This window comes from Micromonospora sp. D93, assembly GCF_018070365.1.
Taxonomy (GTDB): domain Bacteria; phylum Actinomycetota; class Actinomycetes; order Mycobacteriales; family Micromonosporaceae; genus Micromonospora; species Micromonospora ureilytica.
The window spans coordinates 1-56898 of record NZ_JAGPXW010000006.1 but is presented as its reverse complement, the minus strand read 5'-3'; the positions used below and the strand labels follow the sequence as shown (position 1 = coordinate 56898).

Sequence of the window (56898 nt, the reverse complement as noted above, 5' to 3'; positions counted from 1 at the left end):
GGGTACGCGCCGTTGCCGGCGCCGTCGGGCCGCCCGGCCACGTAACTCGGGGCGTAGTAGTTGATGCCGAGCAGGTCGATCGGGGCGGCGATGAGCTTCTCGTCGCCGTCGCGGATGAACGTCGGCTCGACGATCCGGGCCATGTGCTCGCGGACGTCCTCCGGGTAGCCGCCGGCCAGCAGCGGATCGAGGAAGATCCGGTTGTGCAGGCCGTCGACCAGGCGGACCGCGGCGGCGTCGGCCGCGCTCTGCGGGTCGGCCGGGCGTACGTCGGCCGGGTTGACGGTGACGCCCACGCTGCGCGCGCCGGCGGCCCGCAGCGCCCGCGCCGCCAGGCCGTGCCCCAACAGCAGATGGTGTACGGCGGTGAAGGCCGCCGCCCCGTCCTGCTCGCCCGGAGCGTGCAGGCCGTTGGCGTAACCGAGGTAGGCCGAGCACCACGGCTCGTTGAGTGTGGTCCACACGTCGATCCGGTCGCCGAGGCGCGCGTACACGGCGGTGGCGTAGGTGGCGAAGTGCTCGGCGGTGTCCCGGTTGGTCCAGCCACCCCGGTCGCCGAGGGCCTGCGGCAGGTCCCAGTGGTAGAGGGTGACGATCGGGTCGATTCCCCGATCCAGCAGCGCATCCGTGAGCCGGTCGTAGAAGTCCAGCCCACGGGGGTTGGCGGGGCCGGTGCCGTCGGGCTGGATCCGTGGCCAGGCGACCGAGAACCGGTACGCCCGAAGGCCCAGCTCGGCCATCAGTGCCACGTCGTCGGCGTACCGGTGGTAGTGGTCGCAGGCGACGTCGCCGGTGTGGCCCTGGTACACCTTGCCCGGCGTACGGCTGAAGGTGTCCCAGATGGACGGACCGCGACCGTCGTCGCGGGCCGCACCCTCGATCTGGTAGGCGGCGGTGGCCGCCCCCCAGAGGAAATGCTCGGGAAAACGGATCTCGTTCACGCCTTGACCGCACCTTCCATGATTCCGCCGATGATCTGCCGGCCGAACAACACGAAGACCAGTAGCAGGGGCAGCGTCGCGATGGCCGTTCCGGTGAACACCTGCGACATGTCCTGGTAATACCCGTCCGACAATGCGCGAAGGGACAGCTGCACTGTCGGATTCGCCGGATCGTTCAATACAGCGTACGGCCAGAGGAAGTCGTTCCAGGTGGTCATGAAGGTGAGTAGACCGAGAACGGCGGCGGCGGGACGCAGGGCGGGCAGCACGACGTGCCACCAGATCCGGGCGGTGCCACAGCCGTCGATCCGGGCGGCCTCGATCAGCTCGTCACTGACCGCCTGACCGGCGTACTGCCGCATCATGAACACCCCGAACCCGGTGACCAGGGCCGGCACGATGACCGCGGGCAGCCTGTCGTTCCACTGCAGTCGGGTCATCAGGAGATACAGCGGGATCACGCCGAGTTGGGTCGGCACCATCATGGTGGCGATGATGACGAGCAGCATGGCGTTGCGGCCGCGGAACCGCAGCTTGGCGAAGGCGAAGCCGGCCAGGCTGGAGAAGAACACCACGGACACGGTGACAGTGGTGGCCACGATCGCCGAGTTGATCAGGCCGGTGAGGAAGTACGCGTCGGTGTTGTCGAACAGTCGGGCGATGTTGGCGCCCAGGTTGCCGCCCGGCGTCACCGGTGGCGGTAGTTGCCCCATCGCGTCACTGGATCGGCTGGCCACCACGAACATCCACCAGATCGGAAAGACCGACAGGCCGGCGGCGACGACCAGGGCGAGGTAGGTGAGCGGGCTGGCCCGCCAGAGTCGGCTCATCGCGCCGCTCCCTTCCGCGGGCGGTCGCCGCCGAGGCGGCGCAGGAGCAGCACGTTGACCGCCGCGACGACCGCGATGAGCGCGAAGAGCAGCCAGGCCACCGCCGAGCCGTACCCGAAGTTGTAGTGCGGCGCGAAGGCGTTCTCGAACATGTACATGGTCAGCGTCTGCGACTCGCGCATCGGGCCGCCCCGGATCGGGTTGGTGCCGGAGTGGAACAGCCGGGGCTCCGTGAAGAGCTGCAGTCCGCCGATGGTGGCGATGATGGCGCAGAAGATGATCGTCGGTTTGAGCAGCGGCACTGTGACCGACCAGAACTGTCGGGCCCGGTTGGCGCCGTCGATCGCCGCCGCCTCGTACAGGTCGCGGGGGATGGCCTGCATCGCGGCCAGGAGGATCAGCGCGTTGTAGCCGGTCCACCGCCAGTCGACCATGGCGGAGATCGCCACCCAGGAGGCGAACCGGTTGGACTTCCAGCCGATCGCGTCCAACCCGACCAGGTCGAGCAGCCAGTTGATCATGCCGAACTCGCGGCCGAAGATCACCCCGAACACGATCGCCACCGCTGCGGTGGACGTGACGTTGGGGACGAGCACCGCCATCCGCCAACCGGTGCGGGCGCGCAGGCCACGGTTGAGCAGGTTCGCCATCCAGAGCGCGGCGAGCAACTGCGGCACTGTCGAGATGACGAAGATCCCCAGCGTGTTGACAAGCGCGTGCCAGAAGTCGGCGTCGGCCAGCAGCCGGGTGTAGTTCTCCGCCCCCACGAAGGGGTGGTCGGCGCCGAGCAGGTCCCAGTCGTGCAGCGACACCCAGAAGGTGTACGCCAGTGGGTAGACCCCGAAGACCGCGAAGAGCAGGAAGAACGGGGCGATGTAGAGGTACGGCGAGAGTTGGGTGTCGAGCCGGCTGAGCCGACCTGACGAGCGCTGGGGTGCCGGTACGACCGGCGGGCGGGCGTCGAGCTGGACGGTCATGCCCGGGGACTCCTTTCCGCCGTGCGGGCGGGACTCCGGTCGTCGGAGCCCGCCCGCACGCTGGTTGGGCTACTTGGCGGCGGCCTTCTTCGCGTTGGACACCGCGTCGGTCCAGCCCTGCGCGGGGCTGCGCTGGCCCAGCTCCACGGTCCGTACGGCGTTCTCCACCTCGGTCCGTACGGCCTGGTTCTTCGGGCCCATGTAGACCGGCTTCAAGCTCTTCGCGCCGGTGCCGAAGATGGCGCCGACCGGTGCCCCCGAGAAGTACGCGTTGGTCGCGCCGGTGATCGCCGGGTCGTCGAGCGCCTGCGGCGAGGAGGGCAGCGGACCCTTGGCCTTGAACGCGCCGATCTGCCCCTTGGCGCTGGTGAGGAACTTGGCCAGCTCGATCGCCTCGGCCTGGTGCTTGCTCTGCTTGGGCACGGCGAGGTGCGATCCACCCCAGTTGCCGCCGTTGCCGGGCACCCGGGCGATGTCCCACTTGCCCTGGGCGGCCGTGCCGGCGTTGGCCTCGATGACGCCTGTCATCCAGGCGGGGCAGGCGATGGTGGCGAACTTCGACTGCTTGAAGGCGGAGACCCACTCCTCCGACCAGGAGCCGTACTTTCCGGACAGGCCCGAGTCGATGATGTCCATTGTGGTGTCCCACGCCTGCCGTACCGATGGGTTGCTGTCGACGACCAGGTTGCCGCTGGTGTCGTAGTAGCTGTAGCCGGTCGTGTTCCCAGCGGTCTGCAACAGGATGGTGTTGAAGGTGTTTGTCGCCCCGTCGAGGAAGGACGCGCCGGTCTTCGCCGCGGTGAACCGCTCGCCGGTGGCGATGTAATCCGGCCAGGTGGGCCAGAGCTTGGAAACCGCGTCCCGCTCGGTGGGCAGGCCGGCCTTTTCGAAGAGGTCCTTGCGGTAGCAGATGGCGATGCCGCCGACGTCGGTCCCGAGGCCGATGAGCTGCTTGCCGTCGGCGGTCAGGCCGGCGTTCCACTTCCACTCCAGGAAGTTGCCCTTGAGGTCGGCGGCGCCGTGGTCCAGCAGGTTGACGAAGTTCGCCGGGTTGGCCTTGTACTCGACCAGCAGCCCCTCCTCGATGGCCACCACGTCGCCGGCGCCTCGGCCGGCGGCGAGCCACTGGGTCAGCTTCGGCGAGTACTCGTCGAGGTTGGTGCCGGTGCCCCGCTCGACGATCTTCACGTCGGGGTTCGCGGCCATGTAGTCCTGGTATAGCTGCTCGTAGCCGAACTGGCCGAAGACGTCGACGGTCAGGGTGATCTTTCCGTCGCCCGGCTCGTCGCCGCCGCCGCAGCCAGCGGAGACGAGCAGGGCGGTGGCGGCGGCGAGGGCCACCGCGGCGTGGCGGCGGCGCGGGAAGACAGCCATTGGTTATCGACCTCTCTCAAGGCGGGCGGGTGATGGCAGATGGCTAAGAGAGCGCTCTCACGACAGGGTGGTGGGTCGCCAACCCGCTGTCAAGAGAGCGCTCTCTCGCCGTTGCGGTCTCGTCCCCCCGACGCCGTCTCGTCCCCCGACGCAAACGAGGGCGCCACCCCGGATGGGGTGACGCCCTCGTTCGTGGTGGGCGGTCAGCCGGTGCGCAGACCGTCCAACAGCGTGCTGTCGCCGACGACGTCCAACGTCTCGAAACTCACCCGCCCCCACAGCGCCAACAGCAGGTCGCTCGCGGTGCCACTGACCTGAGCGCGGGCGTGGTGATCGTCGTGGTCGAAGATGGTCGCGGTGTCGAGCAGCGCCACCCCCTCACCGCGCAGCCGCAGATACCACTCCTGGGCCGCATCGGTCGCACAGAGCTGCACCACCCCGTGCCAGTCACCCGGCACCTGCCGCCGGCCCGCGGGCAGCCAGGTGTCCAGCACCTCACCCACCCCGTCGGCCGCGAGCTTCGCCTCCACCGGGTCACCGGCCCCGATGGCGAGCTGCGCGTCCCAGCGGTGCACAGTCGTCTCGTGCGCCATCCGACGCGGCCAGAAACCGGCCCTCTTCGGCTGTGGGGCCCAGTTCCACGCAGGGGCCTCCGGGTCGAGCCCGTCGAACAGAGTCATCACCCGGTCGTACCCCTGCTGCCACAGCTGGACCGCGTTCACGCCCGGGTCGGCCTCGATCTTCTCCCGCCGAGGCGGTTGGCTGCTCTGGCCGGAACCCGCGAACGACGAAACCCAGTGGTAGATGCCGGCCATGTGCAGCGTGAGGTCGTTGACCGTCCAGCCCGGACAGGACAGCACCGGTGTCTCCGGCGGCGCCTCGGCCACCGCTGCCGCGAAAGCCGGACCCTCCGTCCGGAGCGCCCCGATCCAGAAATCCTTGCTGCCCTGCAGTCTGCTCATCGCCATCCTCCCGGGGGTGCCGGGCGACCAGTGGGTGCCACGGCTACTTGTCAGCCTAAGGTGAAAGGCGTGTCAGACGCCTCCGCCCAGCCGACAACCGACGCCGATCGTGCCACCCCCGGTCCACTCGCCGACCACACCACCCTACGGATGGGTGGGCCGGCCGAGCGGATCGTGGCCGCCGGCAGTGCCGACGAGATCGTCCGGGCTGTGCGGACCGCAGCGGAACCGGTCCTGATCCTGGCCGGGGGCAGCAACGTGGTGATCGGCGATGCCGGCTTCCCCGGCACCGTCGTCCTGGTGCGCTCCCGTGGGGTGCGGGTCATCGCCGAGGACGCCTCCTCGGTCACCGTACGGGTCGACGCCGGCGAACCGTGGGACGACCTGGTCGCCGCCACCGTCGCCAACGGCTGGTCCGGGCTGGAGTGCCTGTCCGGCATCCCCGGCTCGACAGGTGCCACCCCGATCCAGAACGTCGGCGCGTACGGCCAGGAGGTCGCCGAGACGATCACCGGCGTCGAGGTGTACGACCGGGTCGAGGTCACCCGCCAGGTCATCCCCGCCGCCGACTGCGGCTTCACCTACCGGGGCAGCATCTTCAAGTACGTGGACCGCTGGGTGGTGCTCTCGGTCGACTTCCGGCTCACCAGGTCCCCGATCTCCGGGCCCGTGCGCTACGCGGAGCTGGCCAGGGCCCTCGGTGTCGAGGTGGGCGACCAGGTGCCGCTGGCGGACGCCCGAGCGGCGGTGCTGCGGCTGCGTGCCGGCAAGGGGATGGTGCTCGACGCCAACGACCCGGACACTCGCTCGGTCGGCTCCTTCTTCACCAATCCGGTGCTCGACCGGGCGACGTACGAGCAGCTCCTGGAACGCTCCGCGGAGCTGGGCGACCCGCCCGCCTGGCCCGGGGCGGACGGCCTGGTCAAGGTCAGCGCCGCCTGGCTGATCGACAAGGCCGGCTTCGCCAAGGGTCACCCCGGCGAGGGTGGGGTGGCCATTTCCAGCAAGCACACCCTGGCCCTGACCAACCGCAGCGGCACCGCCCACACCGATGACCTGCTGACCCTGGCCCGCACCATCCGCGACCAGGTCCACGCCCGCTTCGGCGTAACCCTCCACCCCGAACCAGTCCTCATCAACTGCACCCTCTAACCCCCCGCCCCGGCCCCGGCCCCCGCGATCTTGCAGTTTCTGCGGGGACATAACGGCTAAAAAAGGGCGAATCGTCGACAGGAAGTGCAAGATCGACGCGTGGGGTGGGTGGGGCGGGGCGAGGGTGCGGTGGGTTTAGGGGAGGGGCCAGGGGAGGGTTAGTTCGCCGTGGCGCCAACGGGTGGGGTTGTTGAGGATGGGCCAGCCCGTCTCGCGGAGGCGGGTCACCGCTCGCAGCCAGCGTTGGCGGGGGCCGAAGGTGGCGTACGGGGCGGCGGCCTGCCAGGCGTCGTCCAGAGCGCGGATCAGCGCGTGCACCGGCTCACCGGGAACGTTGCGGTGGATCAGCGCCTTGGGTAGCCGCTCGGCCAGCTCAGCGGGGCTGCCCAGCGTGGTGAGCCTCGCGGCCAGGGTCAGCGTCCGGGGGCCCTCGGCGTCGATCAGCAGCCAGCTGGCGAGCCGCCCCAACTCGTCACACGTGCCCTCGACGAGCACTCCACCGGGGGCGAGCGCGGCGGTCATCGTCTGCCAGGCTTCGGCCACCTCGCTCTCGTCGTACTGTCGCAGCACGTTGAACGCGCGGACCAGCACCGGCCGGAGCCCGGCCAACTCGAACCCACCTCGGGCGAAGGTCAGCCCGGGTGGGTCGGCGGCCGATGCCGCAGCCGCCACCCGGGCCGCGTCGATCTCCAAACCGACCAGCCGTACGTCCGGACGTACCCCGGCCGCCAGCCGAGCGCGCAACTCCACAGCGGTCACCGGGGTGGCGCCGTAGCCGAGGTCGACCACCAGGGGGTCGTCCGCCGCCAACAGCCGGTCGGCGCAGGTGGCGACGATCCAGTTGTCCACCCGACGGAGCCGGTTCGGGTTGGTCGTGCCGCGCGTGACCACGCCTAACGGCCGGCGTCGCGCAGCAGGGCTCATGTCACCATTCCCGCCGACGGCCTTAGGAGACCCGGTGCACCTTGTGCTGGGCGGCCTGCGCCCGTGGCCGGACCACCAACCGGTCGATGTTGACGTGCTCGGGGCGGGTGGCGCACCAGGCGATGCAGTCGGCGACGTCCTCGGCGACCAGTGGCCCCGGCACCCCGGCGTAGACGGCGGCCGCCCGTTCCGCGTCGCCCTCGAAGCGGACCAGCCCGAACTCGTCGGTCTTCACCATGCCCGGGTCGATCTCGATGACCCGCAGCGGCCGGCCGCACAGCTCCAGGCGGAGCGTGCCGGCGATGGCGGTCTGCGCGTGCTTCGCGGCGGTGTAGCCGCCCCCGCCCTCGTAGACGGTCAGGCCGGCGGTGGAGGAGACCACCACGATGGTGCCGGAACCGGAGGCCTCCAGCGCCGGCAGCAGCGCCTGGGTGACCCGTAGGGTGCCGAGTACGTTCACGTCGTACATCCACTGCCAGTCGGCGATCGAACCGGACTCCACCGGGTCCAGCCCCCGCGCGCCGCCGGCGTTGTTGACCAGGAGGGTGACCGGCCCGGGTGCCTGGGCGGCGGCCTCGGCCAGCCCGGCCACCGACTCGTCCGAGGTGATGTCGCAGGTCACCGCGGTGGCCTGCCCGCCGGCGGCGGTGATCTCGGCGACCAGGTCGGTGAGCCGTTCGGCGCGGCGGGCGGCGGCGAGCACGTGGAAGCCCTCGGCGGCGAGCCGGCGGGCGGTGGCCGCGCCGATCCCGCTGGACGCTCCGGTGACGATGGCGACTGAGGTCATCCCGACATTGTCACCCCGGGCGTATGACCCGCCCCGAGCGGGCGTACGGCAGCCGTTGGCGGCGTTCGGTGATGAGGTCCGTCACCCCGAGGGGCCGTGCTGGGGAATTTCCGAAGCCCGATGGGGAAGATGACATCCGGCGTACAGGTTGACCGAGAAGCGCCGGTCGTGCGAGACGGCATCAACCGTGACGAAGGAGCGGATGTGGCGGAAATGCACACCGGTGTCGGGCGTCAGCGAGGTGCCCAACCGTGGCCCCGACCGCGCCGCATCGCCACCCTGTCGGTGCACACCTCACCCCTGCACCAGCCCGGCACGGGTGATGCCGGCGGAATGAACGTCTACATCCTCGAAGTCGCCAGGCGTCTCGCCGAGGCCAACGTGGAGGTGGAGATCTTCACCCGGGCCACCTCCGGTGACCTCCCCCCGGTGGTCGAGATGGCGCCCGGCGTGCAGGTCCGACACATCACCTCCGGCCCCCTGGAGGGTCTCACCAAGGAAGAGTTGCCAGGTCAGCTCTGCGCCTTCACGGCGGGGGTGCTGCGTGCGGAGGCGTCCCGTCCGCCCGGCCACTACGACCTGATCCACTCCCACTACTGGCTCTCCGGGCAGGTCGGCTGGTTGGCCAAGGAGCGCTGGGGGGTGCCGCTGGTGCACACCGCGCACACCCTTGCCAAGGTCAAGAATGCCCAGCTCGCGGCCGGTGACCGGCCGGAGCCCAAGGCCCGGGTCATCGGCGAGGAACAGGTCGTCGCCGAGGCGGACCGGCTGGTCGCCAACACCCGGTTCGAGGCCGCTGACCTGCTCGACCGCTACGACGCCGACCCGACCCGGGTGTCCGTCGTGCAGCCGGGCGTCGACCTGGCCCGGTTCCGACCCGCGCCGGGCGACAGGTCCGCGGCCGCCCGCCAGGCCCGTCGCCGGCTGGGGCTTCCAGTCGACGGGTACGTGGTTGCCTTCGTCGGTCGGATCCAGCCGCTCAAGGCCCCCGACGTGCTGATCCGCGCGATCGCCGCGTTGCGGGAGCGCGACCCGGCGCTGGCTGACCAGGTGACAGTGGTGATCTGCGGTGGGCCCAGCGGCAGTGGGCTGGACCGGCCGACCGCCCTGATCGAGTTGGCCGCCAAGCTCGGGGTCGCCGACGGGGTGCGGTTCCTGCCACCGCTCACCGGGGACGACCTCCCGGCCCTGTACCGGGCGGCGGATCTGGTCGCGGTGCCGTCGCACAACGAATCGTTCGGGCTGGTCGCCCTGGAGGCGCAGGCGTGCGGTACGCCGGTGCTGGCCGCCGCCGTCGGAGGGCTGGTCACCGCCGTCCGGGATCAGGTCAGCGGCGTACTCATCGACGGGCACGACCCGGTCGACTGGGCCCGTGCGCTGGGCAACCTGCTGCCGAACCGGGCACTCCGGTCGGTGCTCGCCCGAGGTGCCGAGCAGCACGCACGGCACTTCTCCTGGGACCGTACGGTCGCCGGTCTGCTCGGGGTCTACGGCGAGGCGATCGCCGCGCACCGTGCCCGGCTCGCGGCCGACCTGGCGAGCGACCCGGCGCTCTCCTGCTCCTGGTGACCCCGGGCGTCGGTCGCCACCCGGTGCGCGGGCCGGGTCGGTCGTAGAGTGGGTCCGGTGAGCCCGAAGAGCGATCTTGCGACCCTGATCGAGTCGGTCTGCGCCGAGCGGGACCTGGCCTGGGAGTCGACCGGCCCCGGCTCGTACGCGGTGACGCTGCCGGGCACCCACAAGCTCAAGACGATCTGCAACCTGATCATCGGCGAGCACGCGCTGCGGGTCGAGGCGTTCGTGATGCGCCAACCAGACGAGCGCCGCGAGGAGCTGTGGGCCTGGCTGTTGCAGCGCAACGCCCGGATGTACGGCGTCTCCTTCTCCACCGACGCGGTCGGTGACGTGTACCTGACCGGTCGGGTCAACCCGGCCGGCGTGGACGCCGACGAGTTGGACCGACTCTTCGGCGCCGTGCTCACGTACGCCGACGAGTCGTTCGACACGATGCTGGAGATCGGGTTCGGCAGTTCGATCCGGCGCGAGTACGAGTGGCGGGTCAAGCGGGGCGAGTCGACAGCCAACCTGGCCGCCTTCGCCCACCTCTTCGAGCCCACCGGCGCCGGCCCCGACCCCGATCCAGCCTGACGCAGCCACTCGATTCCGGGTCCCGCACGACCAGGGCGAGTTGACTGTGGTTCGGAGTGCTCCTGACGGGTATGCCGCACCGCGCGGTGCGGCAAGGGACCCCCGCGCGCCGATGACGGAGTGCCAAGGAGCGGAGCGTCCCATGGCTCAGCGGAACAGCTCAGGTCGCGGCGCGACTGCGACCAGGACGAAGCGACAGGCCGGCAACCAGACGCCGGGTACACCAGGAGTCTCCGAGTCGGAGATCTCCCGGATGCGGGTGGACGACATCCGCGGGCAGTTGCGCAAACGCGGGGTCTCCGGGATCTCCGCACTGCGCAAGCCCGACCTGGTGAAACAGTTGGTGCGCTCGATGCGGGCCGGCGCGGGTCGGAGCAGCACCGGCCCGTCGGGCCGGGCCACCGGCAGCCGGGCGTCGGCGGGTCGTGCCGCCGCCACCAAGAAATCGGCGGCCAGGCCGGCGGCGAGCCGCGCGAAGGCAGCGCCGGCGAACAAGAGCGCGCCCGCGAAGCGGGCCGCCGCGAAGAAGGCGACCGCCACGCGGAAGTCGACGGCGGCGGTGAAGAGGGCGCCGGCGAAGAGGGCGACCGCCGCGAAGAAGACGACGGCGGCGGCGGCGAGGCCAACTGCCGCACGCAAGACCACGACGGCGAGCAGGACGGCTGCCGCCCGTAAGACCGCGGCGGCACGCAAGACCACGGCAGCGCGGAAGAGCACGGCGGCCCGTAAGACGGCGACGGCGCGTACGGCGCCCGCGCGGAAGGCGCCGGCGAAGAAGGCGCCGGCCCGCCCGGCGGCGAAGCGCGCGACGGCGGCCAAGAGCGCGACGGCCAAGCGTACGGCGGCGGCCAAGCGTGCGCCGGCCAAGCGCACGCTGACGCCGTCGACAGGTGGCGGGACGACGGCCGGCGGCATCCGGACCGGGCGGGGCACCGGCCGGTCGGTCCGCAGTTCGCAGGTGATCTCGTCGATCGCGGACCGGCCGGAGCGGCCGGGGCGGAGTCTGATCACGGCGAACCACGAGGTGATCCAGCGTTGGGCCCGGGAGCGCGGGGCGAAGCCGGCGACCATCGCCGGCACCGAGCGGGACGGCCGGGCGGGCGTGTTGACCTTCAACATTCCCGGATACCGGGAAAGCAGCCGGATCCGTGAGATCACCTGGGATGAGTGGTTTTACACCTTTGACCTGCGCCGACTGAACCTGATTTATCAGGAGCAGTTGCGGAACGGCCGGCAGAGCAACTTCTTCCGGACCGAGTCACCCGATCGGGAAGACGGTTGACGTGTTTGCGGGAATGGCCGACGGGTAGTCGGCTGTTGCCAACGGACGAGGCCGGAGCAGCGGATACTCGTCAGTTGTGACGGGCGAGACAGCCCTTCTGGGTTGAATCCAGAATCCGGGCGAACTAGCTTTATTGCACCGCGCCACGTTTGGAAACGTTCGGGGGAGCGGCGGATCGATCAGATCCGCGCACCAGGCGAGGCGCGAGGGGACGGGTGGATTAACCGTTGGGGGACGGTGCCCACCTGTTAGGACCGGCGGCGTGAGCGGGCGATGCTTACGGGGGTGAGTGTTGCCCGCCGCCGCCGGCCCCACCGGCGGGCGCCCACCACGACCTCAGGGACGTGGTGGGCGCTTTGCGTCGCAGCGCGGCGACGTGCCGCTCCCGGGATGGTCCGGCGAGCAGGTGCCCGAGCGCGGCCAGGAGACCCAGCCCGGCAACGATCAGCCAGTGCCGGTCGCCGAGGTGCTGGAGGCTCACCCCGCCGAGGGTGGGCGCGACGAACGCCGCCGCCGGGAACGTCAGGTAGAAGACCGACTGGTAGCGCGCCCGTAGCTGCGGTGGTGCCAGGTCCGCGTTGATCTGCGCGTTCGGCGGAGCGGCGAGCATCGAGCCGACCGTCCAGACCACTGCGGCACCGAGGTAGATGGCCAGCTCGTCGGCGAGGGCGAGCGCCCCGAAGCCGAGCGCGAGCAGCGCGGTGGAGGCGGCCAGTACGACGTCCTTGCGGTGCCTGTCGATCAGCCGGGGCACGAACAGTTGCCCGACCACGATCAGCGCGCCGCCGAGCGCGACCACCAGCCCGTACGCCGATGGGCCCAGGCCGTCCGCGCGCATGGCCAGCGGCATGATCGTCGACGTCTGCGTGGTGAGTACGGCCAGCACGAAGGTGAGCCCGACGAAGACCAGGAAGGTGCGGTCGGTGAGTGCGGTGTGCAGTCCTGGCCGGCGGGCTGCCCGGACGGACCTCGGCGGGTGGGTGGCAGGCGGGAGGTCGGCCGCCGGCCGGGCCAGCCGCAGGGTTTCCGGCACCTTCCAGCCGATCACCGCGGCGGCCGTCAGGGTGGCGCCCGCGTCGACCAGGAACAGCGCCGTGAAGCTCGCCTCGGCCAGGACCCCGGCGAGCAGCGAGGCGACCGCCATGCCCAGGTTGAACGCCCAGAACTGAAGGTTGAACGCGCGTGAGCGGCGCTCGGCGGGCACGACGTCGACGATCGCCGCCACGAACGCGGGGCTGGGCATCGAGTGGACCACGCCGATCAGCGCGGAGAGCACCGCGATCAGCAGCAGGGGCCGCGTGAAGGCGAGCGCCACCATCAGACCGACGGTGGCCAGGTGCGCGGCGAGCAGGGTCGCCCGGCGGCCCCACCTGTCGGCGAGCACCCCGCCGACCAGTACGCCGGCCGCCCCGCCGGCACCGTACGCGCCGACCACGGTGCCGGCCAGCCCTTCGCTCGCGCCGCGTACGTCGGTGAGGTACAGCGAGAGGAACAGCATGGCGAACGCGCCGGCCCGGTTGATCAGCAGGCCGGCCCAGAGGTACCAGAAGGTGGCGGGGAGCCCGCCTGCGGTGTCGTGCCACCAGCGCCGCAGGGCGTGCACCCGACCTCCCGACAGTTCAGGTTGTTAACTGTTTCCACCGAACAGTAGGAACTCCGGCACCGCCGCGCCAGTCGTTACGCCTCGGCGGGCTGCGGCGCCCGGGGGACGGTGGTCGGCACCAGCGCCTCACCGGAGCGGCGCAGCGCTGCCGCACGCCGTTCCCGGGCCGGGCCCGACACCAGGTGGGCCACAGCGGTCAGGAGGCCGAGCGCGGCGCAGCCGTACCAGAGGGTGTCGTTGCCGGCGTGCTCGCGCACCAGGCCACCGAGGATCGGCGCGCTGGCCCCGGCGATCTGCCACGAGAGGGAGAACACGCCCTGGTAGCGACCGCGCACCTCGGCCGGGGACAGCTCGGCGATCAGTGTGGAGTTGGACGGCGAGTTCAGCATCTCGCCGACCGTCCAGATCAGCACGGTCAGCCCGTAGAACCAGGCGGTGCTGGCGAACGCGGTCAGCCCGAACCCCACGCCCATCACCACGGACGCGAGCGCGAGCACGTGCGAGCGGCTCCGACCCCGGATCAGTCGGGGCACGAAGAGCTGGCCGACCACGATGAGGATGCCGTTGAGCGCGATCACCGAGCCGTAGGTGGCGGGGCTCAGACCGTCGTCGCCCATCGCGATCGGCAGCATCGAGATGTGCTGGAGGAACACCAGCGCGGCGAACAGGTTGAGGGCCACGAAGCCGAGGTAGACCCGGTCGTTGAGGATCGTGCGCAGGGCACCGCGCGGAGCCGTTGCTGCCGTGCCGGCGGTGGCGGGGCCGGCCTGTCGGGTCTCCGGCACCTTGCTGAAGATGATCAGCGCGGTGATCAGCATGGTGGCCGCGTCGACCACGAACAGCAGCAGGTAGTCGGCCTGTGCGGCGAGGCCGGCGAGGACGGCGGCGCAGGCGAAGCCCAGGTTGATCGCCCAGTAGTTGAGCGAGAAGGCGCGCAGCCGGTCCTTCGCCGGCACCACGTCGATCATCATCGCCCCGAACGCGGGCCGGGCCGCCTCGGCGAAGGCGCCGAGCAGCAGTGCACCCAGCGCCACCGCCCAGAGATCCCGGGCCAGCCCGAGCCCGAGCATCATGGCCGCCGCGCCCACGTGGGCGGTGAGCAGCGTCGGCCGGCGACCCCACCGGTCCGCGAGGGTGCCGCCGGCGGTCGTGCCGAACGCCCCGCCGACGCCCCAGAGGCCGATCACCAGGCCGGCCTGCGAGGCCGAGAAGCCACGTTCCTGGGTCAGGTAGATGGCGAGGAAGACGAGGACGAACGAGCCGAGTCGGTTGATCAGGGTCCCCGACCACAGGTACCAGAAAGTGGTCGGTAAGCCGCCGGTGGTGTCCCGGAGCCAACTCCGCATCGTCCGCATATGGCGCCCCCGCTTGCAAGTAATGACCGATCTGACTGGCGTGCCTTACGACCCTAGTGGCGGTCGGATTCGCTGGTCATCAGCTTTTTCACGTGGTGGTCGTCACGACGGCTGCCCGCGTGTCCGCCGGGCGGTTGAGGCAGGATGATCCGCATGACTGCGAGCGAAGGGCCCACCGTCGGGACGCTGGTCCTGCTGCGACACGGTGAGAGCGACTGGAATGCCAAGAACCTCTTCACCGGCTGGGTGGACGTCGACCTGACCGAGAAGGGCGAGGGCGAGGCGCGGCGCGGCGGCGAGCTGATGCGCGAGCACAGCCTGCTGCCGGACGTCGTGCACACCAGCGTGATGCGCCGTGCGATCCGCACCGCCGAGCTGGCGCTCAACGCCGCCGACCGGCACTGGATCGCCGTGCGCCGGTCGTGGCGGCTCAACGAGCGCCACTACGGCGCCCTGCAGGGCAAGAACAAGAAGCAGACCCTCGACGAGTACGGCGAGGAGCAGTTCATGCTCTGGCGCCGGTCGTACGACACGCCTCCGCCGCCGATCGACGACAACGACGAGTGGTCGCAGGTAGGTGACCCGCGCTACGCGCTGCTGCCGACCGAGCTGATGCCGCGCACCGAGTGCCTCAAGGACGTCGTCGACCGGATGCTGCCCTACTGGTACGACTCGATCGTGCCGGACATCCTGGCCGGCCGGACGGTGCTGGTGGCCGCGCACGGCAACTCGCTGCGGGCCCTCGTCAAGCACCTCGACCAGATCTCCGACGAGGCGATCGCCAAGCTGAACATCCCGACGGGCATCCCGCTGCGCTACGACCTCGACCCGCAGCTGCGCCCGCTCACCCTGGGCGGCACCTACCTCGACCCGACCGCTGCGAAGGCAGCCGCCGCCGCGGTGGCCAACCAGGGTCGCTGAGCGACCAGCGAAGGGGCCCCTCGTCATCGCGGACAGCGACGGCGAGGGGCCCCTTCCCTGCCGGTCAGTTGCTGCTGGGCGCGCTCTCCCCGGTGATCAGGTAGATCACGTGCTCGCCGGCGTTTACCGCGTGGTCGGCGAAGCGCTCGTAGAAGCGGCCCAGCAGGGTGGCGTCGATCGCCGTCTCCACCCCGTACGGCCAGTCGTCGCCGAGCAGCACCGCGAACAGGTTCTTGTGCAGCTCGTCCATGGCGTCGTCGTCGCGGTCCAGCTCGCCGGCGAGGTCGGCGTCGGGCTTCGCCAGCACCGAACCGATCTTCACGGCCATCCGGTCGGCGATCTCGGACATCTCGGTGAAGACCGTCCGCAGCTCGGCCGGGACGGCGGGGGAGGGGTGCCGGCGCAGCGCGGTCTTCGCCACGTGCTCGGCGAGGTCGCCCATCCGCTCCAGATCAGCGGCCACGTGCAGCGCGGTGATCATCGCCCGGAGGTCGGAGGCGACCGGCGCCTGTCGGGCGAGCAGGTCGCAGACCCGCTCCTCGACGTGCCGGTAGAGGTCGTCGATCTCGGCGTCCCGCTCGATGACCGTCTCGGCGGACTGCCGGTCGGCGGTGAGCAGGGCCCGGGTGGCCTGGCGCATGGCGGCGCGGACGCCCTCCGCCATGTCCACCAGCAGTTGGCTGACGATCTGGAGGTCGGCCCGGAACTCGTCGCGCATCATCACGTCCTGTGGTCGGTCGCCGCCGGCGGGTGCCGGCGCAGGGGGTTGAGCAGGTGCGACGCCAACGGTAGGGCGCGCGGACGGATGTCGGATGAACCACGGTGAACGACGCCAGACGTGGGGGTGAACACTTCCGTAAGTGAGGGTAGTTCGTCCCGTTCTGTGTGGTAGCCAGGTTAACAATGACCCTACGATCGCCGGGTGGAGTGGGCAGTGGCGGTCGTGGTGGCCCTGGCATTGGTGGCCGGGATGGCCGCCGGTCTGCTGCTGCCCCGGTTCCTGCCGAGGCGGGACGGTCGCTCCACGTCGACGGGGAGCGTCAGCTTCCGCTGGAGCAGGGGGAGGCCCGCGATCGCCGACGAGCAGCAGGCCGGGCTCGGCCGCAGGACGATCGACTCACTCCGGGCCGGTGTCGTGGTCCTGGACAACGACGACGTCCCCGTGCTGATCAACCCGGCCGCCCGCGCGATGGGGCTCCTGCGCACCGGCAGCACCCCCGGCTCAATCGCCGCGCACCCGCTGATCCGTACCCTTGCCGGCCAGGTGCGACGCACCGGCGTGCGGCGCGAGATCGAGCTGGACCTGCCCCGGGGTCGCGACAGCGCGGGGGAGAACCCGCTCGGCGTGCACCTGCGGGCGATGGGTCTCGGCAACGGCTTCGTCGCGGTCGAGGCTGTCGACGTGACCGAGTCGCACCGGCTGACCCGGGTACGACGCGACTTCGTGGCCAACGTGAGCCACGAGCTGAAGACCCCGATCGGGGCCCTGCAACTGCTCGCCGAGGCGTTGCTGGACGCGACCGAGCCGGCCGACGCCGCAGCCCCCGACCTCTCCGAGGACCTGGTGGCCGCCCGCCGGTTCGCCGAACGGATCCAGCACGAGTCGACCCGGTTGGGTCGGCTGGTGCAGGAGTTGCTGGAGCTGACCCGGTTGCAGGGGGCTGAGCCGCAACCACCACCGGAGCCGGTCGCCCTGGACTGGGTGATCGCCGAGGTGGTCGACCGGACCCGCACCACAGCCTCCGCCCGGGGCGTCACGGTGACCGTGGACGGGGCGCGTGGCCTCACCGCGTACGGCAGCGACTCCCAACTCGCCACGGCGGTGGCGAACCTCGTGGAGAACGCCATCAACTACTCGGGCGAGGACACCACGGTGCGGGTGACCCTCCGCGGCGACGACGAGCACGTCGAGGTCGCCGTCGCCGACCAGGGCATCGGTATCGCCCCCACCGACGTGGACCGAATCTTCGAGCGGTTCTACCGGGCCGACCAGGCCCGCTCGCGTGCCACCGGTGGCACCGGGCTCGGCCTGGCGATCGTGAAACACATTGCGAGCAACCATGGCGGACGGGTCGAGGTGTCGAGCACTCTTGGTGGTGGATCGACGTTCACCCTCCGGCTGCCCGCCAGTCCACCGGATGACCTCCTGGCGACACTGCCGCCGGTTGGGATCGAGTCCGGTCCGACTGGGCTACGGCAGGTCTGACAGCAAATGGAAAGGAAATCCCCGTTGAGCCGCGTTCTCGTGGTCGAGGACGAGGAGTCGTTCTCCGACGCCTTGTCGTACATGCTCCGTAAGGAGGGCTTTGAGGTTTCGGTCGCCGCGACCGGCACCGACGCCCTCACCGAGTTCGACCGGACCGGCGCCGACATCGTGCTGCTCGACCTGATGTTGCCCGAGATGTCGGGGACCGAGGTCTGCCGGCAGTTGCGGCAGCGCTCCGCCGTGCCGATCATCATGGTCACCGCCCGGGACAGCGAGATCGACAAGGTGGTCGGGCTGGAGATCGGCGCCGACGACTACGTCACGAAGCCGTACTCGCCGCGGGAACTGGTCGCCCGGATCCGGGCGGTGCTGCGCCGGCAGAGCCCGGAGGTGGCTGAGGCGGGCGCGCCGACGCTGGCCGCCGGCCCGGTGCGGATGGACATCGAGCGGCACGTGGTGACCGTCGACGGCGGGGCCGTGCAGCTGCCGCTGAAGGAATTCGAACTGCTGGAACTGCTGCTGCGCAACGCGGGCCGGGTGCTCACCCGCGGCCAGCTCATCGACCGGGTCTGGGGTGCCGACTACGTCGGTGACACCAAGACGCTGGACGTGCACGTCAAGCGGCTGCGCTCCAAGATCGAGCCGGAGCCGTCCGCGCCGCGCTTCATCGTGACCGTCCGGGGTCTGGGCTACAAGTTCGAGCCGTGATCGGCGTACCCGAAGGGGGCCTGCGCTCGACGCAGGCCCCCTTCGGCCTGTCCGTGCTTGCTCGGCGAGCCAGTTCCGAGAACTGAGCCACCTGTGCGCCGGGAGGGGAGTTCGTAGGTGCGGCCCTTTGGAGCTGATGTCACAAACGAGTCATCCGCCGGCGTCGTTGAGCCAGGTGTCATCGAGCCAGGCGTCGTCGAGCCGATGCCGTAAACGAGTCAGCTCCAAAGGCGTTTCACCCGAGGCCCGGCTCCTTGTCCGCGGCCCGCTGTGGCGTCGCTCCGTAGGCGGGCGAGCAGTGCGGTGCGGCGCCGATGATCTCGTGCGGGAGGCCGCCGAAGGCCGAAGCCGCTAGACCTCGTCGGCCGGGTGCGGGGCGATCATGCCCTGCTTCGTCCTGGTCGCGCACAGCTCGGCCAGCCGCTCGTAGGCGGCAGCGCCGATCAGGGCGGTCAGCTCCGGGGAGTACGACAGATACATCGGCTCGGTGCCGACGTGCGCGTCCGTCGAGGAGGTGCACCACCAGTCCAGGTCGTGCCCGCCGGCTCCCCAGCCCCGACGGTCGAACTCGGACAGGGTGGAGACCAGCACCTTGCTGTTGTCCGGCCGCTTCACCCAGTCCTGATCTCGGCGGATCGGCAGCTGCCAACAGACGTCCGGCTTGTATTCCAACGGGTGCACCCCGTCGCGCAGCGCCTGCGCGTGCAGGGCGCAACCGCCCCCGCCGGCGAAGTCGGCGTCGTTGAGGAACACGCACGGGCCGTCGGCACCCTGGGTGGCGGTGCGGCGGGCCGGGCTCTTGCCGTCGATCGTGTCCTCGTCGGTCCAGTTCTTGAACCCGCGCCGGAAATGCTGCCAGGTCGACGGGGTGAGCCGCCGGACCGCGTTGCGAACCCGCTTCTCGTCGTCCGAGTCGGTGAAGAACGCCCCGTGTGAGCAGCAACCGTCGGCGGCCCGGCCGGCGATGATGCCGTGGCAGCCCTTGCCGAAGATGCAGGTCCAGCGGGAGAGCAACCAGGTCAGGTCGGCCCGGATCAGGTGCGTATCGTCGGCCGGGTCGGTGAACTCGATCCATTCCCGAGGGAAGTCCAGCGGCACCTCGCGGCTGCGCGGGTCACCGGGGTCGTCCACCAGCACACGGAGCTCCATCGTCACTCGGCCCAGCCTACGCGCGGTGACGTCCGCAGGCCGGTGAGCCGCGCAAACGTGTTGCCCTAGGGTCTTCACCATGCGACTGGGTGTACTCGACGTCGGATCCAACACGGTGCACCTCCTCGTGGTGGACGCGCACCACGGCGCGCACCCGTGGCCGGCGCACTCCGAGAAGGTGGTGCTCCGGCTGGCCGAGCAGATCGGCCCCGACGGCGCGCTGACCGAGGCGGGTGCGGACGGCCTGGTCAAGGCCGTGAGCACGGCCAAGGCGGCCGCCGCCGGGCTGGAGGCCGACGACCTGATCGCGTTCGCCACGTCCGCGGTGCGGGACGCCACAAACGCGGCCGACGTGCTGGCCCGGGTCCGGGACGAGACCGGCGTACGCCTGGCGGTGCTCTCCGGGGCGGACGAGGCGCGGATGACGTTCCTGGCCGTACGGCGGTGGTTCGGCTGGTCGGCTGGTCGGCTGCTGGTGTTGGACATCGGTGGTGGCTCGTTGGAGATCGCCGCCGGCATCGACGAGGACCCGGACGTCGCGGTCTCCCTGCCGCTCGGGGCCGGTCGGCTGACCCGTGAGCGGCTGCGGGTCGATCCGGGCAGTACGGCCCCGCCGTCGGCGGAGGCCGTCGACAAGCTCCGGGAGTACGTGGACGGCCGGCTGGACAAGGTCGTCGACCAGATGACGGAGGTGGGCTGGGGTCGGGCGGTGGCCACCTCGAAGACGTTCCGCACCCTGGCCCGACTGGCCGGCGCGGCCCCGTCCGGTTCCGGGCTGTGGGTGCGACGCAGCCTGACCCGGGCCGGCCTGCGGCAGGTCATCGGCTTCATCCGGCACATCCCGCCGGCCCAGTTGATGGAGCTGGAGGGGGTCAGCACGGGCCGGGCCCACCAGTTGCTGGCCGGTGCGGTGGTCGCCGAGGCGGTGATGCGCCGCCTGGATCTGGACTCGCTGGACATCTGCCCGTGGGCGCTGCGGGAGGGCGTCATCCTCCGCCGGCTCGATCAACTCGAACCGATCTGACCCGGGGGCCGTTTTCGGTCGTTTTGCCGGCGCTCGTCACGATGCCCTGGGCGCTGCCGGGCTACGCTGGCTGATGTGACTTCCCGCGTTCCCGTGCTCCTGTCCAGCTCGTCGGTCTTTCCCGAGCCGACCGCGGCGGCGTTCCAACTGGCCGCGGCGCTCGGCTACGACGGCGTCGAGGTGATGGTCTGGACCGACGTGGTCAGCCAGGACGCGGGCGCGCTCCGCGGCCTCTCCACCCACTACGACGTCCCGGTGCTCTCGGTGCACGCGCCCTGCCTGCTGGTCACGCAGCGGGTGTGGAGCCCGGACCCGTGGGAGCGCCTGCGCAAGGCCGCCGAGCTGGCCGAGACGCTTGGCGCGCCGACAGTCGTGGTGCACCCGCCGTTCACCTGGCAGCGGGACTACGCGCGCAACTTCGCCGAGGGTCTGGCCACCGTCGCGGACCGGTTCACCGGGCTGCGCTTCGCCGTGGAGAACATGTACCCGGTGCGGATGGCGGGTCGGCAGTTCGTCCCGTACGTGCCCGGCTGGGATCCGACCGACGCCGGCTACCCGTCGTACACCCTGGATCTGTCGCACTGCGCGGCCTCGCACAGTGACCCCCTGGAGATGGCCGACCGGATGGGCGCCGGGCTGGCGCACGTGCACCTCGGCGACGGCACCGGCGAGGGCCGCGACGAGCACCTGGTGCCCGGGCGTGGCACCCAGCCCTGCGGGGAGCTGCTCTCCTCGTTGGCCGGCCGGGGTTTCACCGGGGCGGTGGCGGTGGAGGTCGCCACCCGGGGCGCGAAGAGCCGCGCGGTGCGCGAGGCGGACCTGCGCACCGCGCTGGAGTTCGCCCGCCAGCACCTGACCGCGTCGTCACCTGTCGACGCCTGACCCGTCCGCCCACGACGGGGCGGTGGCGGTGTCAGCTGACCGGTGAGAGTGAGTCGACGGCGGAGGTCGGCTGCGGGGCGACCGGCACCTGCTCGCCGACCGCCGCCCGCTTGCGGGCCCGGTGGGCCGCGACGTGCGAGCGGGTGGCGCAGCGCTCCGAGCAGAACCGCCGGCAACAGTTGGACGACGTGTCCAGGTAGACGTTGCCGCACCGCTCGTCGGCGCAGACCCCGAACCGGGCGCTGCCGTACTCGCAGAGCCAGACCGACAGCCCCCAGGCCGCGCCGGCCAGGTATTCGGCACTGACCGAGGCGCCCCGACTGGTCACGTGCATGTGCCAGTCGCTGGAGTCGTGCCCGGAGATGCGCGGCTGCACCGGAAACGCCTCAAGCAGCGCGTTCAGCTCGGTGACCGCCTGGCCGTCCCGCCCCGAGGTGCCGTACTCGAAGACGTCGCGCAGCCGTTTCTGCGCCCGGCGGAAAATCGCGACGTCCCGGTCCGCGACCTCGTCGCGCATCCAGGCGTTCTCGTCGGGGAAGAGGGCCCGCAGGTCGTCGAGGTCGTCCAGGCGGGCGTTGACCAGGTCAACGCCGGTCCGGGCGTACGCGTCGAAGTTCACGCCCCAACGGTAGACGACTCAGAGGGTGCGCGGCGCGTCGATGTAGTGCGGAAGGAACCGGGCGTAGCCGTCGGTGATCAGACTCGCGCTCTCCCGCACGCCGACGCCTGCCGACCCGCCGTCGACGACCCAGCTGCCCAGCACCATCCGGTTGCCGGCGAACTGCGGCAACGCCCGGAACTCCTGGTAGCACCAGCCCTCGTCACCGTAGATCCCCGGGTTGGTGATTTCTTCCTCGGCGGTGACGATGCGCACCGATCCGCCCTCGCGGCCGAGCAGCGGCTTGGCGACGTACTCCGGCATCCCGCGCGGCGAGTCGAGGTACGCCGGGAGCAGGTACTCGTGGCCGGGGTACAGCTCCCAGAGGACCGCGAGCAGCGCCTTGTTGGAGAGCAGCAGCTTCCAGGCCGGCTCGATCCAGGTGGTCGGGGTGCCCGGGGCCAGGGCCGCCGGCCCGTACGGCTCGGCCAGCATCCACTCCCACGGGTAGAGCTTGAAGCAGGTGGTCACCGGGCGGTCGTCGGCGTCGACGAAGCGCCGACCGTCCCAGCCGATCTCCTGGATGGGCTGGAGTTCGACGCTCAGGCCGGCCTGTCGGGCGGTCTCGGCGAGGTAGCCGGCGGTCATGTGGTCCTCGCCGGACTCCTCCTCGTTCGACCAGAGCACGTGCACCCGGGGGTCGTGCAGCCCGGTGCCGATCTTGGCCCAGGCACCGACCAGCCGCTCGTGCAGGCTGTTCCACTGGTCCAGCTCCGGCCGGGTCTGCTCCAGCCAGTACCACTGGATGATGCTCGCCTCGACCAGCGCGGTGGGGGTGTCCGCGTTGTACTCCAGCATCTTCGGGGGCCAGGTGCCGTCGTACGCGAGATCGAAGCGCCCGTACAGGGTCGGCGGCGCCTCGTGCAGCGACCGGGCCACCGCCTCGGCCGCCCACTCCGGGATGCCGAACTCGGCGTACCGGCGCTGTGCCACCACGTGCTCGGCGGCGGCCACCGACATCCGGTGCAGTTCCTCGGTGGCCTCCTCCAGTCGCAGCACCTCGTCCAGGTCGAAGACGTACGCGGCGGTCTCGTCCCAGTACGACATGATCCCGCCGTCGGGCAGCTCGGTGTCGACGTAGACCAGCCCCTGCGACCGGATGGTGGCGTCCCAGTCCGGGCGCGGCGTGACCGTCTCGCGGTGCATGTCAGCCGCCGCAGGCGGCGAGGTGGGTGCCGAACCCGCCGCGCTCGGGCAGTGCCGCGGTGGTCGGCTCCGGGACGCTGCGACCGGCGGCCGGGTCGGTGACCCGCATCGCCAGGGCGACGGTCCCGCCGCCGCCGACCGGCCCGAGGGCGCAGTCGTCGTCATCGTCGTCGTCCGAGGTCATGTTGCAGCCGGAGAGGGCGAGCGCGAGGGCGGTGAGCGCGCCGAGTTGCACGGAGGCCGAGCGGAGCCGGCGGCGGGGGCGTTGGTCCACGGCATCGTTGTAGCCGATCGACGCCACCGCCGCCGCCCCGCCCCCCGGTTGGAGGTCCCCCCGCCGCCCCTCGGCGGGGCCCCTGGCAGGGGCGTTACGCTCGGCTCATGCTCCGTTCCGTCATCCTCGCCGCCTCCCGGTCATCCCAGGTCGAGCGGCTCGTAGCGACAGCCCCGTACACCCGGGACGTCGTCCGCCGGTTCGTCGCCGGCGCCGCCACCGACGACGCGTTGCGCGCGACCCGCGAACTCGTCGACGACGGCCTCGCGGTCACCCTCGACCACCTCGGTGAGGACACCGTCCGCCCCGAGCAGGCCACCGCCACCCGGGACGAATACCTGAAACTGCTGAAGATGCTCGCCGCCGCTGGGCTCACCCCGGCCGCCGAGGTGAGCGTGAAGCTCTCCGCCCTCGGCCAGATGTTCGACGAGCAGTTGGCGTACGACAACGCGCGGGCGATCTGCGCGGCGGCCGACGCGGCGGGCACCACTGTCACCCTGGACATGGAGGACCACACCACCACCGACTCGACGCTGGAGGTGCTGGGCCGGCTGCGCAAGGACTTCCCGTCGACCGGCGCGGTGCTCCAGGCGTACCTGCGGCGGACCGAGTCGGACTGTCGGGAGCTCTCCTCGGCCGGGTCGCGGGTGCGGCTGTGCAAGGGCGCCTACAAGGAGCCGGAGTCGGTGGCGTACCAGTCGGCCCGTGAGGTGGACAAGTCGTACGTCCGCTGCATGAACATCCTGATGTCCGGCGACGGTTACCCGATGCTGGCCACTCACGACCCGCGGATGATCGCGATCGGTGAGGACCGGGCCCGGTGGTTCGACCGGGGGCCGGAGCGCTTCGAGTTCCAGATGCTCTACGGCATCCGCCCCGAGGAGCAGGCCCGGCTGGCCGGCGAGGGCTACACCGTGCGCACCTACGTCCCGTACGGCGACGAGTGGTACGGCTACCTGATGCGCCGGCTCGCCGAGCGCCCGGCCAACATGGTCTTCTTCGGCCGCGCCCTGATCTCCAGGAAGTAGTTCTTCCCGGTTCGGCCGACGGGCCGGCGGCAGCCCCTCGGGTCACCGCCGGCCCCGATCGGCCCGGGGCGGCCTCGCCGCATCCAGGTAGTGGTCGTACCCTTCGGCGGGTGACTGACGAGGTGCAGCAGCCAGCACCGCGGCGGCTCTGGCCGCTGTGGACGGTGCTCGTGGTGGTCGTCCTGCTGCTGGGCTGCGGCCTGCCGGCGGCGCTCGTCGTCGGAGTGATCCGGGAGACAGGCGCGCGCCCCACCGTCAGCCGGGTCGGCACCTCGACGGCCGACGATCCGGCCACCGCCGTGGCCCGCGGACTGTCCGACCGGATCACCGCCCAGCTCCACCGGCAGTCAACGGCACTCCTCGGCGGCGACCGCGCCGGGTTCCTCGCCGTCGCCGATCCCGCAGCCCACAACGACCTGCGCCGACGCTTCGCCGCACTACGCGAGCTCAAGGTGACCGGCTGGCGAGCCGAGCCGAGTGGCCTGCCCGTGCCGATCATCGGCAAGCCCGGCGAGTGGCGGCTGCTGGTGCGCTTCCAGTACTGCTTCGTCACGCCGAACTGTCGGCCCAGCCCGGTGCTGATCGGCACCCGGTGGCGGGAGAACGGTGACCAGCCCCGGATGGTCGCCATGGAGGAATCCAAGTCGGTGGAGACCGGCACCCGGCCGTGGGAGATCAGCGACCTGGCGGTCGCCATCGGCGCGCGGACCATCGTCGCCACCACCCCGGCACTGCGCGGCAAACTGCCCGGCCTACTCGCACAGGCCGAGGCCGCGGCGAAGGTCGCCGACGGGTACGCGGTGACCGGCTCACCGCCGGACCGATACCGGATCTTCTACGCCGGGCGCACCGAGTGGCAGCGCTGGTACGGCGGCGAGCGCCCGGAATGGACCGGCGGTTACGCGGTGACCGTGGGCGGCGGGCACCACGAGGTGGTGCTCAACGCCGAAGGGCTCTCCAACAGCGGCACCGACGACCTGCTCCGGCACGAACTGACCCATGCGGCGTCGTTGCCGGAGCGCGGCTACCCGGGCAAGCTCACCTGGTGGTTGGTGGAGGGCCTGGCCGAGTTCGCCGGTGCCGGCGGCCAGGCGGTCGACCGGTACGAGGGGGTCGCCGACGTGCGCAAGATGATCCGGGGCGGCTGGGACGGCAAGTTGGAGGGCGTCAACCCCGCCGACGATGCCTCCGCCGAACGGGTCGCCGCCAGCTACGGCATCGGCTACCTGGCCGTTCGGCACCTCGTCGACAGGTACGGGCCGCTGCGGCTGCTCACCTTCTTCAAGACCGTGGTGCACGACGGCAGGACCATCGACGCGGCCTCCGAGAAGGCGTTCGGTGAGCAGTGGTCGACGCTGCACGACGAGTGCGTGGCATACATCCGCGCCACCGCCGCCTGACGCAGCCAGGGGGCGGTGCGGCGGTGCGTACCATCGATGGGTGCGCCGTCCTCAGTCACCACGGCCCGCCAGCACCACGCGGCCCCGCCTGCTCGTCGCCCTGACCGCCGTCGTCGTCCTCACCGCCACCACCGCCGCCTCGTGCGGCGACGAAGATCCCGATCTCGCCCTGGCGTCGGCCGCCCGCAACCCGGTCACCGAGGTGATCGACGCTCCGGCCACGGTGACGGCCCGCGCCGCCGCCACCCTCACCGCTCCCGCCGACGGCAGCCTGGCCAGCCTGCGCGTCCAACCCGGACAGCGGGTCAAGCGCGGTCAGGTGCTGGCCGTGGTCGACTCACCGAACGCGCAACAGCGCCTCCGGCAGGCGAAGGAGGCGCTGACCGCCGCGAAGCGTGCCGGCCGAGGCGTCGGAGCGGGCAGCCTGACCAGCAGCCGACGCGGCACCGACAAGGCCGCCGACGAGGCGTTCGACGCGGCCCGCAAGGCCGCCGAGAAGATCGCCGACCCGCAACTGCGGGACGCGCTGCTGACCCAGGTGACGTCCGCGCAACGCCAGTACTCGGCCGCCGCGCGCAGCGCCGACCAGGCGGTCCGCGCGGTGCAGCGGGGGATCAACGGGTTGAGCTCAGCCGTCGGCGCGCTCTCCGCGGCGCAACGGCTCCAGGCCCAGCAGGCGTACGACCTGGCGAAGGCGACTGTCGACGCGTTGACCCTGCGGGCTCCGATCGCCGGGGTGGTGCAGCCCGGCGGCACCCGGGCCGCCGGTGGCGCGAACGGCGGCCTGGCCGGGCTGTTGGAGCAGGCCGGTGGGGCCGGCCTCGACCCGTCCGTGCTGGCCCCCAGCCAGGGCGGTCCGCCGGCCGGCGTGGACGACGCGGTCGCGGTCGGCGCTCAGGTCACCGCCGGCACGCCGGTGCTGACCGTTGTGGACACCGGGCAGTTGGGTCTGCTCGCCGAGGTGGACGAGACCGACGTGCTGTTGGTCAAGGCCGGCGTGCCGGCCACCGTCGAGTTGGACGCCGTCACCGGCGCCAGCTACGACGCGGTCGTCCGGTCGGTCGACGTGCTTCCCACCAGCTCCGCGCAGGGCGGGGTCACCTATCGGGTACGCCTCGCGCTGGGCGCCGGGAAGCTGGCCGAGGACGAGCCGGCCCCGACGCCCCGCCCCGGCATGAACGCGATCGTGCACCTGCGGGTACGCGAGGCCGTCGACGCGGTGACAGTCCCCGCCTCGGCGGTGTTCTCCGCCGACGGCCGGGACGCGGTCTGGGTGGTCCGTGACGGTAAGGCGGACCGGGCGTCGGTGACAGTGGGCGTCCAGGGGTCCGACCTGGTGCAGATCCTCAACGGCGTGCAGCCCGGCGACGAGATCGTGGTGCGCGGCGCCGACCAGGTCCGCGACGGCCAGGAAGTCCGGTGACCGAACCCGCCGTGGCGGATCCGCGCGGCGACCGACCGGCGGGGGAGCGCGTTCCGGCCATCGAGGCGGTGGACGTGTCCCGGACGTACCAGCTCGACGGGGTGTCGGTGGAGGCGCTGCGTGGGGTGTCGCTGACCGTGCAGCCGGGGGATTACATGGCCCTGGTCGGTCCGTCCGGCTCGGGGAAGTCGACGCTCATGCACCTCCTCGGTGGGCTGGACCGACCCACCGGTGGCCGCCTGGTGATCGGCGGGCGGGACGTCAACGCTCTCGCCCCGCCGGAGATGGCGACCCTGCGCAACAAGACGATCGGTTTCGTCTTCCAGGCGTTCCACCTGCTGCCGCGTACCTCGGCGGTGGAGAACGTGGCGTTGCCCCTGGTCTACCGGGGGGTGTCGGCCCGGCAGCGGCGGGAGCGGGCGGCGGCGATGCTCGGCCGGGTCGGCCTCGGGCACCGGCTGGACCACCGGCCCAACCAGATGTCCGGCGGTGAGCAGCAGCGGGTGGCTATCGCCCGCGCGCTGGTCACCGAGCCGACGGTGCTGCTGGCCGACGAACCCACAGGCAACCTGGACAGCGTCACCGGCGCCGCAGTGCTGGAGCTGTTGGAGCAGTTGAACGCGGAGTCCGGGGTCGCGCTGGTGATGGTCACCCACGACCAGGAGGTGGCGGCCCGCGCCCATCGTCGGATCACCATGCGCGACGGGGTGGTCGTGGCGGACAGCGCCACGAGCGCACATCCGGCGAACGCGGACGGCGCCGACCCGCACTCGGCCCATGATCGACCGCTGTCCGTTGATCACGGTCGACCTGCGACACTGGTCCCCGCTCCCAGCGCGGAGCCCCGGTCCGCGTCCGGAAGCGGCCCGGGGCACCCGTCCGGTGGCTCCGGTGGCGCCGCCGGAGCCACCGGGCGCCTTCCGCGCGAGGTCGAGCGGCCCGGAGGTACGGCATGAGGGTCGCCGAGGCGTGGCGGGTGGCGCTGGACGCCCTACGGGCCAACCGGCTGCGCAGTGCGCTGACCATGCTCGGGGTGATCATCGGGGTGGCGTCGGTGGTCCTGCTGGTGGCCATCGGCACCGGCACCAAACAGAAGGTCGAGCAACAGGTCGAGGGCCTCGGCTCGAACCTGCTGCTGGTCGTCCCCGGCCGGATCGAGGTGGGCAACGCGCCTGTCGTCTCGCCGCTGACCCTCAAGGACGTGGACGCCGTCAGCCGGGTGGTCGGCGACCCCGACCGGGTGGCGGTCACCGTCGCCTCCGGGGCGACCGCACGGGCCGGCGCCCGCTCCGACTTCACCACAGTGCAGGGCGTCCTGGAGACGACCCCGGCGGTGTTCACCCGGTCGCTGGCGCGGGGACGTTATCTCACCGGCACCGACGTGGACACCAGCCGACGGGTGGCGGTGCTCGGCGACTCGGTCGCCCGTGCGCTCTTTCCCGACCGGGACCCGCTCGGCCAGCAGGTGGCGCTGGCCGGGGTGCGGTTCCGGGTGATCGGTGTGTTCGCGCCCCTCGGGCAGAGCCTCGGTGTCGACCGGGACGACGAGGTGCACGTGCCGGTCACCGCCGCGCAGCGACTCTGGGGCACCCAGCGGGTCGACGGCATCGCGGTGAAGGCGCCGGACCGGGAGCGGATCGACGAGTTGGGCGAACGGATCGTCGCCGAGCTGAACCGCCGTCACCCGGACACCGAGTTCAGCGCGGTCACCCAGCAGCAGATCCTCGGCGTGCTCGGCGACATCCTCGGTGTCCTCACCGGCGTACTGGCCGCCATCGCCGGCATCTCGCTGCTCGTCGGTGGCGTCGGCGTCTCCAACATCATGCTGGTCAGCGTCCGGGAGCGGACCCGGGAGATCGGGCTGCGCAAGGCCGTCGGCGCGCGTCCCCGCGACATCGGTGTGCAGTTCCTGCTGGAAGCGGTGCTGCTCACCACGATCGGCGGGCTCACCGGAATGGCGCTGGGCGTGGGAACCGCCCTGCTGGTCGACGCGCTGTCGCCCATTCCGGCCGCGATCACCTGGTGGTCGTTGGCGCTCGCCTTCGGCGTGTCGGCGGTGGTGGGCATCGTCTTTGGGGTGGTTCCCGCGCAGCGCGCCGGCCGTCTCGACCCGGTGGTCGCGTTGCGCACCGAATGAGCAGCGCCGGAACAACCGGACGGCGGACGCGGACGGGCGGATACCGGGAGCGCGGATCGGGTGAACCGACCACCGAAACATGATCAGTTGCAGGAAGGGATCGCGCCGGTCACAACCGTCCCGCTACCGTACTGGTAACACGCGCGTCGCCGGCCCGGCCCGGAGCATCCGTCGGGTTGGCACGCGCCGGGCATGGGATGGGTCGGTGAGCCATGGCCGGGTCACAGTCCGACGGACGGCTGTCGGAGGTCAAGTTCCTGACCGTCGCGGAAGTGGCGACGGTCATGCGGGTGTCAAAGATGACCGTCTATCGCCTGGTGCACAGCGGTGAGCTCACCGCTGTCCGGGTCGGCCGGTCGTTCCGGGTGCCCGAGCATGCGGTGCACGAATATCTCCGGGGTGCTTTTCAGGAGACCGCCTGAGCCACCGCCCCGCCCTCCGATCACCGGCTGACCGGCATCGGTGCGGGTGAGGAGTGAGCTTGCGAGCCCAGCAGCCGCGGACCGAAGGCGGCCACGACGGGGGCGCGTTGGTCCGGCTGACGCCCTCCGGCTACCCTGGAGCCCGACCGAGACCCCACCGGTGCGCCCCGCCGCCCAGACTGGTCCGGTCCGTTGTCCGCAAGCGGTCGCCGTCGCCACCTGCGTGGTGTCATCCGGTCCGCCCCGCACGTTGTATCGAAAGGCTGTCGTATGGGCTCGGTGGTCAAGAAGCGCCGTAAGCGCATGGCTAAGAAGAAGCACCGCAAGCTGCTGCGCAAGACCCGCGTCCAGCGTCGCCGTCTCGGCAAGTGATCGCCGCCGGGCTCAAAGCCCGGCGCTCGGCGTCACTTGCCAAACTGTCGATCTCCGGAGGCTCAGGTGATCAGGCCGTGGTCGTCCCGGCTCGGTCCATCCTGCCGGGGTAGGTGCGTCAGATGACCCCCGGTGGCACCTCAGGTGCTCCGGGGGTCGTCGTCGTCACCGGAGTGGGCCGTTACCTGGGTGCCCACGTGGCGGCCCGACTGGCCGCCGACCCGCGCATCGAACGGGTCATCGGGGTGGACGCACCGGACTCCGGCACCGAGTTCACCGACCTCCTGGACCGGGTCGAACGGATCCGCGTCGACAGCGGTTCGCTCGGTGGACTCCTCGCCGACCTGGACGTCGACGCGGTGGTGCACCTCGCGCTCGTCACCTCACCCGACCCGCAGCACGGTGGCCGGTCCGCGATGAAGGACCAGAACGTCATCGGCAGCATGCAGATGCTCGCCGCCTGCCAGCGGGCCCCCCGACTGCGCAAACTCGTGGTCCGTTCGTCGACCGCCGCGTACGGGGTGTCGTTCCGGGATCCGGCGGTCTTCACCGAGGAGACGGAGCCCCGCGAGGTGCCGCGCGGCGGTTTCGGCCGCGACATCCTCGACCTTGAGGGGTACGTCCGTGGCTTCCGCCGCCGCCGTTCCGACGTCACCGCCACGGTGCTGCGCTTCGCCCCGTTCATCGGCTCGACCGCCGACACCACGCTGACCCGCTACTTCTCGCAGCCGTTCGTGCCGACAGTCTTCGGTCGCGACCCTCGCCTTCAGTTCCTGCACTTCGACGACGCGTTGGAGGTGCTGCACCGGTCGATCGTGGAGGACCATCCGGGCACGTACAACGTCGCCGGCCCGGGGGTGCTGTCGCTGTCGCAGGCGATCCGGCGCGCCGGCCGGGTGGCCGTTCCGGTGCTGGAGCCGGGTCTCTCCGGGGCCGCCGCGCTGGCCCGCACCATGGGCTTCGGCCGTTACGGCCTGGACCAGGTCGACCTCTTCGTGCACGGCCGGGTGGTCGACACCAGCCGGATCGAGCAGGAGTACGGCTTCACACCCCGGTCGACCGCAGCGGCGTTCGAGGACTTCATCCGCGCCCACCACGGTGGGGTGGTGGTCACGCGGGATCAGCTGGCCGCTGCCGAGCAACTGGTCCTGGACGGCATCCGGCAGGTCCGTTCAGCGGTACGGGAGCGGCGATCATGAGTGGCCGGCCCGAGGAGGGGCGCGACCCGCAGTCGGTCGGGCGTTTCGACGTACCCCAGCAGGTGCCCACGCCGGACGCGGAGCCGGCGCGGCGTAACGGACATCGACCGGCCGCGCAGGTCGCGCCGACCCCGACCCCGACTCCGCCCCCGACCCCGACGCCGCCCCCCACGCCGGTCGACGAGGTCGACGCCGGGATGCCCGGGGGCACCGAGCCGGCGGTTTCGGACCGGCCCGGGGACCACTGGGACCGCAAGGTCGCGAACGGGTTGGCGTTCCTGCGCCGGCGGTTCTCCGGTGACTACGAGGTCGACGAGTTCGGCTTCGACTCGGAGTTGACCGACGCGGTCTTCCACCCGTTGCTGCGGCTGCTCTACCGGGACTGGTTCCGCACCGAGGTCGGTGGGGTGGAGCACGTGCCAGTGGACGGGCCCGCCCTGGTGGTCGGCAACCACTCCGGGACGGTGGCACTGGACGCCCTGATCCTCTCGGCGGCGCTGCACGACAAACACCCGGCCCACCGTTACCTGCGGCTGCTCGGCGCCGACCTGGTCTTCCGGATGCCTGTGGTCTCGGAGCTGGCCCGTAAGACCGGCGGCACGGTGGCCTGCAACCCGGACGCCGAGCGGCTGCTCGGCGGCGGCGATCTGGTGGGTGTGTTCCCGGAGGGCTTCAAGGGCATCGGCAAGCTCTACGCCGACCGCTACAAGCTGCAACGCTTCGGGCGGGGCGGGTTCGTCTCGGCGGCGCTGCGCACCGGCACCCCGATCGTGCCCGTCGCCATCGTCGGCGGCGAGGAGATCTACCCGATGCTCGCCGACATCAAGCCGTTGGCGCGGCTGCTCAAGCTGCCCTACTTCCCGGTCACGCCGACGTTCCCGCTGCTCGGCCCGCTGGGCATGGTGCCGCTGCCCAGCAAGTGGCTGATCGAGTTCTGCCCGCCGATCCCCACCGCCCACCTGACCGACTCGGCGGACGACCCGCTGGTGGTCTTCAACCTCGCCGACCAGGTGCGGGAGACCATCCAGCAGACCCTGCACACGCTGCTGGAGCGACGGCCCGACCCGTTCGGCCCCTAGGACGTCTCAGCCGGTGCGGCGGCGGCGCTGCAGGGCCAGGCCGGCGGTGACCGCACCGGCGACCAGCCCCGCTGCGGCGGTCGACGGTACGGCGATCTTGACCGCTCGGCGGCCGGTGCGGAAGTCCCGCACCTCCCAGCCGTGCTGGCGGGCCTGCCGCAGCAGGGCGCCGTCCGGGTTGACCGCCACCGCCCGGCCCACAGCGCAGAGCAGCGGCAGGTCGTTCGCCGAGTCGCTGTAGGCCGCGCAGCGGGCCAGGTCCAGCCCTTCCACAGCGGCCAGCTGGGTGACCGCCTCGGCCTTGGCCGGCCCGTGCATCAGGTCACCCACCAACCGCCCGGTGTACGCCCCGTCGACGACCTCGGCCACCGTGCCGATGGCACCGGTCAGGCCGAGCCGGGCAGCGATCACCCGACCGATCTCGACGGGGGCGGCGCTGACCAGCCAGACCCGCTGACCGGCGTCCAGGTGACGCTGAGCGAGCTGGTGGGTGCCGGCCCAGATCCGGGGGGCCATCATCTCGTCGAAGATCTCCTCGGCGAGGTGTTCGACCTCGTTGACCCGCCAACCCTCGACGAAGGCCAGCGCCGCCTCCTTGGCCAGGGACATGTCCCCGGCGTGCTCCCGGGCCAGCAGCCGGAAGCGGAGCTGCTGCCAGGCGAATCGGGCCAGGTCGCCGGTCGTCACGTAGTTTCGGGAGGCGAGCCCACGGGCGAACCAGTAGATCGACGCGCCCTGCATCATCGTGTTGTCCACGTCGAAGAACGCCGCGGCGGTCGGGTCGGGTGCGCTGACCGGGGCCAGGTCGGTTTCCGCCCAGCCTGCGGTGTGCCCCTCGGCGTCGGTGCTGACCGTCACCTTACGGCTACGCGCCACGCGATTCCCTTCCTCACCGGTACGACTGATGCTCCCTCGCGAGGGTATCCGCCGCAGACGGTCGACCGGCCGGGCACACAGCGAACTGTGGCGCGGCCGGTCGGACGTGCGGTATAGGGGCGCTGGTCAGCGAGCCCCGGGGCAGGTGCTCGGGGCCGGGCCGAGCGCGTCGCTGGCGGTCGGTGCCGGCAGGCCGCAGGCGATCGCCGCGCGCAGGCCGTCCGAGCGTTCCCGGATGTCGTCCAGCAGCAGCAGCGACCGCTGGGTCCGTTCCCGGTCGACGCGGGTGCTCCCGTCGAGCAGACCGCGTACGGCCCGGCGCTGACTCGCCACGAAGGCGTTGAGGGTGTCCAGGCTGCCCGGCTCGGCTCGTTGCACCGCCGCCGAGGTCAGCAGGCGAACTCCCTGCCGGGTGTCGGCGTCCATGTCGTCGAGGACCGCGCTGTAGCCGATCCGGTCACCGCGCAGCTTGGCGGCTTCGCCGAGTCTGGTCCGGGCGAAGTCCAGGAAGAGCTGACCTCGGCTGATGTCCGAGCTGGCCAGGGCGAGCTGGGCCCGTTCGGTCGAGCGCTTCATGCCGTACAGCGCGTCACCGGGCACCGCGTTCTCGCTCGCGGCGGAGATCCCGGAGACGGCGATGGCTCCGGCGGCGATGCCGACCAGGATCGCGCCCCGGGCTCTGGCCCGCCGGGCGGTGACCGCCGGCAGTAGCCGCCCGCGGGTGGTCGTGGCGGCCGGCTCGCTGACCGCCGCTGGTGTGGCGCCCAGTCCTTCCCGTTCGGCGGTGGCGAGCAGCATCGCTCGCAGGCCGGTGCGGAAGTCCTGGTCCACCTCGACAGCCGGGGGGTCGACGCTGAGCCGCTGACCCACTGCGACGAGCGGCGCCAGTTGGCCGTCCACACGGGATCGCACGTGGTGTCGTCGAGCGCCGTTGGCCTCGTCGAGAAGCTGCGCGAAGCGCTCCGCGCGCCGGCGGGAGAAGAGGGTGTTGTCCACCGCAGGCACCTCCTCTCGCTGGTCACGGCCGGTCGGCCGCCGTCGTTGCCAGCGACCGGGCGGCAGTGTGACACCACGGAGGTGAGGTGCCGCCGGCATGCCGGTCGGACCTCGGTGCCCGGGCCTGCCGGGACATCCACCGGTCGCACCCGGAGAAACGCGGCGGACCGGGCACGGGTTACGGGCCTGGCGGAGCCGAAATTACAGAAAGTGATGGTCATCACCGGGCGGGACCGACTCTGAGCTGCGCGGACGTTGATCGACGCCCGTCGGTCCCGCCGTAACTAACTACGGCTGGAAGCCGTCGGGCAGGAGTCGGGCCAGGGCGCGGACGGCGCGGTACTGGAGGGCCTTGATGGCTCCCTCGTTCTTACCCATCGCGCGGGCCGTCTCGGCGACCGAGAAGCCCTGGAGGAAGCGGAGCACGATGCACTCCTGCTGCTCCGGGTTGAGCTGCTTCACGGCGGTGAGGAGCGCGACGTTCGTGATGTGCTCCACCACCGCCGCCTCCGGGCTGCCCTCCGGGCCCCGGTCCTCCCGGTCGGCGTCGAGCACGTCGCCGGTGGTGACCTCCAGCCGGTACCGACCCGACTTGAAGTGGTCCGCGACGAGGTTGCGGGCGATCGTCACCAACCAGGCGCCGAGGTCGCGGCCCTGCCAGGTGAAGCTGCCGATCCGCTTGAGCGCGCGCAGGAACGTGTCCGAGGTGAGATCTTCGGCGAGTTGCCGGTTGCCGACCCGGAAGTAGACGAACCGGAAGACGGTGTCCACGTACCTGTCGTAGATCAGACCGAACGCCGCGGACTCGCCGGCCTGGGCCCGCTCGATCAGCGTCCAGACCTCGGTCGCCGGGTCGGACGGGTCCGGGCGGCTCGGGAAACCGGTAGGGGTGGTGGCGGTGGTGGCCGGCACCGCCGGGATCACAGCTGTCTCACCCGCCGCCGGGTCGGTGGTGACCGCCGGTGTGTCGCTTACCCGACGACCCTGCACGGGCATGGTGGGTCGGGGCGGCACGGCGACCCGGCCGCCCGCCGGTTTCGCGTTTCCACCGGGCACCGCGGGCCGCGGCGGTGGTTCGTTGTGGTGTGGCCGGCTGCGGATCCGCTGCGCCGCGCCGTCACCCCGCACGGCGCCGCCGTGCTGCTCGTCCATCGGGGCGCGGGCCGCTGGTCGCTCGTTGACATGGGAGCGGGCCGGTTGACCGGTCAGGCCGACCGGGCGTTCCGCGTAACCGAATGTGGTCACCGTGTTGCCCCCGTCCCGTCGGTTGCCGGACGGGCCGGTCTTGGTCTCGTCGGGGCGGACCGACCGGGTGACCGGTCGGGTCGGACGGTCGCGGGGGTTGCCGACGGGCGGCAATTCCCCTGGAGGTGCTGGTCCAATGCGCTCACAGGCACGGGGGCCTCCTCGGGCTGAGGGGTGTCGACTCACGGCAAATGGGGTGACCCGACCCGTGTGATGATAGGGCCAACGTCACCCGCGCGTGGCAAGTCCGTTACACAAGGCGGAAGTATTTCCCGCTCCGTCGCACCGACGCCGGACCGGTTGTCCGTCGTGTGCGATTGACTTTCCTTCGGCCCGGTGATCCAGGGTGGATGCCCAGGTCGGAGGCATGTCGCCCGTTCGGCTGACCCGGCGCGCCGGCCGGTCGGACGGGGGCGGTCGAACCGCTCGCGGACGGGGTCGCACGTCCCATCGACAGGACCCGATCGGATCGCCGGTGGCACACCGGACAGTCCCGTACATGGGACTGTTGGGGTGCCGTCCTCCGGGCCTGGCTCGGACCGTTGGGCGTGGCCCGTCGCCGTCCGCTGTGCCAGACTCGATCACCGTGCAGGACGCCTCGGAAAGCCCCGCGCCGAACCTCGCCGACCGGCTCCGCCGGGTGGCTCTCGACAGCTCCGACCGGCCCGCGTCGGTGCTCATCGCCACCGACCGCGTTCGGGACCTGGTCGCCGACGTGGCGGCCGAGCTGCCCGCGCTCACCTCCGTGCGCGGCACGCCACCGACCGCCGAGTCGCCCGGACCGGCGCCCCGCCCTCGACGAGGCGGCACCGACCTGGCTGTACTGCTCTATACCTCCGGCACCGAGGGGTGGCCCAAGGGAGCGATGCTCTCGCACCAGGCGATGCTCGCCAACCACGAACAGGTAGCGGAGATCGAGCCGCCGGTGGTGGGCCCGACGGACACTGTTCTCCTCGCGTTGCCGCTGTTCCACGCGTACGGGCTCAACTCGGGGCTCGGCGCGGTAGTGCACCACGGCGCGACGGGCGTGCTGCTCGACGAACCAGGCCCGACGGCAGGGCTGGACGAGGTCGCGCGGCACCGGGTCAGCGTGCTGGTCGGCGTACCGTCGATGTTTCTGACCTGGGCCGCCGCGGCCACGGCCCGCGCGGCGACCGCGTCGGTGCGGGTCGCGGTCTGCGGCGCGGCGCCACTCGAACCCGCTGTCGCGGCGCGCTTCACGGAGGTCACCGGGCATCAGGTGCACATCGGGTACGGCCTCACCGAGACCGCGCCGGTGCTCACCTCCACCCTGGTCGGCGGCGTGGCCAAGCCGGGTTCGATCGGCCGGCCGCTGCCCGGCGTCCGGCTGCGCCTGGTCGGCGCGGACGGGGTGGACCTGTGGCGCGACGGGCTGGCCGTCCCCGACGACGACCCGGATGAGCTGGACATCTCCGACGTGGCGCCGGGCACCGACCCGGGGCAGATAGTGGTGTCCGGTCCCAACCTCTTCACCGGCTACTGGCCCGACGGTCGGGGCGGCCCGGACGCCGACGGTTGGTGGGGCACCTGTGACATCGCGTACGCCGACGAGGACGGCGACCTCTTCCTGGTCGACCGGCTCGGCGAGTTGATTCTGGTCAACGGGTTCAACGTCTATCCGCACGAGGTCGAGCTGGTGCTCGCCGGGCATCCCGGGGTGGTCGAGTCGGCGGTACTGGGTGTGCCGCACCCGCGGACCGGCGAGACTGTGCGGGCGTACGTGGTGCCGGTCCAGGGCCAACCGGTGACCAGCGAGGAGCTGCTCGCCCACTGCGCGCGGAACCTGGCCCGGTTCAAGTGCCCGACCGCTGTCGAGTTCGTCGACGCCCTTCCGCACTCGGCGATCGGCAAGGTACGCAAGACCCAGCTCCGGTCGGCGCCGCCGACCGACCGCACGGAGGTAACCGATGGCCACTGACGCCCGACTCGCCCTGATCACCCGACCCGGCTGCCACCTGTGCGACGACGCCAAGGCGGCGCTCGACCGGGTGGTCGCGGTCACCGGCGACAAGTGGGTCGAGTGGGACGTCACAGGCGACGAGGGGCTGGAACGCGAGTACGGCGACCGGCTGCCGGTGGTGATGCTCGACGGCAAGGAGCACGGGTACTGGCGGGTCGAGGAGGATCGGCTGCTGCGGGACCTGACCACGCCGCAGCTCTGAGGAGTGCCTAAGGTGCTCTGATGACCTCTGCGCCCCCACACCTCGTCTGGGACTGGAACGGCACCCTGCTCAACGACCTCAGCCTTGTGGTGTCCGCCACCAATGTCGTGTTCGCGAGCCTGGGCGGGCCGACGGTCACCCCGGACGAGCACCGGGTGCGGTTCCGCCGGCCGATCGCCGAGTACTACGCCGAGGTGCTCGGGCAGGCCGTGGACGACGACGAGTTCGGCCGACTCGACAAGATCTTCCACGATGCGTACCGCACCGGGTTGACCACCTGCGAGCTGGCCGCCGACGCGCGCGCCGCGATGGCGGCCTGGCCGGGCAGTCAGAGTCTGCTGTCCATGTGGTTCCACGAGGAGCTGGTCCCGACCGTGCACACGTACGGGTTGACCAGCCACTTCGCCCGGGTCGACGGGCTGCGGGCCACTGTCGGTGGCGGCCGCAAGGCCGAGTCGCTCCAGTTGCACCTCGCCGAGCTGGGCGTGGACGGCGCCTCGGTGGTGCTGATCGGCGACTCCATCGACGACGCGGACGCGGCCCTCGCGGTGGGCGGCCGTGCCGTGCTCTACACCGGCGGGTTCACCGACCCGGCCCGGCTGCGCGCCTCCGGTCACCCGGTGGCCGACACCCTCACCGACGCGGTGGCCCTGGCCCGGGAGGTCAGTTCCGCAGATAGGTGAGGACGGCCAGCACCCGCCGGTGCTGTTCGGTGTCCGGCGGAAGGGTGAGCTTGGTGAAGATGTTGCGCACGTGCTTCTCCACCGCGCCGTCGCTGACCACGAGGGCGCGCGCGATGGCGGTGTTCGAACGCCCCTCGGCCATCAGGGCGAGCACCTCCCGCTCACGGGGGGTCAGCTCACGCAGCGGGTCGTCCCGGCGACGCCTGGCGAAGAGCTGACCGACCACCTCCGGGTCGAGCACCGTGCCGCCGCCCGCCACCCTGCGCAACGCGTCCAGGAACTCGTCGATGGCGGCAACCCGGTCCTTGAGCAGGTAGCCGATCCCGCCGCCGGCACCGCCGGTGGTGGCGAGCAGATCATCGGCGTACGAGACCTCGACGTACTGGGAGAGCACCAGGATCGGGGTACGCGGCACCAGCCGCCGGGCCTCCACCGCGGCCCGCAGCCCCTCGTCGGTGTGCGACGGCGGCATCCGGACGTCGACGATCGACACGTCGGGCCGGTGCTCGACCACCGCCTCGACCAGGGCGTCACCGTCCCCGACGGCGGCCACCACCTGGTGCCCACTCTCGGTCAGTAGCCGGACCAGCCCCTCCCGGAGAAGGACGGCGTCGTCGGCGATCACGATGCGCATGGCTGTGTTGTCTACCACGTCCGGCCCGTCGTGCGGGCTCGGCGCGGTGCCGGACCGCTCATAGTGGAAGCTCGGCGCGGATCTCGGTGGGGCCGCCGGTCGGGCTGACCACCATCAGTTCGCCACCGGCGGCCCGGACCCGGTCGGCGATACCGGCCAGCCCGTGCCCCTTCGCCAGATGCGCACCACCCTGCCCATCGTCACCCACCCGTACCTGCAGGTGGGTGCCCTGCCGCGCCACGGCCACCGTGGCCTCGGTGGCCCGGCTGTGCTTCGCGACGTTTGTCAGCGCCTCGGACACCACGAAGTACGCGGTGTTCTCCACCGCCGGGTCGAGCCGTCCGGCCGGGGTGCCGAGCTGCGGGTCCACCTGGAGCTCGATCGGGATCAGCCCGCGGCCGGCGATCGCGGCCAGGGCGCTGGGCAGGCCCCGGTCGACCAGGATCGGCGGCGCGATGCCCCGGGACAGCGCCCGCAGTTCGGCAAGCGTGTCCCGGGTCTGGGCGACCGCCTCGTCGATGGTGTGGCCGGCTGCCTCCGGGTCCGAGGCGAGCTGCATCCGGGCCCGGCTGAGGTCCATGGCCAGCCGGACCAGGCGCTGCTGGGGGCCGTCGTGGATGTCACGTTCCAGCCGGCGTAGCGCGGAGGCCTCGGCGGACACGGCGGCCCGCTTCTGCTCCTCCAGCACGGTGATCCGGTCGCGCATCTCGGCCACCCCGGTCAGCATGGCCTTGGCGAAGCTGGCCTGGAGCAGCGCGCAGCCCCGCACCACGATGGGCAGGGTGATCAGGAAGAACACGCCGAGCGCGGTGTACAGGCCTATCCGGGCGGTGGTCGAGTCGCCCAGGCCGAGCAGCTGCGCCAGGTCCTGGTCACCCTCGCCGTCGGCCCGGGGCAGGGCCCAGTCGTAGGCCCAGTAGAACGAGCCGGTGATCGCCGCGGCCCACCACGACACCGTCACCACGAAGGTGCCCGCCGCCGCGATCAGCCGCAGGATGCCGTGCGCAAGGTCGAGCCACGACTGCGCGTCACGCATCGGCACGAAGATCCGCCGCCAGGCGTTCGCGCCCGCCTCGGGCAGCCGGTAGCGCGGCCGGATCCGGGGTTGGTGGAGCACCGCGGGCAGCCGCAGCCGCTCGATGTCGGCCAGCCCACGGGCGGCGTACAGGGTGCCGCTGAGGATCGGTAGGCCGATCACCGTGACCACCAGGCCGATGCCGACCGCGAGGCCGACGATGAGGACGACGAAGCTGGCCAGCGCCAGCGGCAGACCGAGCAGCACGTACCCGGAATCGACGAAGAGCTGGCGGGGGATGCTCGGTGCCAGCGTCGGTCGGTCGCTGGTGGCGGCAACGGCGGTCATGCTCAAAGGCTAGGCATCCGCGCTCGGTGTCCCCATCCCGAAACCCCGCCTCTCCTCCGTAGTGCTACCCCCACCCCGCCAGGAGGGCCCTGGCCAGGGCGGCGCGTGATTGGTCAGAGAAGTCGGGATTGAGCAATAATCGCCCGGGGCCTGAGGTGGCCCTGGGCGTTCAATCGATCTTGTGGAATGGAGGTGCTGGTGAGGTCGCGCCACGCAGCGGCAAGATCGCGATTTGTGCACGTCTTCACAAGCGCCTACGCTGTGACTCCGACGCGCCCTGCTAGCACAGCCGGCATCCTCGGTCGCCAGCGGGAGTCCAGAAACGGCCGACCAGCAGAGTTGGCCGAGGATCGCACCGCACGGAGTCTCATGAGTCAGCACCGTCACCCAGGCGCGCCCGGCCGCGCCGGTGCCGTACCAGCGCTCCCGGATCTGCCCGAGGCAACAGTTGCTCGGCTCCCGGAGTACCTGCGCGCGCTGCACAACCTCGCCGACGCCGGGCACGAGACCGTCTCCAGCGAGGGTCTCTCCGCCGCCGCCGGGGTCAACTCCGCCAAGCTCCGCAAGGACCTCTCGCACCTCGGCTCGTACGGCACCCGGGGCGTCGGCTACGACGTCGCGCTGCTGATCGAGCAGATCGAGTATGTGCTCGGGCTCACCCAACGCCGGGCGGTCGCCCTGGTCGGCGTGGGTAATCTCGGTCACGCCCTGGCCGGCTACGACGGTTTCGCCAGCCGGGGCTTCCGGATCGCCGCACTGCTCGACGCCGATCCCTCCCGGGTCGGTGAGGAGATCAACGGCCTGGTTGTCCGGCATGTCGACGACCTGCCGACGGTCGCCGCGGAGGAATCCCTCGCGATCGGCGTGATCGCCACCCCGGCCGCCGCCGCCCAGCAGGTCGCCGACCAACTGGTCGCCGTCGGCGTGACGAGCATCCTCAACTTCGCACCGTGCGTACTCTCGGTTCCGGAGGGGGTCGACGTGCGCAAGGTCGACCTCGCCATCGAGCTGCAGATTCTGTCCTTCCACGAGCACCGCAAGGCGTCGCTGACCGCGCTGCCCGCCACCGGCGGGTCCGCTCTCACCGCCCTGCCCGGCGGGTTCGCGGCCACCGACACCCAGGAGGCGATCGGCACGTGAAACTGCTCGTCGTCGGCGCGTCCTACCGGACCGCCCCGGTCGCCACGCTGGAGCAGCTGGCCGTGCCCCCTGCCGACCTGACCCGCACACTGGACCGCCTGGTCGCCCAGCCGTACGTGGCCGAGGCGGTGATCGTCTCCACCTGCAACCGGGTGGAGGTCTACGCCGCCGTGTCCGGTTTCCACGGTGGGCTCGGCGACGTCTGCTCCGTGCTGGCCGAGCAGGCCGGCAGCTCGCCGACGGCGCTCGCCAGCCACCTGTACGTGCACTACGACACCGCTGCCGTCGACCACGTCTTCCGGGTCGCCACCGGTCTGGACTCGATGGTGGTGGGCGAGGCGCAGATCCTCGGCCAGTTGCGCGACGCGTACCACTGGGCCACCGGCGCCGACTCGGCCGGCCGGCTGCTGCACGAGCTCATGCAGCAGGCGCTGCGGGTCGGTAAGCGGGCCCACGCCGAAACCGGCATCGACCGGGCCGGCCAGAGCGTCGTCACCGCCGCACTGGAGCTGGCCGCCGGTCACCTCGACGGGGACCTCGTCGGCCACCCGGCCCTGGTGGTCGGCGCCGGCGCGATGGGTTCGCTCGGGGTGGCCACGCTGTCCCGGCTGGGCGCCGGGCCGCTCACCGTCAGCAACCGGGGCGCCGACCGGGCCGTCCGGCTCGCCGAGTCGTACGGGGCGAGTGCCGCGCCGATGACCGAGCTGGCCGACACCCTCTCCACAGTGGACATCGTAGTGGCCGCCACCGCGTCCACCGAACCGGTCCTCACCCGGGCCGTGGTCACCGCGGCGCTGGCCCGACGCGACCCGGCCCGGGGTCCACTGGTCCTGCTCGACCTGGCCGTCCCGCGCGACGTCGAGGACGGCGTCGCCGAGCTGCCCGGCGTCGAGGTGATCGACATCGACCGGATGGCGGCGCTGCTCGCCGACGGTCCGGCGGCCGCCGACGCCGCAGCCGTCGAACGCATCGTGCTCGGCGAGGTGGAGGGCTTCCTCACCTGGCTGCGCGGCGCCGACGTGGCACCCACAGTGGCCGCGCTGCGTGGCCGGGCCGACGACGTGGTCACCGCCGAGCTGCGCCGACTGGCCCAGCGTCGCCCCGACCTCGGCGACGACCTGCGGGCCGAGGTGGCCCGCACTGTGCACCGGGTCGTCCAGCGGCTGCTGCACCAGCCCACCGTCAAGGTCCGTCAGTTGGCCGCGGAGCCCGGCGGCGACCAGTACGCGGCACTGCTGCGCGAGCTGTTCGACCTCGAGGTGCCGCAGACCTCACCTGTCGACACCGTCCCGGACGTGCTGACCCCCGACCTCGGCCTGGCGTTCCCCGGCACCGACCCGGTGTCCGGAGCCGACACCGCCGAACCGACCCCACCCACCGGAGGTGCGCGATGACCGCCCCCCTGCGCCTCGGCACCCGGGGCAGCGCCCTGGCGATGGCTCAGTCCGGCCAGGTCGCCGAGGCGGTGACCGCCGCCACCGGCCGGCCCGTCGAGCTGATCGAGGTGGTCACCGCGGGCGACCGCTCCAGCGCGCCGGTGCACCGGCTTGGCGTCGGGGTGTTCGTCTCCGCCCTGCGCGACGCGCTGACCGCCGGGACGATCGACTTCGCCGTGCACTCGTACAAGGATCTGCCCACGGCTGCCGCCGGCGGGCTGCACATCGCGGCGGTGCCGGCCCGGCAGGACCCGCGCGACGCGTTGGTGGCCCGCGAGGGCCGGACACTCGCGGAGCTGCCGCCCGGGGCCACCGTGGGCACCGGAGCGCTGCGCCGGATCGCCCAGTTGCACGCCCTCGGCCTGCAACTGGAGGTCACCCCGATCCGCGGCAACGTCGACACCCGCCTGGGGCGGGTGCTCGGCCCCGAGGCCGACCTCGACGCCGTCGTCCTGGCCCGGGCCGGTCTGGCCCGACTCGGCCGGCTCGACGTGATCACCGAGTCGCTGGACCCGATGCTGATGCTGCCCGCGCCCGCTCAGGGCGCGCTGGCAGTGGAGTGCCGGGTCGACGACCAGGACCTGGTCGAGCTGCTCGCGGTGCTCGACCACACACCGTCGCGTGCCGCGGTCACCGCGGAACGCGCGTTTCTGGCAACCCTGGAGGCCGGGTGCAGCGCACCCGTCGCCGCCTATGCCGAACTCGCCGAAGGCGAGACCGGCGATGAGATCTACCTGCGCGGGGCGGTGATCAGCCCGGACGGCACTCGTGACCTCCGGCTGTCCCGCACCGGAACGCCCGCCGACGCGGCGGAGATCGGTAAGGCACTCGCCGCCGAACTCCTCGAACTCGGCGCCGACTCGATCCTCGGCCACGAAGGACACACCGGCCCGGGGACCCAGCAATTTGGGAGCACAGAATGACCCGCACCCGTAAGCCCGTCGGCCGTATCGCGTTCGTCGGGGCTGGCCCCGGTGACCCGGGCCTGCTGACCCGTCGGGCCCACGACGCCCTGGTCGACGCCGACCAGGTGATCTACGACCGGGGAGTCCCGGAGTCGTTGCTCGCCGTCGTTCGCGCCGAGGCCAGGGACGATGCCGAGTTCACCCCGGCCGAGGGCGCGCCGGGGGACGTGGCGAAGGTGCTGATCTCCGCGGCCCGCTCCGGGCTGAACGCGGTGCACCTGGTCGCCGGCGACCCGTTCGGGCACGACTCGGTGGTCAAGGAGGTGCAGGCGGTGGCCCGCACCGCCGCCCACTTCGAGGTGGTGCCCGGCGTCGGCCAGGCCGAGGGTGTGGCCACCTACGCCGGGGTCCCGCTGCCGGGCGTGCGTACGGCCGCCGACGTCGAGGACGTCAGCGCACTGGACTTCGAGGCGCTGGCCACGGCCGTCGGCCGGGGCTCACTCGCGCTCGCCGTGGACGCCGGTGACCTCGCCGCCGTCCGGGACGGGCTGCTCGCCGCCGGGGTCGACGGCACCACAGGCGTCGGGGTGACCGGCGACGGCACCGGCGAGACCCAGTACACGACCACGTCGACCGTGGACAGCTTCGTGGCCGCCGCGCTCGGCTTCACCGGCCGGGTGGTGCTCACCGTCGGCGTCGGGGTGGGGCAGCGCGACAAGCTGAGCTGGTGGGAGAACCGCCCGCTGTACGGCTGGAAGGTGCTCGTACCCCGGACCAAGGAGCAGGCCGGCGCGATGAGCGCCCGGCTGCGCGCGTACGGGGCGATCCCGTGCGAGGTGCCGACCATCGCGGTCGAGCCGCCGCGCACCCCGGCGCAGATGGAGCGGGCGGTCAAGGGCCTGGTCGACGGCCGGTACGCCTGGGTGATCTTCACGTCGGTGAACGCGGTCCGCGCGGTCTGGGAGAAGTTCGCCGAGCACGGCCTGGACGCCCGGCACTTCGGCGGCGTCAAGATCGCCTGCATCGGTGAGGCCACGGCGGACGCGGTCCGCGCGTTCGGCATCCAGCCGGAGCTGATCCCCGCCGGGGAGCAGTCCTCCGAGGGTCTGCTGGCCGAGTTCTCGCCGCACGACGAGATCCTCGACCCGGTGGGCCGGGTGCTGCTGCCGCGCGCAGACATCGCCACCGAGACGCTCGCCGCCGGGCTCACCGAGCGCGGCTGGGAGGTCGACGACGTGACCGCGTACCGGACGGTGCGGGCCGCTCCGCCGCCCGCCGAGATCCGCGACGCGATCAAGTCGGGCGGCTTCGACGCGGTGCTCTTCACCTCGTCCTCCACCGTGCGCAACCTGGTCGGCATCGCCGGGAAGCCGCACGCGCGGACCGTTGTTGCCGTCATTGGGCCCAAGACCGCGGAGACCGCGACGGAGTTCGGCCTGCGGGTCGACGTCCAGCCGCCGCACGCCTCGGTGCCCGACCTGGTGGAGGCGCTCGCCGCCTACGCCGTCGAGCTGCGCGAGAAGCTGGCCGCCATGCCGGCCAAGCAGCGCCGTGGCTCGAAGGTGCAGGGCCCGACCGCCCTGCGCTTCCGGTAGTCGTCTCCGAGGAGGCCCCTCATGTCGTACCCCGAGATCCGGCCCCGCCGGCTGCGCCGTAACGCGGCCGTGCGGCGGCTGGTCTCCGAGACCCGCGTCGACCCGGCCGAGCTGGTCGTGCCGATGTTCGTCAAGGAGGGGCTGACCGAGCCCCGGGCCATCGGGTCGCTCCCGGGGGTGCTCCAGCACTCCCGGGACTCGCTGCGCAAGGCGGCGGTCGAGGCGGTCCAGGCCGGTGTCGGCGGGATCATGCTCTTCGGCGTGCCGGAGCAGCGGGACCCGACCGGCTCCGGCGGCATCGACCCGGACGGCATCCTCAACGTCGCGATCCGTGACGTGGTGGCCGAGGTGGGTGACGCCACTGTGGTGATGAGCGACCTGTGCCTCGACGAGTTCACCTCGCACGGGCACTGTGGGCTGCTCACCCCCGATGGCGATGTCGACAACGACTCCACCCTGGCCGCGTACGCCGAGATGGCGGTGGCCCAGGCCGCCGCCGGGGTCGGCATGGTCGGGCCGTCCGGGATGATGGACGGCCAGGTCGGCGTCGTACGCCGGGCGCTCGACGCCGCCGGGTACCAGGACGTCTCCGTGCTGGCGTACGCAGTGAAGTACGCCTCCGCGTTCTACGGCCCGTTCCGCGAGGCGGTGGAGTCGGCGCTGGAGGGCGACCGGCGCTCCTACCAGCAGGACCCGGCCAATCTGCGGGAGTCGCTGCGTGAGGTCGCGCTCGACGTCGCCGAGGGCGCCGACCTGGTGATGGTCAAGCCGGCGCTGCCGTACCTCGACGTGGTGTCGGCGGTGCGGGCGGCGGTGGACGTTCCGGTCGCCGCCTACCAGGTCTCCGGCGAGTACGCGATGGTCGAGGCAGCCGCCGCGAACGGCTGGATCGACCGGGAGCGGGTGATGCTGGAGACGCTCACCTCGATCAAGCGGGCCGGCGCGCAGGTCATCCTCACCTACTGGGCCGTCGAGGCCGCAGGGCTGCTGCGCCAGCGCTACTGACCCCAGGTTCAACTCTGACCGCGCTGTCTTCCTAGCGTGTGGGGGCGGGCGCGGCACCGGCTTGCGCACGGCCGGCGCGTCCTGACCGCGTGTCCCGTCGGCGGGCGGCGCGGTCGAGCTTCCCGGCCGTACCGGCTCGTGGACCGACCGACCTGCGGACCGACCGACCTGCGGACCGACCGACCTGCGGACCGACCGACCTGCGGACCGACCGACCTGCGGACCGACCGACCTGCGGACCGACCGACCTGCGGACCGACCGACCTGCGGACCTGCGGTCCTGCCGGCGATAACGGCTAGCGCAGCGTGACCATCTGACGAGCCGCCACCACCTCCCCTCCCGCCTTTGCTCTGCACCCACGACGGCGACGCTCACCCTCCGCTCTCGGTGCATATTGAACTGCAGAGCAAAGGGGGCGGGCGGGGGGTGGTGTGTCTGCTGGCGAGGTTGGAGATTCCCCTGGTCAGCCCGGTGGCGTGTCTGGGCCTGGTCTGGCTGCTCGACGGAGCAGCGTAAAGCCCCGTGACGCGCTGTAGTGGCGGTGCAATTGGTGCCGCGTGCACGGAAAGTGATCCGGCGGGCCGTGGACGATATCCACAGGTCAGCTGGTTATCCACAGGCCCGGTAAGCGGGATTGCGGCCAGCTCCACCAGGCGGGACGGTGGCGGCATGAGTGATTCGTCAACCTCAGCCGAGCGGGTCCTGCTCAGCGAGCCTTCCGACGCGCCCTGGCCTGCCGCCGGTATCGTCCGGGCGGTCCGCCGTCGCGCCGACCTAAGCCAGCGCGAGCTGGCCCGGTGGGCGGGTGTGCACCATGCCACCATTGGCCGGATCGAGGCCGGCCGCATGGTGCCAAGCATCGTCCTGCTCCGGCGCGTCATCGGTGTGCTGGGCTGCCGGCTGGCCGTGGTGGACGAGTTCGGCCGGGTGCTCAAACCGATGCAGGACTGGCAGGACACGTACAACGGCGCGGAGCGTCGCTACCCGTCGCACCTCGACACCATTCTCGACCCTGAGCCGGGCGAATGGTGGGCGGACATCTACGGGCTGGCCCGCCCGCCCGAGACGTTCTACCGCAACCGGGCAGTTCGGGACGCGATGCGGCGCCGAAGCCAGTGGGAGGTGCGTGTGGCTCAACACCGGCACCTGCCCCGACCGCCGTGGCCCCCGCGCGGGGTGGTCTGACCTCGACACCAGCGAGGCCCGCCGATCCGGAACGGATCTGCGGGCCTCGCCGGGAAAACGCGACGTCAGTCGTCGTTGGTGATCGTTCCGGTCGCGAGCGGGTCGGCCAGCCGCAGGCCGGGCACGCCGGCCACCAGCAGCGTGAGTTTCTCGTCCGCCTCCCGCCTGCGGTCACCGCGCACCGTCACCGGGAACGCCACGGACGTCTGCCCGGCGGCCAACACCTTGCAGCCGGCGTACGGGTCGAAGTCCGAGCCCGCCTGCGCCGTGAGGCCGACGCTTGCGGCGCAGAGCAGCACCGGCTGAGACAGTGGCCGGGACACGGTGGCGCTGAAGGTGAGCTGTCGGGTGCCCTGGTTGCCCTCGGCCACCGTTGCGTCGGCCACTGTCAACGACGCACGGGACCGGAATCGGGCCACCTGCGGGTCGTGGTCACTGGAACCCCGTGACCCGTCACCGGCGAACTCCGCCGGCCAGTCGGCGTTGATGTGCGCCGCCCGCACCTGCACCAGGTCACCGTAGAACGCGTCGTTGACGAACAGGTGGTCGAGGGTCTGCGCCTGCCCCTCGAAGCTGTACGAGTAGGCCGACGCCGGCACGTCCGCGACGAGGTTGTCCCACAGGTTGTGCAGGCCCGCCTCGTATAGCGGCGCGAGCTGGTCCGACGGTGTGGGCTGGTCGCCGGTGGCGATGGGATCGTCCGGGCGGGGGAAGACGTTCAGGTCCCCGCCGTAGACCACCCGCGCGGTCTGGTCGGCCGCCTCGATCGCGGTGACGATCGCCGCGCCGTAGCGCGCCTGCTCCCGCCGCTGCCCGACCCGGCTGTCCGGGCCCGAGGAGTAGTGGTTGCTGAGCGCGTACAGGGTGAACCGCTCGGCCGAGCCGGGTGCCGCCGCCACGCTGAACTTGCCCAGCTGCGGAGCACGGGTGAAGACGTTGGTCCCGTCCCGACCAGTCGAGGTGTCCACATCCGACGGCAACACCGCGTTGAGGGCCTTCGGGTTCTGCACGTCGGCGTTGGCCGGCAGCCCCGGCGCCCGGTACTGAACTGTCGGTGCCGAGCCGAGCAGGGGGTCGTTCGCAGTCGCGGCCGCCAGCGACACCCGGTCGGTGCGGTACAGGAAGGCGGCGGTGATACCGCGGGCGTCCGCGCCGGTCCGGTCATAGGCGGCGGCGTACGCGGGCCCGCCGGCCGCCGCCACGGTGATCGCCAACTCCTGGATGCTGTCCGGAGCGCCATCGGCGTCGTTGGTGTCGCCGCAGCTCAGCGCAGCCCCGGAGACCGTGCAGATGTCCTGGTCCTCGGCCTCCTGCACCAGGATCAGGTCCGGTGCGTGCAGGTCCTTGACGATCTGGTCGGCGAGCGCGGCCAGCTGCTCGCGGTATTCCGCCTCACTGCCCGGGACGTAGTCGAACGGCGGGGCGACGCCCACGCAGCCGGCGTTGCCGGCGAAGTCGCAGCCGTCGAACGGGTCGTCGCGGTAGTCGTACAGGTTCTCCACGTTGTAGGTGGCCACTGCCACCTCCTGCGACCGTTCGGCCGGCTTGGGCGGGTTGTTCTTCGACGGGTCGGCCCCGGCGGCGAACTCCGCCCGCTCGACCTGGACGCCGTACTTCTCGAACGAGTAGTAGACCCCGCCCACCGCGTCCGCCCGCAGCGTGTCGAAGGTGTGCGCCGGCGGGAGCAGCGCGGCGCTGTCCCCGGCGGTGGCCTTCACGCCCATGCTGCCGAGCAGCGTCCGCTGGCCGTTGCCGTCGTCGAAGCGGCGGGTCGGGTCGTTGTCCAGCGGGTGCGAATCGCGGAAGACCCGCCGGGAGTACGGGTCGGCGCGGTCCAGCAGCGGGTCGTCGCGGTCGACCACCCACAGCTCCGCGTCTGCGGTGGAGGAGAAGACGTCCCGGCCGCTCACCGCGCCGCTGCCCGCGCGAACCCGCATCCGGGAGCCCTCGTGCCGCTCCCAGAAGCGCTGCGCGTCGGTCAGCACGGCCGGCGGCACGGCGTCGGTCACCGCGACCGCGGTGTCCACGGCCAGGCCGCCGCCGATCCGGCGGACCAGCGACGCGCCGGAGAGCTGGGTGAAGTTGTAGTACTCCGACACCCGGGCCCGCAGCACTACCTCGTCGCCGACCGTCGGCACGTAACCGCCGATCAGCGAGGTGAACGTGCCCATGAACACGAAGATGCCGTCGGAGCTGGTCGGGTCGCCATCGGTGTCACCAACGCGGCTCTGCAGGAAGAACCCGTGTTGCTCCGCCCCGGCCGAGGTGCGGGCCACTGTCAACTGGGTGATCACGCCGCGTACGTCGTACATCGTGCTGCTCGTGCCGTTGCCGCTCGCCGGTGCGAGCGGTGACCTGTCGGTCGGACCGGACTCGGAGTCGGTGGTCGAACCCTGCACCTCGCCGACGGTCAGCTCCCGGGTCACCTGCACGGCCAGCGCGCAGCTGGCGGTGCCACCGCCCGCGTCGGTCGCGGTGAGGGTGACGGTGTACGCCCCGGCGGCGAGGTCCGCGCTCACGCCGACCGTGGCGCGGGCGGTGCCGCCAACCCCGTCGGCCGGGGTGAACGCGGTGCGGGTGATCGAGCCGGAGGTCGGGCTCGGGCTGATCGCTGTCACCGCCAGGTCGGCGACCGTGTCGTCGGGGTCGGCGGCGGTTACCTCGCGGCTGGCGGCCGTGCCGGCGGCGGTGACGAGCGGCCCACCACAGGTCAGCGTGGCCGGTACGTCGACCGGGCCACCGCCGTCCACGGTGTGCGCGCCCAGCCCGTCGAACGTGTCGACGGGGAAGCCTGCCCACTGCGTGGCGGGGTCGAACGCGTCCGACGGGTCGGTGTCACCGGCGGTCACGCTCGGCAGCCGGCGGAGTGTGTTGTCCGCGGTGCTGGTGACGCCGGCACCCCACTCGGTGCCCGGGTCGACGCCCACCTGACCGATCGAGTCGAGCACTGTGGTGCCCCGGCGCAGCACGATCGCGTCGTCACCGTTGAAGAGGCTCGCCCCGGTGGTCTGGTCGGCCTGGGCGAGGATGGCGGCCCCGGCCGAGGCGCTGGCGAACACGAACGCGTCGCCGGCGGCCACGCTGCCGGTCAGGGCGATAGTGGTCGCCGTGGTGGAGCCGTTGAAGTAGAGCTGCAACTGGTAGCCGCCGCCGGCCAGGTCGACGGCGGCGCCCGTGCCGTTGAACAGCTCGATCGCCTTGTTGTTCGACGAACCCTCGACGTACTCCGAGATGAACAGGTCGGTGGGCGCGGCGCTGGCCGCGATGGGTGCGACGCCGAGCGCCGTGACGGTCACGGCGGCGGTGGCGGTCGCGAGCGCGGCGATTGAGCGGCGCGGGCGCATAGGGCCTCCACGATGGGTGGATGGGAGTCAACGCACGTTAAGGTGCGCAACTGTCCACCGTCCATCCCCTAGTGGACAGTTTCGTGAATTCCTCAGCGCGGCGGATCGAGGCGGTGCACCAGCTCAGCGACGTCGACGCTGTATTCGCACCAGTCCCGGTCGGGGCGGTAGCCCAGCTCCGCGTTGACCTTGAGCATCGCCTCGTTGGCCTGTGCGTTCCAGGTCTGCACCTCGATCAGCTCCGGCTCGGCGGAACGCAGCTCCAGCAGCATCCGAGCCTTGATCGCCCGATCGATGCCGTAGCCCCGGTGATCCTGCGCGACGATCGTGTCGTACTGGTCGGCGCGGGTCGGGTGCTGCGCCGGCACCACCACCTCGGTCAGACCGGCCACTTCACCGCTCTGCTCGTGCCGGGCCAGCACGATGTACGGCTGCATGCCCCGCCGGTGCAGCGTGTCGAGGCTGTCGCGCAGCCGCTCCGGGTCGTAGGAGCTGGGGCGCAACTCACCGTCGTCGACGTCGCGCACCTCGGCCTTGGCCCGCGCGTACGCCTCGATCAGGTCGTCCGGCGGCCCGCCCGGGAAGAACTCCAGCTGGTAGCCCGCCCCGATGCCGGTGGCCATCTCGGCCAACTCGGCCCAGTCCACAGCTGTCAGGTCGAGCACGCTGCGCGTCTCCACGTACTCCCGGTTGAAGCCGAGCGACTCGTAGAACCCGACCGCGGGCGTGTCGCCGACGACCTCGACCCCGATCGACCGGAAGCCCTCCTGGTAGACCCGACGCGCGGCACGCAACACCAGGTCACGGCCGAGGCCGCTGCGCCGCGCGGACGGGTGCACCAGCACCTCGAGCACACCGATGTCACCCAGAAGGAGTACGTGCACCTGGCCGAGCACCGCGCCCGTGTTGCCCGGGGCGGTCGGTTCGGCCTGGGCGATCCAGGAGATCCGCCGCTCACCGGGCATCACCTCGGCGAGGTATTCCCGTAGCGAAGTCTCCCGCCAGGGCGGGTCCTGCGGCAGATCGGCCGCCAGGACCGCGTTCAGCGTGGCCAACAGCGACGCGATCTCGGCGGACGACGCGGTCCTGGGGTCCCACTCGCGCACCATCACCCGTCTAGCTTGCCGCTAACAGAGGCTGGGGGGAAGTGTCCAGTTCTCCAACGTATCGAGACGATCACTTCATGGCCGACTGGCCCGTCCGTACCGGTTCGCGGTGTCGTAGACGTCCTGGGCGTACCGCCGTACGTCGTTGTAGGAGAGGATCGCGTTCCACCAGTCGCCCGGGATGCTCAGGTTCCGGCCGCCCTTGCAGAGGTAGTTCCCCGCCGCCAGGGCCGCGTCGTCCAGGTCGTGCGGGTCCTTGCGGCCGTCGTTGTCGGCGTCCGCGCCGATCTCCTGCCAGGTGGTCGGGATGAACTGCATCGGCCCGATGGCCCGGTCGAGGGTGGCGTCCCCGTCGAGCGCCCCACGGTCGGTGTCGATGATCCGCATCCGACCGTCCTTCCCGTCCAGGGGCAGCCCGAAGATATTGGGCACCGCCTTGCCGTCCTGCCCCAACTGCGCCCCGTTGGTCGAGCCGTGATCCGATTCGACCTTTCCGATCGCGGCCAGCGTGGTCCAGCTCAGTGCGCAGCTGCGGTTGGTCTGGGCGAGCGCCAACTCGGCGTAGCCGTACGCCTGCATCGCGACCGCGGGGATATCTACCTTGGCGCCGACCTGCTGCGCCCAGCCGGCCAGGGCGTCCGCCGGTCGGCCACCGATCACCGACCCGGTCGGCAGCCCGTTGCCGGGCAACCCGCCGGTGGGCAGTGGGAGGGTCGGCAGCGGCCCGGTGGGCAGCGGTCCGGTGGGTAGGCCGGACGGTACCCCTGTCGGCGCGACCCCGGTCGGCGCGGCCGAGGCGTCGACAGCCACCGGACGCGGTGCGCGGATAGCGGCCGGTACGAGCAGTGCTCCCGCCGCGGCTGTCGCGGCCACCAGCGCCAGCAGGAAGACACCGGGCAGGGTCAGCCGACCACTCGGCCGGCGAGACCAGGCTCGGGTCGCCCGTGCCGCGGAGGCTGCTGCCCGGCGCGGCGGCATTCGTACCGCGTGCGAGAACTGCACCCGCCGCCGACGGGCCGGGTCGGACGCCGGCACGACCGGAATCTCATCCACGGTGGTCTTCGCCGGATCCGCGGCACCGGTCTTCGCCTCGTCAGCCGGCGTGTCGGCGCTCGACCCGCCGGCCGGCTTCGGTGCGGCCGGGTCACTGGCGCTGCCGTCCGCCTTCGAGTCCTCGCCCTTCGTGGCGTCGGTCTCGGGAGTGTCGGCCGTCTTGCCCTCGACCTTCGTGGCCGCGGTCTTGACGGCCTCGACCTTCGGGTCGTCGGTCTTGACGGCCTCGACCTTCGTGGCCTCGGTCTTCGCGACCTCGGGCTTGAGTGCCTCGGCTGGCGCTGTCGCCGGTGGCGTGGTCGGCGTATCCGCCGAACGCCCGATCAGCCAGGGGCGGCGAGGGCGGGGCACCTTGCGCACCGGATCGGGCGCGGCCCCCGAGCCTTCCAGCGGCCCGTCCAGCGGCGCGGCCGGTCGTAACGGTTGCACACGCGTGTCGTCCTCGCCGTCCACCACCTGTCGAGTATCACTCATGCTCCGCCAACCGCCAGATCCACGTACCCTGGGCGGCATGCCCCGGTACGAGTTCCGCTGCCGCGCCTGCGGCGACACCTTCGAGGTCAACCGTTCGATGGCGGCGGCCGGTGAGCCGGCCAGCTGCCCACAGGGACACGCCGACACGGTCAAGCTTCTTTCCGCGGTCGCGGTAACCGGCCGGGGTGGTGCCGCCGGTGGTGCCCCGGCACCCGCCGCTGGTGGTTGCTGCGGCGGCTCCTGCGGCTGCTGATCGGGCCAATTCGCCGCCGCCTGGTGGGCCGGCCTTGCCGGGAGCGGGTCCGAGTGGCACGTTGAGGCGGCACTTGCCCGGCCGTTCTCACGATGTGTGATCGTTCGGACTCAGGCAGCATGAACCCGACGTCACGGGCGGAGGTTCCTCGCATGTCGCCACGGATCCAGTTCCCGAGCGGTTGGGTAACCTTCGTGTTCACCGATATCGAGGGCTCGACCCGGCTGGCTCAGCTGCTCGGCGCGGACTACCGCCCGGTGCTCGCCGAGCATCGACGGTTGCTGCGTCGCACGCTGGCCAGCACGGGTGGCGCGGAGTTGCTGACCGAGGGCGACTCGTTCTTCCTCGCCTTCGAGGACGCGACCGCGGCGATGACCGCGTGCCTGACCGCCCAGCGGGCACTGTCCAGCCACGACTGGCCCACCTCCGAGGCCGCGCCCCGGGTGCGGATGGGCCTGCACACCGGCTATGCGGAGCCCCGCGACGGCGAGTACGCCAGCCCCGAGGTGCACCGGGCCGCCCGGGTGGCCGCCGCCGCGCACGGCGGGCAGGTGCTCTGCACGGCGTCCACCGCACGTCGGGCCGAGCCGATGCCGCCGGGTGCGACCCTGCTCGACCTGGGCCTGCACCGCCTGCGCGGCTTCGACGACCGGGAACGACTGTTCCAACTGGTAGCCCCCGGTCTGGAGCGACAGTTCCCCCGGCCCCGCACCGCCGACGCGGTGGCGCACAACCTGCCCACCCAGGTGACCTCGTTCGTCGGCCGGCAGGCCGAGCGCATCGAGCTGGGCCTGCTGGTGCGACAGCACCGCCTGGTCACCGTGCTGGGGGCGGGTGGCGCGGGCAAGACCCGGCTCGCGGTGGAGTTGGCCAGCGGAGTTGTCGAGGCGTACCCGGACGGGGTCTGGTTCGTCGACATCGCCTCGGTGACCGACCCGGGGCTGGTGGCTTTCGCCATCGCCGCCGTGCTCGGCCTGCGGCCCGAGCCCGGCCGGCCGATGCTGGACACCCTCGTCGAGTACGCGGCCGGCCGCCGGATGCTCGTCGTACTGGACACCTGCGACACCCAGCCGGCAGCCTGCGCCGAGGTGATTGCGCGGTTGCTGTCCGGCGGGGGCGGCGTACGGGTGCTGGCGACCAGTCGTGAGTCGTTCAGCCTTCCCGGCGAGGTGGTGTGGCGGATTCCGCCGCTCTCGGTGGACCCGCGCGCGGACGGCGCGGAGAGCGACGCGGTGGCCCTGCTGCTGGACCGTACGGCGGCGGCGCGGGGTGGTCGGCAACCCGACCCGGCCGAGTCCGCCGATCTGCGCCGGGTCGTGCAGCGGCTGGACGGTCTGCCGCTCGCCATCGAGTTGGCCGCCGCCCGGCTGCGGGTGCTCTCCGTGGGCCAGCTCGCCGAGCGACTGGACGATGTCCTCGGCACCCTGGACGCTGGCCGCGAGGACCCGGATCCGCCTCCGGTAGAGCGGGGCTGGTCCGGCAACCAACAGGACACCGTGGACCTGGTCGCGGCGGCGGCCGGGGCGTCGCCGCCCACCCCGGCGAGCCGGGCGGTGCAGCGCTCGGCCACCGAACGGCATCTGACCATGCAGGCCACCGTCACCTGGTCGTACCGGACGCTGGGCCCCCGGGCCGCCCGCCTGCTGCGGTGGCTGGCGGTCTTCGCGGGCCCGGTGGATCTGGAGACTGTGGAATGGCTGTTGGGCGACGATCCGCTGGACCCGCTTTCGGTCCTGGTGGACAAGTCGATGGTGTTGGCCGAGCCGCGGGCTGCCGGCAGCACCTACCGGATGCTCGACCCCATCCGGGCGTACGCGGCGCGGCGGCTGGCCGAGGCGGGTGAGGAGCAGGCCGCTCGGGACCGGCACGTGGCCTGGTCGGCGCACGCGTTGGACCGGGCCCACCTGGGCCAGGACGGCCGGCCGGTGACGCTGTCGCTGTATGCCCTCGATCCGTTGGCCGGGGAGCTGCGCGCCGCTCTTCGCTGGTGCGCCACCGGCGGCAGTGCCCGCGCCGGTCTCGGTCTGGCGGGCGGGCTGGACCAGTGGTGGCTGGAACGGGGCCTGGCGCGCGAGGGGCGGCTGTGGCTGTTCCGGCTGTACGGGCGGATCGCCGAGACGGGAGAGCGGATCCCGGAGGCCGAGCTGGCGGCGGCGTACCACATGCACTCACTGCATGCCAGCGCCGACGGTGAGTTCGCCGAGGAGCTGCGCTACTCCCAGCGGGCGGAGGCGGCGGCCCGGCAGGCCGGCGACGCCGGTTTGCTGGCCCGGGTGCTCGCCGGCAGGGCGGCGCCGCTTGTGGACATGGGGCAGTTCGTCGAGGCCGAGCGGGTGTGCCGGGAGGTCATCGACTGGGCACACGGGCAGGACGTGGTCGGCGAGGCGTTGTTCGCGGTGTTCAGCCTGGCCGAGCTGCTCTGGCGGCGGGGCGCCCTGGAGGAGGCGGCGGAGCTGCTGGGGGCGGTACGTCCGGTGGAGGCGGCCCGGCCGGTGGAACGCGGCCGGCGTTCGGTGGACATGCTGCTCGGAATGGTCGCGCTGGCCCGGGGTGACGTGATCGCCGCCCACGAGCATCTGCTGGTGGCGCTGCGCTCCCGGATGGGTCACGGCTACCACGGCCGGGCGTGCGACACCCTGAACGCGGTCGCGGTGCGCTGCGCCGTCGGCGGGCAGCGGTTGACCGCCGCCCGCCTCTTCGGGGCCGCGCAGGCCACCCGGGCGAGCATGCGTGCCACGCCCGGCATCTACGGCGGTTACTGGGCCGAACAGCAGGCCGAGTTGCGTGCGGTGCTCGGTGACGCGGCCTTCGACGACGCGTACGGCGAGGGTGCCGAACTGGGGCTGGACGAGGCCGCGGCGCTGGCACTCGACGTGGAACACCCGGACCTGGCGGCGGACTCGACCCGCTTCAGCACCGGCCTGTCCCAACCAACGCCCCGCCGCCCCGCCGACCCCGACCGCCACCCAGCCACCCGAACCGAACGCGCCTAACCCACCCCACCCCACCCCGATCGCCGTTGATCATGAAGTTATTGCCACGACACGCCGTGCCGAGG

General features: G+C 71.9%; 51 protein-coding genes (1 of these 51 only partly in view). 29 read left to right on the top strand and 22 right to left on the bottom strand.

Annotation, left to right across the window (positions count from 1 at the left end; all coding sequences use genetic code 11):
- From KBX71_RS09475 to KBX71_RS09455, 5 genes are all read right to left on the bottom strand, one after another.
- Positions 1 to 941, bottom strand: partial view of a GH1 family beta-glucosidase gene (locus tag KBX71_RS09475; RefSeq protein ID WP_210817605.1) — the 5' portion only. It extends 439 nt beyond the left edge of the window; only the first 941 of its 1380 coding nucleotides appear in the window; its start codon is at positions 939 to 941; the stop codon falls past the left edge of the window.
- The gene (locus tag KBX71_RS09470) at positions 938 to 1771 is read right to left on the bottom strand and encodes a carbohydrate ABC transporter permease (protein ID WP_124820352.1); all 834 of its coding nucleotides are present in this window, start codon (positions 1769 to 1771) and stop codon (positions 938 to 940) included. Before KBX71_RS09470 ends, KBX71_RS09475 begins: the two co-directional genes overlap by 4 nt.
- The gene (locus KBX71_RS09465) at positions 1768 to 2748 is read right to left on the bottom strand and encodes a carbohydrate ABC transporter permease (RefSeq protein WP_210817604.1); all 981 of its coding nucleotides are present in this window, start codon (positions 2746 to 2748) and stop codon (positions 1768 to 1770) included. The genes KBX71_RS09470 and KBX71_RS09465 overlap by 4 nt, the downstream gene beginning before the upstream one ends.
- A 69-nt stretch (positions 2749 to 2817) precedes the next feature.
- Positions 2818 to 4122, bottom strand: a complete 1305-nt coding sequence (locus KBX71_RS09460) for an ABC transporter substrate-binding protein (protein ID WP_210817603.1) — start codon at positions 4120 to 4122, stop codon at positions 2818 to 2820.
- Between the two features lie 203 nt (positions 4123 to 4325).
- On the bottom strand, positions 4326 to 5084 hold the full coding sequence (locus KBX71_RS09455) for a maleylpyruvate isomerase family mycothiol-dependent enzyme (RefSeq protein WP_210817602.1): 759 nt from the start codon (positions 5082 to 5084) through the stop codon (positions 4326 to 4328).
- Positions 5085 to 5153: 69 nt separating this feature from the next.
- Between KBX71_RS09455 and KBX71_RS09450 the strand changes: the two genes are divergently transcribed.
- Complete coding sequence (locus KBX71_RS09450) at positions 5154 to 6236, top strand: UDP-N-acetylmuramate dehydrogenase (protein WP_210817601.1); 1083 nt, start codon at positions 5154 to 5156, stop codon at positions 6234 to 6236.
- Positions 6237 to 6371: 135 nt separating this feature from the next.
- Here the strand turns inward: KBX71_RS09450 and KBX71_RS09445 are convergent, their stop codons facing one another.
- Complete coding sequence (locus KBX71_RS09445) at positions 6372 to 7160, bottom strand: class I SAM-dependent methyltransferase (protein ID WP_210817600.1); 789 nt, start codon at positions 7158 to 7160, stop codon at positions 6372 to 6374.
- A gap of 22 nt (positions 7161 to 7182) precedes the next feature.
- Positions 7183 to 7947: an SDR family oxidoreductase gene (locus KBX71_RS09440; protein WP_210817599.1), complete on the bottom strand. Its 765-nt coding sequence runs from the start codon at positions 7945 to 7947 to the stop codon at positions 7183 to 7185.
- 99 nt (positions 7948 to 8046) lie between these two features.
- Between KBX71_RS09440 and mshA the strand changes: the two genes are divergently transcribed.
- The 3 genes from mshA (at position 8047) to KBX71_RS34535 (ending at position 11377) form a co-directional block, all read left to right on the top strand.
- The gene (gene mshA, locus KBX71_RS09435) at positions 8047 to 9516 is read left to right on the top strand and encodes a D-inositol-3-phosphate glycosyltransferase (RefSeq protein ID WP_210817804.1); all 1470 of its coding nucleotides are present in this window, start codon (positions 8047 to 8049) and stop codon (positions 9514 to 9516) included.
- A 57-nt stretch (positions 9517 to 9573) separates the two neighbouring features.
- Entirely contained in the window at positions 9574 to 10095 is a 522-nt protein-coding gene (locus KBX71_RS09430; RefSeq protein ID WP_210817598.1) for a YbjN domain-containing protein, read from the top strand.
- Between the two features lie 352 nt (positions 10096 to 10447).
- The gene (locus KBX71_RS34535) at positions 10448 to 11377 is read left to right on the top strand and encodes a hypothetical protein (RefSeq protein WP_374102593.1); all 930 of its coding nucleotides are present in this window, start codon (positions 10448 to 10450) and stop codon (positions 11375 to 11377) included.
- Between the two features lie 277 nt (positions 11378 to 11654).
- Here the strand turns inward: KBX71_RS34535 and KBX71_RS09420 are convergent, their stop codons facing one another.
- Complete coding sequence (locus KBX71_RS09420) at positions 11655 to 12980, bottom strand: MFS transporter (RefSeq protein WP_307847024.1); 1326 nt, start codon at positions 12978 to 12980, stop codon at positions 11655 to 11657.
- Between the two features lie 74 nt (positions 12981 to 13054).
- The gene (locus KBX71_RS09415) at positions 13055 to 14335 is read right to left on the bottom strand and encodes an MFS transporter (RefSeq protein WP_210817596.1); all 1281 of its coding nucleotides are present in this window, start codon (positions 14333 to 14335) and stop codon (positions 13055 to 13057) included.
- A 153-nt stretch (positions 14336 to 14488) separates the two neighbouring features.
- Between KBX71_RS09415 and KBX71_RS09410 the strand changes: the two genes are divergently transcribed.
- Positions 14489 to 15256: a phosphoglyceromutase gene (locus KBX71_RS09410; RefSeq protein ID WP_091403562.1), complete on the top strand. Its 768-nt coding sequence runs from the start codon at positions 14489 to 14491 to the stop codon at positions 15254 to 15256.
- A gap of 64 nt (positions 15257 to 15320) precedes the next feature.
- Here the strand turns inward: KBX71_RS09410 and phoU are convergent, their stop codons facing one another.
- Positions 15321 to 15974, bottom strand: a complete 654-nt coding sequence (gene phoU / locus KBX71_RS09405; RefSeq protein WP_210817595.1) for a phosphate signaling complex protein PhoU — start codon at positions 15972 to 15974, stop codon at positions 15321 to 15323.
- Between the two features lie 204 nt (positions 15975 to 16178).
- Between phoU and KBX71_RS09400 the strand changes: the two genes are divergently transcribed.
- Together KBX71_RS09400 and KBX71_RS09395 are read left to right on the top strand one after the other, a co-directional pair.
- Complete coding sequence (locus KBX71_RS09400) at positions 16179 to 17462, top strand: cell wall metabolism sensor histidine kinase WalK (RefSeq protein WP_124817987.1); 1284 nt, start codon at positions 16179 to 16181, stop codon at positions 17460 to 17462.
- Between the two features lie 24 nt (positions 17463 to 17486).
- Positions 17487 to 18170, top strand: a complete 684-nt coding sequence (locus tag KBX71_RS09395; protein ID WP_030329696.1) for a response regulator transcription factor — start codon at positions 17487 to 17489, stop codon at positions 18168 to 18170.
- A gap of 351 nt (positions 18171 to 18521) precedes the next feature.
- On the opposite strand, the gene KBX71_RS09390 is transcribed toward KBX71_RS09395, so the two are convergent.
- The gene (locus tag KBX71_RS09390; RefSeq protein ID WP_210817803.1) at positions 18522 to 19319 is read right to left on the bottom strand and encodes a hypothetical protein; all 798 of its coding nucleotides are present in this window, start codon (positions 19317 to 19319) and stop codon (positions 18522 to 18524) included.
- A 79-nt stretch (positions 19320 to 19398) separates the two neighbouring features.
- Between KBX71_RS09390 and KBX71_RS09385 the strand changes: the two genes are divergently transcribed.
- Positions 19399 to 20343, top strand: coding sequence for a Ppx/GppA phosphatase family protein (locus tag KBX71_RS09385; RefSeq protein WP_210817594.1), 945 nt, complete (start codon positions 19399 to 19401; stop codon positions 20341 to 20343).
- Positions 20344 to 20418: 75 nt separating this feature from the next.
- Entirely contained in the window at positions 20419 to 21225 is an 807-nt protein-coding gene (locus KBX71_RS09380) for a sugar phosphate isomerase/epimerase (RefSeq protein ID WP_210817593.1), read from the top strand.
- A 31-nt stretch (positions 21226 to 21256) separates the two neighbouring features.
- Here the strand turns inward: KBX71_RS09380 and KBX71_RS09375 are convergent, their stop codons facing one another.
- The 3 genes from KBX71_RS09375 to KBX71_RS09365 are packed head-to-tail and all read right to left on the bottom strand — an operon-like array spanning position 21257 to position 23303.
- Positions 21257 to 21844, bottom strand: coding sequence for a CGNR zinc finger domain-containing protein (locus KBX71_RS09375; RefSeq protein ID WP_210817592.1), 588 nt, complete (start codon positions 21842 to 21844; stop codon positions 21257 to 21259).
- Between the two features lie 18 nt (positions 21845 to 21862).
- Entirely contained in the window at positions 21863 to 23029 is a 1167-nt protein-coding gene (locus tag KBX71_RS09370; RefSeq protein WP_210817591.1) for a glutathionylspermidine synthase family protein, read from the bottom strand.
- A 1-nt stretch (position 23030) separates the two neighbouring features.
- The gene (locus KBX71_RS09365; RefSeq protein WP_307847023.1) at positions 23031 to 23303 is read right to left on the bottom strand and encodes a hypothetical protein; all 273 of its coding nucleotides are present in this window, start codon (positions 23301 to 23303) and stop codon (positions 23031 to 23033) included.
- 107 nt (positions 23304 to 23410) lie between these two features.
- Here KBX71_RS09365 and KBX71_RS09360 point away from each other — a divergent pair, with 107 nt between their 5' ends.
- The 9 genes from KBX71_RS09360 (at position 23411) to KBX71_RS09320 (ending at position 32363) form a co-directional block, all read left to right on the top strand.
- Complete coding sequence (locus KBX71_RS09360; protein WP_210817590.1) at positions 23411 to 24331, top strand: proline dehydrogenase family protein; 921 nt, start codon at positions 23411 to 23413, stop codon at positions 24329 to 24331.
- Between the two features lie 110 nt (positions 24332 to 24441).
- On the top strand, positions 24442 to 25731 hold the full coding sequence (locus tag KBX71_RS09355; protein ID WP_210817589.1) for a hypothetical protein: 1290 nt from the start codon (positions 24442 to 24444) through the stop codon (positions 25729 to 25731).
- 40 nt (positions 25732 to 25771) lie between these two features.
- The gene (locus tag KBX71_RS09350) at positions 25772 to 27154 is read left to right on the top strand and encodes an efflux RND transporter periplasmic adaptor subunit (RefSeq protein ID WP_210817588.1); all 1383 of its coding nucleotides are present in this window, start codon (positions 25772 to 25774) and stop codon (positions 27152 to 27154) included.
- Complete coding sequence (locus tag KBX71_RS09345; RefSeq protein ID WP_307847022.1) at positions 27151 to 28110, top strand: ABC transporter ATP-binding protein; 960 nt, start codon at positions 27151 to 27153, stop codon at positions 28108 to 28110. Before KBX71_RS09350 ends, KBX71_RS09345 begins: the two co-directional genes overlap by 4 nt.
- On the top strand, positions 28107 to 29291 hold the full coding sequence (locus tag KBX71_RS09340; protein WP_210817587.1) for an ABC transporter permease: 1185 nt from the start codon (positions 28107 to 28109) through the stop codon (positions 29289 to 29291). Before KBX71_RS09345 ends, KBX71_RS09340 begins: the two co-directional genes overlap by 4 nt.
- A 212-nt stretch (positions 29292 to 29503) precedes the next feature.
- The gene (locus KBX71_RS09335) at positions 29504 to 29713 is read left to right on the top strand and encodes a helix-turn-helix domain-containing protein (protein ID WP_007465625.1); all 210 of its coding nucleotides are present in this window, start codon (positions 29504 to 29506) and stop codon (positions 29711 to 29713) included.
- Positions 29714 to 29983: 270 nt separating this feature from the next.
- Positions 29984 to 30085, top strand: a complete 102-nt coding sequence (locus KBX71_RS09330) for a 30S ribosomal protein bS22 (RefSeq protein ID WP_007465623.1) — start codon at positions 29984 to 29986, stop codon at positions 30083 to 30085.
- Positions 30086 to 30207: 122 nt separating this feature from the next.
- On the top strand, positions 30208 to 31284 hold the full coding sequence (locus KBX71_RS09325; protein WP_210817586.1) for an NAD-dependent epimerase/dehydratase family protein: 1077 nt from the start codon (positions 30208 to 30210) through the stop codon (positions 31282 to 31284).
- A gap of 197 nt (positions 31285 to 31481) precedes the next feature.
- Complete coding sequence (locus KBX71_RS09320; RefSeq protein ID WP_210817800.1) at positions 31482 to 32363, top strand: lysophospholipid acyltransferase family protein; 882 nt, start codon at positions 31482 to 31484, stop codon at positions 32361 to 32363.
- Positions 32364 to 32369: 6 nt separating this feature from the next.
- Here KBX71_RS09320 and KBX71_RS09315 read toward each other — a convergent pair whose 3' ends face one another.
- The 3 genes from KBX71_RS09315 to KBX71_RS09305 form a co-directional block, all read right to left on the bottom strand.
- A complete protein-coding gene (locus KBX71_RS09315; protein ID WP_196929356.1) occupies positions 32370 to 33239 on the bottom strand; it encodes an HAD family phosphatase in 870 nt (289 codons plus the stop codon).
- Positions 33240 to 33365: 126 nt separating this feature from the next.
- On the bottom strand, positions 33366 to 34235 hold the full coding sequence (locus KBX71_RS09310; protein WP_210817585.1) for a DUF5667 domain-containing protein: 870 nt from the start codon (positions 34233 to 34235) through the stop codon (positions 33366 to 33368).
- Positions 34236 to 34523: 288 nt separating this feature from the next.
- Complete coding sequence (locus KBX71_RS09305; RefSeq protein ID WP_210817584.1) at positions 34524 to 35480, bottom strand: ECF subfamily RNA polymerase sigma factor, BldN family; 957 nt, start codon at positions 35478 to 35480, stop codon at positions 34524 to 34526.
- Between the two features lie 499 nt (positions 35481 to 35979).
- Here KBX71_RS09305 and KBX71_RS09300 point away from each other — a divergent pair, with 499 nt between their 5' ends.
- Genes KBX71_RS09300 through KBX71_RS09290 form a run of 3 tightly spaced genes read left to right on the top strand, consistent with a single transcriptional unit; the run spans position 35980 to position 38346 of the window.
- Positions 35980 to 37419: an AMP-binding protein gene (locus tag KBX71_RS09300; RefSeq protein ID WP_210817583.1), complete on the top strand. Its 1440-nt coding sequence runs from the start codon at positions 35980 to 35982 to the stop codon at positions 37417 to 37419.
- Positions 37409 to 37663 (top strand): glutaredoxin family protein, encoded by a 255-nt coding sequence (locus KBX71_RS09295; protein WP_030329740.1) that lies wholly within the window; start codon positions 37409 to 37411, stop codon positions 37661 to 37663. Before KBX71_RS09300 ends, KBX71_RS09295 begins: the two co-directional genes overlap by 11 nt.
- A 20-nt stretch (positions 37664 to 37683) precedes the next feature.
- Positions 37684 to 38346: an HAD family hydrolase gene (locus KBX71_RS09290; RefSeq protein WP_210817582.1), complete on the top strand. Its 663-nt coding sequence runs from the start codon at positions 37684 to 37686 to the stop codon at positions 38344 to 38346.
- Here KBX71_RS09290 and KBX71_RS09285 read toward each other — a convergent pair.
- Together KBX71_RS09285 and KBX71_RS09280 are read right to left on the bottom strand one after the other, a co-directional pair.
- Positions 38327 to 38980, bottom strand: coding sequence for a response regulator transcription factor (locus KBX71_RS09285; protein ID WP_030329744.1), 654 nt, complete (start codon positions 38978 to 38980; stop codon positions 38327 to 38329). The two genes, KBX71_RS09290 and KBX71_RS09285, sit on opposite strands and share 20 nt — an antisense overlap.
- 58 nt (positions 38981 to 39038) lie before the next feature.
- Entirely contained in the window at positions 39039 to 40343 is a 1305-nt protein-coding gene (locus KBX71_RS09280) for a sensor histidine kinase (RefSeq protein WP_124819094.1), read from the bottom strand.
- Between the two features lie 369 nt (positions 40344 to 40712).
- Between KBX71_RS09280 and KBX71_RS09275 the strand changes: the two genes are divergently transcribed.
- The 6 genes from KBX71_RS09275 to KBX71_RS09250 all read left to right on the top strand — a co-directional run bounded on the left by KBX71_RS09275 (position 40713) and on the right by KBX71_RS09250 (position 47610).
- Complete coding sequence (locus KBX71_RS09275) at positions 40713 to 41483, top strand: redox-sensing transcriptional repressor Rex (RefSeq protein WP_124819092.1); 771 nt, start codon at positions 40713 to 40715, stop codon at positions 41481 to 41483.
- Positions 41480 to 42877 carry a glutamyl-tRNA reductase gene (locus tag KBX71_RS09270; RefSeq protein WP_210817581.1) on the top strand — a complete coding sequence of 466 codons (1398 nt, stop codon included), beginning with the start codon at positions 41480 to 41482 and terminating at the stop codon, positions 42875 to 42877. Before KBX71_RS09275 ends, KBX71_RS09270 begins: the two co-directional genes overlap by 4 nt.
- Positions 42874 to 43842, top strand: coding sequence for a hydroxymethylbilane synthase (hemC, locus tag KBX71_RS09265; RefSeq protein ID WP_210817580.1), 969 nt, complete (start codon positions 42874 to 42876; stop codon positions 43840 to 43842). Before KBX71_RS09270 ends, hemC begins: the two co-directional genes overlap by 4 nt.
- A complete protein-coding gene (locus tag KBX71_RS09260; RefSeq protein ID WP_124819086.1) occupies positions 43839 to 45419 on the top strand; it encodes a uroporphyrinogen-III synthase in 1581 nt (526 codons plus the stop codon). The genes hemC and KBX71_RS09260 overlap by 4 nt, the downstream gene beginning before the upstream one ends.
- A gap of 21 nt (positions 45420 to 45440) precedes the next feature.
- Positions 45441 to 46424 (top strand): porphobilinogen synthase, encoded by a 984-nt coding sequence (gene hemB / locus KBX71_RS09255; protein ID WP_210817579.1) that lies wholly within the window; start codon positions 45441 to 45443, stop codon positions 46422 to 46424.
- A 670-nt stretch (positions 46425 to 47094) separates the two neighbouring features.
- The gene (locus KBX71_RS09250) at positions 47095 to 47610 is read left to right on the top strand and encodes a helix-turn-helix transcriptional regulator (RefSeq protein WP_210817578.1); all 516 of its coding nucleotides are present in this window, start codon (positions 47095 to 47097) and stop codon (positions 47608 to 47610) included.
- Positions 47611 to 47675: 65 nt separating this feature from the next.
- Here KBX71_RS09250 and KBX71_RS09245 read toward each other — a convergent pair whose 3' ends face one another.
- The 3 genes from KBX71_RS09245 to KBX71_RS09235 all read right to left on the bottom strand — a co-directional run bounded on the left by KBX71_RS09245 (position 47676) and on the right by KBX71_RS09235 (position 53587).
- Positions 47676 to 50954: a lamin tail domain-containing protein gene (locus tag KBX71_RS09245; RefSeq protein ID WP_210817577.1), complete on the bottom strand. Its 3279-nt coding sequence runs from the start codon at positions 50952 to 50954 to the stop codon at positions 47676 to 47678.
- A gap of 92 nt (positions 50955 to 51046) precedes the next feature.
- Positions 51047 to 52063 carry a GNAT family N-acetyltransferase gene (locus KBX71_RS09240; protein WP_210817799.1) on the bottom strand — a complete coding sequence of 339 codons (1017 nt, stop codon included), beginning with the start codon at positions 52061 to 52063 and terminating at the stop codon, positions 51047 to 51049.
- A 72-nt stretch (positions 52064 to 52135) separates the two neighbouring features.
- On the bottom strand, positions 52136 to 53587 hold the full coding sequence (locus tag KBX71_RS09235) for a lytic transglycosylase domain-containing protein (protein WP_210817576.1): 1452 nt from the start codon (positions 53585 to 53587) through the stop codon (positions 52136 to 52138).
- A gap of 37 nt (positions 53588 to 53624) precedes the next feature.
- Between KBX71_RS09235 and KBX71_RS09230 the strand changes: the two genes are divergently transcribed.
- Both KBX71_RS09230 and KBX71_RS09225 read left to right on the top strand, forming a co-directional pair.
- Positions 53625 to 53840: a zinc ribbon domain-containing protein gene (locus KBX71_RS09230; protein ID WP_124819078.1), complete on the top strand. Its 216-nt coding sequence runs from the start codon at positions 53625 to 53627 to the stop codon at positions 53838 to 53840.
- 152 nt (positions 53841 to 53992) lie between these two features.
- Positions 53993 to 56833: an adenylate/guanylate cyclase domain-containing protein gene (locus KBX71_RS09225; RefSeq protein ID WP_210817575.1), complete on the top strand. Its 2841-nt coding sequence runs from the start codon at positions 53993 to 53995 to the stop codon at positions 56831 to 56833.
- Positions 56834 to 56898 lie beyond the last annotated feature (65 nt).

Coding starts and splice junctions, on each gene's coding strand:
- KBX71_RS09470 (WP_124820352.1), bottom strand. CDS start 1,771: ATGAGCCGACTCTGGCGGGCCAGCCCGCTCACCTACCTCGCCCTGGTC.
- KBX71_RS09465 (WP_210817604.1), bottom strand. CDS start 2,748: ATGACCGTCCAGCTCGACGCCCGCCCGCCGGTCGTACCGGCACCCCAG.
- KBX71_RS09460 (WP_210817603.1), bottom strand. CDS start 4,122: ATGGCTGTCTTCCCGCGCCGCCGCCACGCCGCGGTGGCCCTCGCCGCC.
- KBX71_RS09455 (WP_210817602.1), bottom strand. CDS start 5,084: ATGAGCAGACTGCAGGGCAGCAAGGATTTCTGGATCGGGGCGCTCCGG.
- KBX71_RS09445 (WP_210817600.1), bottom strand. CDS start 7,160: ATGAGCCCTGCTGCGCGACGCCGGCCGTTAGGCGTGGTCACGCGCGGC.
- KBX71_RS09440 (WP_210817599.1), bottom strand. CDS start 7,947: ATGACCTCAGTCGCCATCGTCACCGGAGCGTCCAGCGGGATCGGCGCG.
- KBX71_RS34535 (WP_374102593.1), top strand. CDS start 10,448: ATGCGGGCCGGCGCGGGTCGGAGCAGCACCGGCCCGTCGGGCCGGGCC.
- KBX71_RS09415 (WP_210817596.1), bottom strand. CDS start 14,335: ATGCGGACGATGCGGAGTTGGCTCCGGGACACCACCGGCGGCTTACCG.
- KBX71_RS09410 (WP_091403562.1), top strand. CDS start 14,489: ATGACTGCGAGCGAAGGGCCCACCGTCGGGACGCTGGTCCTGCTGCGA.
- phoU (WP_210817595.1), bottom strand. CDS start 15,974: ATGCGCGACGAGTTCCGGGCCGACCTCCAGATCGTCAGCCAACTGCTG.
- KBX71_RS09390 (WP_210817803.1), bottom strand. CDS start 19,319: ATGGAGCTCCGTGTGCTGGTGGACGACCCCGGTGACCCGCGCAGCCGC.
- KBX71_RS09385 (WP_210817594.1), top strand. CDS start 19,399: ATGCGACTGGGTGTACTCGACGTCGGATCCAACACGGTGCACCTCCTC.
- KBX71_RS09370 (WP_210817591.1), bottom strand. CDS start 23,029: ATGCACCGCGAGACGGTCACGCCGCGCCCGGACTGGGACGCCACCATC.
- KBX71_RS09360 (WP_210817590.1), top strand. CDS start 23,411: ATGCTCCGTTCCGTCATCCTCGCCGCCTCCCGGTCATCCCAGGTCGAG.
- KBX71_RS09340 (WP_210817587.1), top strand. CDS start 28,107: ATGAGGGTCGCCGAGGCGTGGCGGGTGGCGCTGGACGCCCTACGGGCC.
- KBX71_RS09335 (WP_007465625.1), top strand. CDS start 29,504: ATGGCCGGGTCACAGTCCGACGGACGGCTGTCGGAGGTCAAGTTCCTG.
- KBX71_RS09330 (WP_007465623.1), top strand. CDS start 29,984: ATGGGCTCGGTGGTCAAGAAGCGCCGTAAGCGCATGGCTAAGAAGAAG.
- KBX71_RS09325 (WP_210817586.1), top strand. CDS start 30,208: ATGACCCCCGGTGGCACCTCAGGTGCTCCGGGGGTCGTCGTCGTCACC.
- KBX71_RS09320 (WP_210817800.1), top strand. CDS start 31,482: ATGCCCGGGGGCACCGAGCCGGCGGTTTCGGACCGGCCCGGGGACCAC.
- KBX71_RS09300 (WP_210817583.1), top strand. CDS start 35,980: ATGGGACTGTTGGGGTGCCGTCCTCCGGGCCTGGCTCGGACCGTTGGG.
- KBX71_RS09295 (WP_030329740.1), top strand. CDS start 37,409: ATGGCCACTGACGCCCGACTCGCCCTGATCACCCGACCCGGCTGCCAC.
- KBX71_RS09290 (WP_210817582.1), top strand. CDS start 37,684: ATGACCTCTGCGCCCCCACACCTCGTCTGGGACTGGAACGGCACCCTG.
- KBX71_RS09285 (WP_030329744.1), bottom strand. CDS start 38,980: ATGCGCATCGTGATCGCCGACGACGCCGTCCTTCTCCGGGAGGGGCTG.
- KBX71_RS09280 (WP_124819094.1), bottom strand. CDS start 40,343: ATGACCGCCGTTGCCGCCACCAGCGACCGACCGACGCTGGCACCGAGC.
- KBX71_RS09275 (WP_124819092.1), top strand. CDS start 40,713: ATGAGTCAGCACCGTCACCCAGGCGCGCCCGGCCGCGCCGGTGCCGTA.
- hemC (WP_210817580.1), top strand. CDS start 42,874: ATGACCGCCCCCCTGCGCCTCGGCACCCGGGGCAGCGCCCTGGCGATG.
- KBX71_RS09260 (WP_124819086.1), top strand. CDS start 43,839: ATGACCCGCACCCGTAAGCCCGTCGGCCGTATCGCGTTCGTCGGGGCT.
- hemB (WP_210817579.1), top strand. CDS start 45,441: ATGTCGTACCCCGAGATCCGGCCCCGCCGGCTGCGCCGTAACGCGGCC.
- KBX71_RS09250 (WP_210817578.1), top strand. CDS start 47,095: ATGAGTGATTCGTCAACCTCAGCCGAGCGGGTCCTGCTCAGCGAGCCT.
- KBX71_RS09245 (WP_210817577.1), bottom strand. CDS start 50,954: ATGCGCCCGCGCCGCTCAATCGCCGCGCTCGCGACCGCCACCGCCGCC.
- KBX71_RS09240 (WP_210817799.1), bottom strand. CDS start 52,063: ATGGTGCGCGAGTGGGACCCCAGGACCGCGTCGTCCGCCGAGATCGCG.
- KBX71_RS09235 (WP_210817576.1), bottom strand. CDS start 53,587: ATGAGTGATACTCGACAGGTGGTGGACGGCGAGGACGACACGCGTGTG.
- KBX71_RS09230 (WP_124819078.1), top strand. CDS start 53,625: ATGCCCCGGTACGAGTTCCGCTGCCGCGCCTGCGGCGACACCTTCGAG.
- KBX71_RS09225 (WP_210817575.1), top strand. CDS start 53,993: ATGTCGCCACGGATCCAGTTCCCGAGCGGTTGGGTAACCTTCGTGTTC.